Here is a 57,671-nt window from a genome sequence, read left to right on the forward strand (position 1 = left end):
AATTCCACACCAAAATGAATACCATTGGCGGGGATGTGATCTCTGGAATAAACAAAGCGATTGATATGGCCGAGAAAGATTACCGTGGTTTGGTAATCGGCAATGATGGTGCAAATTTCTCTGCCGGTGCAAATGTGGGTATGATTTTTATGATGGCGGTAGAGCAGGAGTGGGATGAATTGAATATGGCGATCAGAATGTTCCAGAATACTTCGATGCGCATCCGTTATTCTTCTATTCCGGTTGTGGTTGCCCCGCATAATTTAACCCTGGGTGGTGGTTGCGAATTCAGTTTACATGCCGATCACGTTCAGCTTTCGGCCGAAACCTATATGGGTTTGGTTGAGTTTGGTGTTGGCGTTATCCCTGGTGGCGGCGGAACAAAAGAATTTGCTTTGCGTGCTTCTGATGAGTATAAAGATGATCAGATTGTGCAAAATGCTTTGAAAGACCGTTTCTTAACCATCGGAATGGCGAAAGTTTCTACTTCTGGTTACGAGGCTTACGAGCTGGGCTATCTGCAAAAGGATAAATTCTCGATTTCAATGAACCGGAACCGCTTATTGGCCGATGCAAAAGCTAAAGCAATAGAATTGGCTGATGCCGGTTATACGAAGCCTGTACAACGCAACGATATCAAAGTATTAGGAAAGCAAGGTTTAGGAATTGTTTATGCTGGTGCAAATAGCATGTATGCGGGACATTTCATTTCTGAACACGATAAAAAAATATCCGAAAAATTAGGTTATGTGATGTGTGGAGGCGACTTATCGGCTCCAACAGAAGTAACGGAGCAATATTTATTGGATCTGGAAAGAGAAGCCTTTTTATCACTTGCAGGTGAGCGGAAATCGTTAGAGCGGATCCAGTCGATAATTACTAAGGGGAAACCGTTGAGGAATTAATGGATACATAGAAATATATGGGGTTTCTGCGACGTCACCCTGAATTTATTTCAGGGTCTTTCCAGGATAGATGCTGAAACAAGTTCAGCATGACGAACGCGAAAAATTAAAAAGATAATATTGGCTATTGCCATAAAAATACTAAAAATAATGGAAGCATATATTATAGCCGGATATCGTACAGCAGTGGGCAAAGCACCCCGTGGCGTATTCCGTTTTACAAGAGCTGATGATTTAGCCGCAGAAGTAATCAGGGCTTTAGTGGCATCGGTTCCGAATTTAGATAACGAACAGATTGATGATGTAATTGTGGGTAACGCTACTCCAGAAGCAGAGCAAGGCTTAAATATTGGCCGTATGATTTCGCTAATGGGTTTGGATACTGATAAAGTTCCTGGTGTTACGGTAAACCGCTATTGTGCATCGGGTTTAGATACCATTGCTACAGCAGTTGCCAAAATTAAGGCTGGCATGGCCGATTGTATTATTGCAGGTGGGGTAGAGGTGATGAGTGGAATGCCTTTTGGAGGTTGGAAGCTTGTACCAAATGCAGAAGTTGCAAAAAACAATCCAGACTGGTATTGGGGCATGGGCTTAACCGCCGAAGCAGTAGCTAAAGAATATAATGTGAGCCGTGAAGATCAAGATGCTTTTTCGTTAAAATCTCATGAAAAAGCTATTCACGCTATAAAAAACGGTCATTTAAAAGACGGTATTCTGCCAATCACAGTAAACGAAAATTACCTCGATGCAAACCTTAAAAAGAAAACACGTTCTTACGTGGTTGATACCGATGAGGGTCCACGTGCAGATACTACTCTAGACAAATTGGCGAAACTGAAGCCCGTATTCGATGCGGTTGGAAGTGTAACTGCTGGTAACTCATCGCAAACATCTGATGGGGCAGCTTTTGTGCTAGTGGTTTCTGAAAAGAAAATGAAAGAATTAAATGCAGAACCGATTGCCAGGTTGGTGAGTTATGGTATTGCGGGTGTTCCGCCACGCATTATGGGGATTGGCCCAATTGAGGCAATTCCAAAAGCGTTGAAACAAGCCGGTTTGAAAAAAGAGGATATCGATTTAATTGAACTGAACGAAGCTTTTGCCTCACAATCGTTAGCCGTAATCAGAACATTAGATTTAAATCCCGACGTAATTAATGTAAATGGTGGTGCAATTGCATTAGGGCATCCGCTGGGTTGTACAGGAGCAAAACTTACCGTACAGATCACGAATGAGCTAAAAAGACAAAATAAAAAGTACGGAATGGTAACCATGTGCGTAGGAACCGGGCAAGGTGCAGCGGGGATATTTGAGTTGTTGTAATTAGTATCAAGATGTGGGTATCAAGTATCGAGATTGAATAATAAGTGTAAACAAGTTTATAAAATCATCCCAGACATATTTGTATTCATAATTTAATACTAAAGCATATGCATAATTTTAAAGAACTAAAAGTTTGGCAAAAATCAATCGACTTAGCTGTTGAAGTTTATAAAGCGACATCACTCTTGCCGAATGAAGAAAGATTTGGATTGATTTCACAAATGAAAAGATGTTGGGTATCAATTTCTTCAAATATAGCTGAGGGTTCTGGTAGAGGAGGTGGTACTCAATTCAAATATTTTTTGAACATAAGCCAAGGTTCAGCTTTTGAGTTAGAGACACAATTGATTATTTCAAACCGACTTGAATTACTAGATGATGAATTATCAGCCGATTTGATTGAGAAAACTACTGAGATTCAAAAAATGGTTTATGCTTTGGATAGAAGTATCAAAGTATAAGCATTAAGGTTTGAGTATAAAGTGTCCAGATTGAATAAAAGAAATAATAGAAAAAATAATAAAGCGATATCAAGTTTTGAACACAGTTTTGATGCCTGATAATAGCTGCATAATATTGAAATTTAGTGATATCTAGTGTTAAGCTTTGTCTTGATACCTAATACTCGCTACTAGATACTAAAACAATGGAAACAACTGAAAAAAAGACAATTAAAGGCGGTGAATTCTTAATTAAGGATACCACTTATCAGGAAGTATTTATCCCTGAAGAATTTGATGAAGAGCAGCAGATGATTGCACAAACCTGTCGCGATTTTCTGGCGGCTGAGGTTTATCCCAATTTAGATAAAATTGACAAACAGGAAGATCCTGAACTAATGCCAACACTCTTAACCAAAGCTGGTGAACTGGGTATTTTAGGCGTTTCGGTACCGGAAGAGTATGGCGGTTTTGGTAAAAACTTCAATACTTCCATGTTGGTTGCAGATGTGGTAGGTGCAGGCCACTCTTTCGCCGTTGCACTTTCTGCTCATACCGGAATTGGTACCTTACCAATTTTATATTATGGTAATGAAGCGCAAAAAGCAAAGTATATTCCTAAACTCGGTTCGGGTGAATGGAAGGCTGCTTATTGCTTAACCGAACCAAACTCGGGTTCGGATGCGAACTCTGGTAAAACCAAAGCCACGCTGAGCGCCGATGGTAAACACTATATCATCACAGGACAGAAAATGTGGATTACCAATGGTGGTTTTGCCGATATTTTTATTGTTTTCGCTAAAATTGACGATGATAAAAACTTAACTGCATTTATTGTAGAGAAAGATTTCGGTGGCATAACCATGAATCCCGAAGAACATAAAATGGGTATTAAAGGTTCATCAACCCGTCAGGTTTTCTTTAATGATTGTCCGGTGCCAGTCGAGAACATGTTGAGCGATAGAGAAAACGGTTTCAAAATAGCGGTTAACATTTTAAATATTGGCCGTATTAAATTATCGGCGGCAGCTATTGGTGCTTCAAAAGCAACTTTAAATACTGCGATTAATTATTCGAATGAGCGGATCCAGTTTGGTCGCCCGATTTCTAAATATGGCGCTATCCGTTTTAAAATTGCAGAAATTGCCGCCAAACTTTACGCTGTTGATGCGGCGAACTACCGTGCAGGTCAGAATATTGATGATACTTACGATCAACTGGTTGCGGGTGGAATGGAATCTGGTAAAGCGAGGTTAAAATCTGTGGAGCAATTTGCGGTAGAGTGTGCCATTTTAAAAGTATGGGGTTCTGAAGCTTTAGATTATACTGTGGATGAAGGTGTGCAGATTTACGGTGGCATGGGCTTTAGTGCCGATGCGCCAATGGATAGGGCGTACCGTGATGCACGTATCAACCGGATTTTTGAAGGTACAAACGAAATTAACCGTTTGCTAACCGTTGATATGATGCTGAAACGCGCCATGAAGGGTGAACTGGATTTAATGACACCAGCTACAGCAGTTGCAGCCGAATTAATGAGCATCCCTGATTTTGGCGAAGAAGATACCACCTTGTTTGCTGCAGAGAAAAAAGTGCTCTCGAATTTGAAAAAAGCAACTTTAATGGTGGCTGGTGCTGCGGTTCAAAAATTAATGATGACCTTAAGCAAAGAGCAGGAAATTTTAATGAACATTGCAGACATGGCCAGTTATGTTTATGTGCTTGAATCTGCACTGTTGAGAACAGAAAAATTAGCAAGCACCCGCGGAGAAGAAGCCATTGCGGGTCAATTAGATCTATTAAGAATTTATTTGGTAGAAGCGGTTGATGGTATAGCCAAAGCGGGTAAAGAAGCGCTTTGGGCATTTGCCGAAGGTGATGAGCAACGTATGATGCTTGTTGGTTTACGCCGTTTTACCAAAGTAGAGCCATTTAATGTTAAAGATGCCCGTCAAAGAGTTGCCCAACAGCTTATTGAAGCAAATAAGTATATTTTTTAAGGTAGGTTTAGGGTAGAGGGTTTAAGGTTTAGGGTTTGGGTGCATTAACTCAGGCGCTAAACCTTTTTTGGTTTTTAATACATAGTGTATTTTTCATATGAGTTGTTTTTTATCTTATTTTGTCATGTTGAGCCTGTCGAAACACCTTAATCTGAATTTTAACAAATGCTTCGTTCCTAACATTGATAGATTCCAAAAGAAAGTTCGTCATTGCGAGGAGGAACGACGAAGCAATCTTACACTATGGAGTATAGCGACCGCATTAAGATTGCTTCATCACATTTGAAAAATTAGCTTAGTTTTTAAGGTTGTGTTATTAAAATCCTATTTTCGCGCATGTTTAAATTTAGATTACTTCCGATACTTCTTTTATGTGTAGCTATGGTTTCGTCTTGTAAAAAAGATGAAGACCCTGAAAAACAAATTACCGATTTCATCAAACAAAATAATATTAATGCAGTTAGAGACGATTCTGGCTTATATTATCAGATCATTAAACCTGGTTCGGGATCGTTCACTTATCCCAACAATACCAAAATAACCATTAAATATGAAGGTAGGTTATTAGACGGAACTGTATTTGATAATGGTGGTGGCAAAGAGCAAACCTTTAATCTGGCAGAATTAATACAGGGCTGGAGAATCGGTATCCCTAAAATACAAAAAGGTGGAGAAATAAGATTAATCGTTCCACCGGGTTTGGGTTATGGAAGCAGTTCGGTAGGCCCGATCCCTGGTAACTCTGTATTAGATTTTACCATACAGCTGTCTAATACACAATAAGCGTAAGACTAGGGATAAAAGACTAAATTCAAATCAAAATGCCTCTTTAGTCTTTTTGCTTTTGCCTTTAAGCTCCTTAAAATTGTTAAAATAGGTTAAAAATTGTAGCATCCGTATTAAAAGCTTATTTTTGCGATTGATGGTTAAGTTTAAATATTTTATACTCATGATCTGCTTTGCAGGGTGCTTAGCAGCCTGTAAAAAAAATGTGCCGATTGATGATTACGACCCTACTCCACAATTTAAGGCCGATACTGCCGCAATAAGTGCTTTTGTTAAGACTAATAATATCTCGGCTACGAAAGATGCCAGTGGTATATTTTATCAGATATTAGAACCAGGAACAGGAAGTGTGGTGTATGCAGCATCTACAAAAATCACTTCTGATTATGAAGGAAGATTATTAAACGGAACTATTTTCGATAGTACCAAAGGAACCCCAACCTCGTTTCTACTTGGTAACGTTATTGTAGGATGGCAAATTGGGATTCAAAAAATACAAAAAGGTGGTAAGATCAGATTGATAATACCTTCATATTACGCTTATGGGACGCAATCACCATCATCTTTGGTTCCGGCAAATTCAATACTTGATTTTACTATAACACTTACAGACGTACAATAATAAATGAACAAATTTACTAAACTTAGCCTATTCACACTTTTACTGGCTACTACAATCTTCAGCTCATGTAAAAAGGAATATGAGTCTATTGAAAGTGTAGATGATGCCGCTATCCAGGCTTATCTTAAAAAGAATAATCTTACTTTCACTAAAGATACAAAAGGCTATTATTATAAACTCACCGACGTAGGTTCTGGTGCAAGTGTTGCAAACCAAGATTCGGTTTATTATTCATATACTTTTAAAACCTTATCCGGGCAGGTGCTAAATCAAACATCTGATTTAATGATTCCAGGTACCTTTTTGGGTTATACAGATCGATTTACCATTAATAGTGTGTCATATGTATTCACACCAATTAGAGAAGTTTTAACCAAATTGAAAAGAGGAGGCAAGGCAACTTTAATTATGCCTTCTAGCATGGCTTTTGGTAGGAACGGCGTAAGTTTTTTAAATATTGGTTCGAATGAAAATATCCTTGTTGACTTAGGCATATATGCTGGGGCGAAAAGACATGAAATAGACGAATTTGAGATCAATAAATTTATTGCCAACAATAATTTAACACTGATTAAAGATCCTTCCAGAGCACGCTATAGCATTACCACTCCTGGAACGGGAACAGACGTAATTAATGTGAACTCTACAATAGTTGCTAACTACACCGTTCGCTATTTAGATGGAACAGTTTTACAAAGTAGTACCGATGGAACTTTTACTGATGTTTTGAGTAATTTATATAAAGGGTGGCAGTTAATATTGCCGGGAAAAGTAACAGCCGGGGGAAAGCTTCGTTTGATTATCCCTGCTGATTTAGCTAACGGGGTATCTCCTTTAGATTTCGATATTGAAATTGTAAAGGTTACGAATTAGATAAAGCCTCTTTAAAAACTTTTAAAACCCTTTCTCTTGCAAATGTATGCTCAACTATTGGTTGGGCATATTTTTTTGTCCCAAATTCTGGTACCCACTTTTTAATATAGTCGAACCTGGGGTCGAATTTTTTGGTTTGGAGTTCAGGGTTAAAAACCCTAAAGTATGGTGCGGCATCGTTCCCTGACCCGGCCGCCCATTGCCAGCCTCCTACATTGCTTGCCATTTCGTAGTCCAATAACTTTTCGGCAAAATAAGCCTCTCCCCAGCGCCAATCGATGAGTAAATGTTTGGTTAAAAAACTGCCCACAATCATGCGTACACGATTGTGCATCCAGCCGGTTTGGTTGAGCTGCCTCATGCCGGCGTCTACAATGGGGTAGCCCGTATTGCCTTCGCACCAAGCCTTAAACTCATCTTCGTTGTTGCGCCATTTAATTTTATCGTATTGTTTTTTAAACGAATCGAAAGCCGAATAGGGGAAATGCCAAAGAATGGTCATGTAAAATTCCCGCCATGCCAATTCTGAGAGCCTGACGTTCGATTTCGCTTCCAATGCATCTTTAACTGCTTTCCGGATGCTTAATGTTCCAAAACGCAAATGCAGTCCGATATGTGTGGTGCCATCAAGCGCAGGGAAATTACGTTCTTTTGCATAATCATCTAGTTTGTTTTTATAGCTGATTTTCGGGAAATCCAGTTTGCTCTTTTCAAAGCCCATCTCTTTTAACGTTACACCAGGCAAATGCTCAGTTTTAAGTAAATTTTCGAAGTATTTTTTAGTAGGATAAGCCTTTACATAAAAATCGTTAAGCTTGGCATGCCATTGTTTGTAAAAAGGTGTAAAAACAGTGTAAGGTGTTTTATCTGCTTTTAGGATTTCGTTTTTTTCAAAAATAACCTGATCCTTGTACGTTTTGAAGGCTATTTTTTCGCTGGTTAAAAATTCGGCCATGTTATCATCACGTTCGCGGGCATAAGGTTCATAGTCATGATTGGTATATACGCCCTTAACATCATATTCCTTTAAAATCTCTGACCATATTTTTTCGGGCTTGCCATATTTTACCAATAAATCTGACCCATGTAGCTGAAGTTCTTTTTTTAAATCCTCAATGGTTTGGTAAATGAAAGTTACGCGGGCATCAGCTATTGGAAGTTTATCCAATATGTTTTGATCAAAAATAAACAATGGTAAGATCGGATAACCACTTTTAAGTGCATGATACAAAGCAGCATTATCTGCTAAACGTAAATCGCGACGAAACCAGTGAATGGATATTGAAGTCATTAAAGGGGATTATAAGCAACTAAATTATTTTGAAGATTTGAACAATTAAGGAAGCGTCTGGAGCTGAGCGTTTGGCGTCGGTTAACCAATTTAAACAGTTAATCGATTAACCCTATTTGTACAGATCTTTTAATGCATGACCCAAATGGGTAAATTTAAATTTGAATCCCGCATCTAGAATTTTTTGTGCCGAGGTATTGTTGCTCATTAAAACAGCTTCTACCCGTTCTCCTAATAACAATTCCAGTGCCTTTTTCGGGACATTGATAGGCCAAACTGGACGATGCAAACGTTTGGCAATGGCTTTGGTTAACGCCTTATTGGTGACTGGGAAAGGAGCGCAGGCATTATAACAATTCTCCATTTTGAGATTTTCGATGGCTTCTATGTACATTTCTATCATATCATCAATATGCAGCCAGGGAGTCCACTGTTTACCAGTGCCTAAAGCTGCTCCGGCAAATAACTTAACTGGTTTATCGAGTTGCGGTAAGGCGCCGCCATGATTGCTTAAAACGATTCCGGTGCGGAGTTTTACAATTCTGAGGCTTAGCTTTTTACCTTGGTCTACAGCATCTTCCCAAAGTTTACAGCATTCGGCTAAAAATCCGTAACCGTTTGGACTTTCTTCGGTTAAAATTTCATCACCACAATCACCATAAAAACCAACTGCCGAAGCAGAAATGAACGATTTTAGTTGATGATCGGGCTTAGATTTAATGGCTTTAAAGAGTAATTCTGTCGATTTTACACGGCTATCGATGATCTGTTTTTTGCGTTCATCGGTCCATTTTTTATCGGCCACAGGTTCTCCCGCTAAATGGATAATGGCATCCACGCCATTCAAACAGTCAGCATCAATAGTTCCTTTGTAAACATCCCACACAAAATTATTCGGATTTTTGTCTTTCTTTCTCGAAAGTGTGTTCACCTCATAACCTTTGCATAGTAAATCTTTTTTCAGCTCAGTACCCACAAGTCCTGTAGCCCCGGTAATCAGAATCTTCTTAGCCATCTTTTTAAAACAGTAAAGATACAAAAGGGTTTTTATGGCTTCATTTAAAACGATATTAATTCAGTTCTAATTCTTTTGTTACCTATTTGTAAAGAATTATTTAGGGGTTTGATGAAGAAGAAAAATAAGATAAATTTGTAAACGCGTTCTTACACCCTTTTCGATAAAAGATGTCCAAAAAAATTTTAGTCTGGTTTAGAAATGATCTTCGCTTGCATGACAATGAAATGCTGGTCGAGGCGATTGCTAAGTCTGATTCGATTTTGCCTGTTTACATTCTCGATCGCCGTTCTTTTGGCGAAACAAAATACGGTACGTTAAAAACAGGTAATATTAGAGCGCAATTTATTTTAGAAAGTGTTTTAGGATTACGCAATTCTTTAAAACAGATTGGCGGTAACTTGCTTGTCGCCGAAGGCAACCCTGAAGATATTATTCCTCAACTCGTTCAGGAATATGAGATTACCGAAGTTTACCATCACCGTGAAGTGGCACGCGAAGAAACGCATGTTTCAACTTTGGTAGAAAATGCACTTTGGAAATTACGCATCAACCTGAAACATTTTATCGGCCATACCTTATATAATAAGGAGGACCTCCCTTTTCCCATTAAGGATATTCCCGACGCCTTTAACCAGTTTAAAAAGAAAATTGAACGCGATTCGATTATCAAGCCCTGTTTTTCGGCACCCGATCGGATTAACGTAGCCGAAGTGATTGACTGGGGGACATTATCTTCGTTAAAAGACTTTAATCTTTTGCCGCAAAAAAAAGATCAGCGTGCTGATTTTGAATTTGTTGGTGGCGAGGCCGAAGGTTTAGCCCATCTTCAAAAAGTGATTGTGGCTATGCAGCAGGCTGCAACAACCAAGAATTTAATTCTGGCTTCAAAACTATCGGCATGGCTGGCCATGGGTAGTTTGTCGCCACGGAAAGTATACTGGGAAATTAAAAAGATGGAAGGTGTGCCCAATACAAAAGCCATGTTCAATCATATTCTATTAGGCCTGCTTTGGAGAGATTATTTCCGTTTCATGTTCAAAAAATATGGCAATACTTTTTTTAGTCCGGATGGATTTGGCAGCCAGGGACTGATTGATGTTGTGAATGAACAGGATAATTTTAGTAAATGGAAGAATGCGCAAACAGGTTTTGCTGTGGTAGATGCGGTGATGACGGAGTTAAATCAGACCGGTTTCATCTCGAATATCGCCAGACAAACCGCTGCCTTATACCTGATCAATAATTTAGAAGTAAGCTGGATTTTTGGCGCAGCATATTTTGAAGAAAAGCTGATTGATTATAACCCCGCAAGTAATTGGGGGAACTGGGCCAATGTAGCAGGTGTAGGTAACGATCAGAAATCAAAAAGTGTTTTCGATCTTGATAAAAATATCAAAAACCTCGACCCAAAAGGCAGTTACTCCTTAACTTGGGCATCATAGTTGTAATGACTGAATGATGGAGTATTGAATGATGGAATTGAAATTTTATCGACTAATACAAGTGGTATTTTTGTTATTCTCTCATTCAATAATTTTCTCATTCAATAATTCTCATTTTAATCGAGATTTTTGCCATTTATATAAGGTAAAATTCTAATTTTGTAATGCTTATAGTAAACAGTTAATAATGGATAAATTATCTTATCTTAATGGCGCAAACGCCGAATATATAGAGTCTTTATATCAATCCTATCAACAAGATCCCGAGTCTGTTGAATTTGGTTGGCAGAAATTTTTTGAAGGTTTCGATTTTGGAAGAGGATCAGAAGCGCCTGCAGTAACAGCAGAAACTCCTGAACAATTTTTAAAAGAGGTTAATGTTTTAAATCTGATTGATGGCTATCGTAGCCGTGGTCATTTATTTACGCACACCAATCCGGTTCGCGAAAGACGTAAACATTTACCAACATTAGATCTTGCAAATTTTGGATTATCGGATGCTGACTTGGAAACCGTTTTCAACTCTGGTGTTGAGATTGGTATCGGTGCGGCAAAATTGAAAGACATTGTAGCCTTTTTAAAACAAACATACGCACACTCAATCGGTGCAGAATATAAGTTTTTACGTACACCTGAAGTGTTGAACTGGATTCAGCAAAAAATGGAAAGTGCACGTAATACCCCTAATTTCTCAATCGATGAGAAAAAACGCATTCTCCGGAAATTAAACGAAGCGGTAAGTTTCGAAAATTTCTTAGGTACCAAATTTTTGGGTCAAAAACGTTTCTCGTTAGAAGGAGCAGAAGCTTTAATCCCAGCTTTAGATTCAGTAATCGAAAAAGGTGCTGAATTAGGTATTGAAGAATTTGTAATTGGTATGGCGCACCGCGGTCGTTTAAACGTGTTAGCCAATATCATGCAAAAAACATATAAAGATATTTTTGCTGAGTTTGAAGGTAAAAGCTACAACCCAGATACGCCATTTGGTGGCGACGTAAAATACCACTTAGGTTATTCTACGGATGTAACTACCGTTTCGGGTAAAAGTGTTCACTTAAGTTTATGTCCTAACCCATCGCATTTAGAAACTGTTGATGGTGTGGTAGAAGGCATGAGCCGCTCAAAAATCGATTTCAAATATGGTGGCGATAACAGTCGTTTAGCACCAATTTTGATTCATGGTGATGCATCAGTTGCCGGACAAGGTATTGTTTACGAAGTAATTCAGATGGCAGGCCTTGAAGGTTATAAAACCGGTGGAACTATTCACCTGGTAATTAATAACCAGATTGGTTTTACCACCAATTATAAAGATGCACGTACCAGTACTTATTGTACCGATATTGCTAAAGTAACTTTATCTCCGGTTTTCCACGTAAATGGTGATGATCCTGAGGCTTTGGTTTATGCAATTAACCTGGCAATGGAGTATCGTCAGAAATATAAAAACGACGTTTTTATCGATATTCTTTGCTACCGTCGTTTCGGTCACAATGAGTCTGATGAGCCTAAATTCACCCAGCCATTATTATACAAAACAATCGAAAAACACCCTAATCCAAGGGAAATCTATATCGATCAGTTAACCAAAGAGGGTAAGTTGGAAGCCGGTTTGGCAAAAGAGATGGAAAAAGATTTCCGTGGTATTTTGCAGGAACGCTTAAACGAAGCTAAAGAATTTGTTGCAGGTAATGCTGAAGTTAAATTTGGTGGTGCATGGGCAGATTTGCGTATGGCTACACCTAAAGATTTCGAATCTTCTCCAGTTACTGCGGTTAAAAAATCTACTTTATTAGAAATTGGTAAGCGTATTACAGCTTTGCCATCTAATAAAAAGTTCTTCAAAAAAATCGAAAAACTATTTGCTGAACGTGGCAAAATGGTTAACGAAACCAATGTTTTCGATTGGGCAATGGGCGAGCAGTTGGCTTATGGTACTTTGTTATCGGAAGGTAAACGTGTTCGTTTAAGCGGTCAGGATGTAGAGAGGGGAACATTCTCTCACCGTCATGCGGTATTAACGCTTGAAGATAGTGAGGAAGAATATGTACCATTGGCAAATATTTCAGATCAACAAGCGGCTTTCGATATTTACAACTCACACTTATCAGAATATGGCGTTTTAGGTTTCGAGTATGGTTATGCCATGGCAAACCCGAATGCTTTAACCATCTGGGAAGCACAATTTGGCGATTTCTTTAACGGAGCGCAAATTGTTGTCGATCAGTATATTGCAAGTGCCGAAACCAAATGGCAACGCGAAAATGGTTTGGTAATGTTATTGCCTCACGGTTACGAAGGTCAGGGACCAGAGCACTCATCAGCACGTATTGAGCGTTTTATGGAGCTTTGTGCCGACTACAACATGCAGGTAACAAACTGTACTACTCCGGCAAACTTCTTCCACGTTTTACGCCGTCAGTTTAAACGCGATTTCCGTAAACCTTTGGTGGTATTTACACCTAAAAGTTTATTGCGCCACCCTGCTTGTGTTTCTAAATTAGAAGAATTTACCGAAGGTGGTTTTAAAGAAGTAATTGATGATGTAAATGTTAAAGTTGCTGATGTAACACGTATAGTTTTCTGTAGCGGTAAAATTTACTATGAGTTATTGGAGAAACAACAGGCTGATAAATTGAAACATGTAGCCCTGGTTCGTGTAGAGCAGCTGTATCCAACTCCGGTTGATCAGATGGAAGCCATCCAGAAGAAATATAAAAATGCTAAAGAAGTTTTCTGGGTACAAGAAGAGCCAGAGAACATGGGCGCATGGCCATATTTGTTCCGCAGGTTGTACAAAACAGCATTAAAAGGCATTGATGTAATTTCGCGAAGAGAAAGCAGCAGTACCGCAACAGGTTTTGCAAAACAACATGCTAATCAACAGGCTTATATTTTAGCAAAAGCTTTAGAGATTTCGGTAACGGATGATGTAAAGGATATCGCCAAAAAAGCAACAAAAAAATTAGTTCAGATCGATTAGGTGCATTGCGCTAAGCGTTGGGAGCGTGGCGTTTGATATTGATTATTAGAAGATAAAAAACATAACATTACAAAAATGAGTTTAGAGATAAAAGTTCCACCTGTTGGTGAGTCGATAACCGAAGTTGTTTTATCACGTTGGATAAAAAACGATGGCGATGTTGTTGAAATGGATGAAGTTATTGCCGAATTAGAATCGGACAAAGCAACATTCGAATTAACTGCAGAACAAGCTGGAACTTTAAAAACCATAGCAGCCGAAGGCGATACATTAGCCATCGGTGCAGTAGTTTGTAAAATTGAAGATGGTGGTGCGGCTCCGGCGAAAGCTGATGCACCAAAAGCTGAAGAAAAGGCTGTTGTTGCTGAAGATAAAACTGCAGCTCCAGTTGCCGAAAAATCAGACGAAAGCTATGCTACAGGAACTCCTTCTCCTGCTGCTGGTAAAATTCTTGCAGAAAAAGGAATTGACGCTGCTGCCGTAAAAGGTACTGGTGTTGATGGTCGTATTACTAAAGACGATGCTGTTAAGGCTGAGTCGGGTAAAAAACCAGAAGCACCAAAAGCTAGTGCTCCTGTTGCAGCTGCTGCTCCTGCAGGTAGCCGTGGCGAACGTCGTGAGAAAATGTCTCCACTACGTAGAACGGTTGCAAAACGTTTAGTTGCTGTTAAAAATGAAACCGCAATGTTGACTACTTTTAACGAAGTTAATATGAAGCCAATTATGGATTTGCGTGGAAAATATAAAGATCAGTTTAAAGAAAAATACGGTGTTGGTTTAGGTTTCATGAGCTTTTTCACTAAAGCAGTAACCGAAGCTTTAAAAGATTTCCCTGCGGTTAATGGCCGTATTGAAGGTGAAGAATTGGTTTACAATGACTTTGCTGATATTTCTATTGCAGTATCTGCACCAAAAGGTTTGGTGGTTCCGGTAATCCGCAATGCGGAAAGCATGAGCTTGGCTCAGATTGAAAAATCGGTTTTAGAATTGGCTTTAAAAGCACGTGATAGCAAATTAACATTAGAAGAAATGACTGGTGGAACATTCACCATCACTAACGGTGGTGTATTTGGTTCAATGATGTCGACTCCGATTATCAATGCGCCACAATCGGCTATTTTAGGTATGCACAACATTGTTGAACGTCCGGTAGCTGAAAAAGGTGAAGTGGTTATCCGTCCGATGATGTACGTTGCTTTATCTTACGATCACAGAATTATTGATGGACGTGAGTCGGTTGGTTTCTTGGTTCGTGTGAAACAATTGTTAGAAGATCCAGCTAGATTATTATTAGGTATCTAGTCTCTTTTAGCTTAAAATATTAAAGCCTCGACCATTGGTTGAGGCTTTTTGGTTTTCTAGTCGTCACTCTGAATTTATTTCAGAGTCCTAATAATCAAGAGATGCTGATCCCGAAGCTTGGGGATCAGCATGACGGACTAAAGAAATTTTCAGTTAATATATTTGGCTATGAAATTAACGTTCAACTCAAAATTTCTCTTTATTTTTCTCGCGATTCTCATCGTGGAAATCTTAATTGGCAAATACCTTCACGATGCTTTTATCAGACCTTTTGGCGGAGACGTATTGGTTGTTATCTTGATTTACGCATTTTTGAGGATTTTCCTTAAAACCAATAATAAGCAGTTAGCATTAGGCATCTTAATTTTTTCTTTCGTAATTGAGTTCCTCCAAAAGGCAAATTATGTTACCTGGTTTGGTTGGGAAGACAACAAATTAATGAGCACTATATTGGGCACTTCTTTTAGTGTTTACGACCTGCTCGCTTATTTTGTAGGTTATCTGATCTGTTTATTATTTAAAGATTGAGTTAATCATTTCATGCGTTGGTCAGGATTTGTAATCCGGCCCTATTATTCTTTTGGTTTGCAATCTACTTTAACAGTTATGTTAATGAATCCAATTTCAAGGATTAAAAATCCTTAGCTCTAAAGACGGGATTGCAAAACCCGACTAACGAGGGTTGGTCGGGATTTGTAATTCGGACCTATTGTTCTTTAGATTTGCAATCTACTTTAACAGTTATGTTAATGAATCAAATTTTCAAGGATTAAAAATCCTTAGCTCTAAAGACGGGATTGTAAATCCCGACTAACGAGGCTAACGAGGGGCGTGTCACCTTCTTTAAAAGTTACGTTAATAAATCACGGCTAAAGATTGAGATTTATATGCAAGTACCGTCATCTCGACTGGAACGTAGTGGAATGGAGAGATCTACCCATCCAGATTTAGTTTCGCTGAACACTTCGTGGTTCTCAACTTCGATCACTCCACTCCCAATGCCGATTACGTTGGCCTAAGTAATAAAATTAATAGAGATAAAGCTATTTAGATAACGCTTTAATTGGTTTTAAATCCAATTGTTTAAATTCTACTTCACTACCTTCTGCTTGTAAAGCAATTTGCCCGCTACTTGCAGTGCAATTTGTACCATAGTTTACCATTGTGCCATTTACCCAAACTTTAACTTCGTTATTCAAACATTGAATAACCATGGTATTCCATTCGCCAAGAGGTTTTTCACTGTCGTCTGTTAAATTTTTAATCCGGCGGAGTTTATTCCCATTTACACCCCAGTTTTCTTGAGGCCCACGTCTGGTAACCATATCTGGTACTGTAATATCTTCTTCGATACACCAGAAATCGCCAGCATCTTTATGTTGCATCTGCACTTCCAGCGATTTTGGAAACATACCATACAGTGCCCTTGGTGTTGATGCATGAACTAAAACGCCACAATTGCCTGGTTTGCCAGCAAAGCGATATTGTACCGTTAACTGGTAATTTTTATAAATTTTATCGGTAATCAAGTGGCCCCCTGGTGTACCCAGACTTACCAAGATACCATTGCGTACAATAAATGGATTAATAGTGTCAGGCTTTTTATCCATTGGAGGTACATCTACATGCCAACCGTTTAGATTTTTTCCGTTAAAAAGGCTTTTTTGAGCAAATGATGAGCTGCTAATAATAACTAGTAGTAAAAAGGCATAGTAAAGTTTCATGATATATTTGGTTTTTGTATTCCAAATATATTTTAAAAAATGATGAAATAATAATAGCCGGAATAAAGTATAGGGAAAATAGTGTAAATGGTTGTCATCCTGAATGAAATGAAGGATCTTTATTGAGTGGTTTGAACTTTTGTATTTCTTTGATTAAGATTCTTCACTGCGTTCAGAATGACAGCGATGCTCCAACTCAAGAACTGGTCTTAGCGCCCCGCTAAGATTCTAATTTCAGTAATTCTTCGTATGGATTTCCCTCAAGCTCCAGTAATTTAGCAAATGCTGGCTCCGTTTTATAACCTTGGTTTTTGAGATCAATGATGTCCTGCCTAAATTTTTTGCCCTCGGCTAAGAGTAATTTGTGTTCAATGAGCATATGCCGATAAGCGTTTTGTTGTGTGGTAGGCGTATTTTGTCCGAATATTTCTATTTCGAAACCATCAATGATAAAATTCGCTTTAATCGCGTCGAATTTAGGGCTTTCATGAATGGTGAAGTCTTTTTCAGATCCAAACAGTTCATTTAATTTGTCGATAAATTCATTTTTATCAGAAACTTCGCAGATAATATCCAAATCGCTGTTTTCGATATCGATATTGATTGGAATGGTACCCACAAGTATTGGATGGTAAGGGATAAGCTTTTCTAGAACCCGATTATCTGTTAAAGCATGATAAGCTTTTACTTGTTTTTCATTGCCAGATTGGAGATAAGATATATCGAGGAAGTTGATCATTTATATTTGCAATGGGTTTTTAACCTTTGTTTCTTGCTGTGCCCAAAGTTACTAAACCCGATAGTATGAATGCCAATGCGTTTTAATTCTGCCCTAATTTTTTCTGAAGAAACTGAAGCAAAGCACAAGCTGCATTGGCAGAAAGGATAGCGGGAAGCAGCTTAAATATTGATGCTGGAATTGCTTTTCAAAAACTATTATTACCGTCATTGCGAGAAGGAACGACGAAGCAATCTTTCGTACTTTCGGATCTTGCAATAAAGATTGCTTCGTCGGCTGAAAAAGCCTACTCGCAATAACGATTCTAAAAAAAAAGCCCATCTCAATTAAGAAATGGGCTTTGTATATTCAAGCGCTTAAGATGCTGAATCAAGTTCAGCAGGACGAAACGCAAAATTAATCCTCTACAATCTCACTGTTGATGCTCACATCGTCTTTTACATCTTCTTTAAAGTAGTTTTTCTGGAAGATGAGGATCAGTATCACACCAACTGAAATGGCTGCGTCAGCAAGGTTAAAAACGGGTCTGAAGAAAACAAACTCTTCGCCTCCCCAAATCGGTACCCAGGTAGGGAAGTGGCCTTCTGCAATCGGGAAGTAGAACATGTCTACTACACGACCGTGAAACCAGCTTTCGTAACCATAAATCTTTCCGTAAAATACAGAATCGATAATATTTCCTAGTGCGCCAGAAAAAATCAGTGCAACATTTAGAATTAAACCGCGGTGATATTTATGCTTAATCAGATAATGTAAGCCATAACCAATTCCTGCAACAGCAGCAATACGGAAAAGTGATAAGGCTAATTTGCCAAATTCACCACCAAACTCCATCCCAAAGGCCATCCCATTATTTTCGGTAAAATGGATAATACACCATTTGCCAATAATATGGAACTCCTGACCGAGGTACATGTGCGTTTTAACCCATGTTTTCACCAGCTGATCGGCCAGTAAAACTAAAAAGATAACAATTAAAGGTTTTGTATAGCCTTTCATTAACTCTGCTTTAATTTAGCTTCCATGCTTAAAGTTGCATGAGGAACAGCGCGTAAACGTTCTTTTTGGATTAATTTTCCGGTTTCGCGGCAAATACCATAAGTTTTGTTCTCGATACGCACCAATGCATTCTCAAGGTTGTCAATAAATTTTTTCTGACGTGCAGCCAATTGATTGATCTGCTCTTTTTCCATTGTTGCAGAACCGTCTTCTAATGTTTTGTACGCACCTGAAGTATCTTCTGTTCCGTTTGCGTTTGGATTACTCAAAGAAGTGGTTAAAGAGTTAAGTTCCTCTTTCGCCATGCGTAATTTATCTTGAATTAATTCTTTAAATTCTTGTAATTCACTGTCTGAGTAGCGTGTTTTGTTGCTGTTTTCCATGTTCTTTTTCTAATTTTCTAATATATGGATTTATATTTTAGTTACTGAAATGCTTAACTCAACATCGTCGATAACGATTTTGTTTGCATTATTTACAGTATCTGTTAATTCAAATTCATCGGCCAATATTTCCGCGCAAATGTAATCCTTGTTTTTGGAAACTGCGCCGGCCACCAAGTTATCATTTTGTAACGAAACTTTAATCCTATCTGTTACTTCAAAGTTTAATTCTTTTCGCAAGTTTTGGATACGGTTAACCAATTCGCGAGAAATACCTTCTTGTTTCAGCTCTTCTGAGATGGTAACATCCAAAGCAACAGTTAAACTGCCCAGGTTGGTTACCTGCCATCCTGGAATATCTTCGGCAAAAACCTCAACGTCATCATTTAAATTGATGGTAAATTCTTCTCCGTTGCTTCCAACTACGATAATGAAACCGTCGTTTTCTAAACGTTGGATATCATCTTGATTGGAATTTTCTAAAGCCTCTTTAACTAAGCTCATATCTTTTCCAACTTTTTTACCCAAAGATTTGAAGTTTGGTTTCAGCTTTTTCTTAACGATACCATGCGTATCGGTAATGAACTCGATATGTTTAACATTCGTTTCAGAAAGGATATAATCTGCAACCTTTGATATTTTTTGTTCGAAATCGCCACTTAAAGATGGGATTAAGATTTTCTCAAGTGGTTGACGCACATTAATGCCAGATTTTTTACGCAGCGATAAAACCATCGATGAAATATCCTGGGCGTAAACCATACGCTCGTTCAAATCGGTATCTATTAAACTTTGATCAGCCTCTTTCCATAAAGTTAAATGTACCGACTGCTCTGCATGTGCATCGGTAACGGTTAAGTTTCTATATAACCAATCGGCAAAGAAAGGCGCAACAGGACTCATCAACTGTGCCAAGGTTTCCAAACAAGTATATAATGTTTCGTAAGCCGCACGTTTATCATCTGTCATTTCGCCTTTCCAGAAACGGCGGCGACTTAACCTGATGTACCAGTTACTCAACTGTTCATCAACAAAAGCCTGAATAGCACGGGTAGCTTTCGTTGGTTCGTAAGTGTTGTAACTTTCATCAACTTCGTTGATTAGGGTTTGCAACAACGATAAAATCCAGCGGTCTAATTCCGTTCTGTCTTCAACTTTGCTTAAATTATTTTTATCGATCTCGAATTTATCGATATTGGCGTACAGGGCAAAGAAAGCATAAGTATTGTAAAGTGTTCCGAAGAATTTACGGCGCACTTCAGCAATTCCATCAATGTCAAATTTTAGGTTATCCCAAGGATTTGCATTAGAAATCATGTACCAACGCGTGGCATCAGCACCATACTCGTTAATGGTTTGGAACGGATCAGCTGCATTGCCCAAACGTTTAGACATTTTTTGTCCGTTTTTGTCTAGTACCAGCCCATTCGAAACCACATTTTTGTACGCTACTTTATCAAAAACCAATGTAGAGATCGCATGTAACGTATAAAACCAGCCACGGGTTTGGTCTACGCCTTCGGCAATAAAATCTGCAGGGAAATCTTCATTTCCATCAATTGTTTCTTTGTTTTCAAAAGGGTAGTGCCACTGCGCATAAGGCATAGCACCAGAGTCGAACCAAACATCAATTAAATCACTTTCGCGGCTCATTGGTTTGCCTGATGGAGATACTAAAATAATTTTGTCGACCACATTTTTATGTAAGTCGATCAAATCATAGTTCTCTTCAGACATGTTTCCGATTTCGAATCCCTTAAAAGGATTTTCTTTTTGGAAACCAGCTGTTATAGATTTTTCAATGGCATTATAAAGTTCCTCAACAGAACCAATTAACACTTCTTCTTTTTTATCTTCAGTTCTCCAGATTGGCAAAGGAATTCCCCAGTATCTCGAACGTGATAAATTCCAATCGTTAGCGTTTTTTAGCCAGTTTCCAAAACGACCCTCGCCAGTTGATTTTGGTTTCCAGTTAATGGTTTCATTAAGGTCGAACATTCTGTCTTTAACATCTGTAACTTTAATAAACCATGAATCTAAAGGGTAATATAAAAGTGGCTCATCAGTTCTCCAGCTGTGTGGATAACTGTGAACATATTTTTCTACTTTAAAAGCTTTATTTTCTTCTTTTAATAAAATAGCAATTTCTACATCAACCGATTTTTCAGGTGCTTCGCCAGCATTGTAATATTCGTTCTTTACATATTTGCCTGCAAAAGGACCAACATGTTTAGTGAATTTACCCTGTAAATCTACTAATGGAACGGGGGTGTCATTCTCATCTAATACCAACATTGGTGGTACTTCCGGAATGGCTTCTTTAGCTACTTTAGCATCATCCGCGCCAAAAGTAGGGGCAGTATGAACAATACCGGTACCATCTTCAGTAGTTACGAAATCTCCGGAAATTACTCTAAACGCATTTTCGGGATTTTGGTATGGCAATGCGTAAGTTAACAGTTGTTCATATCTAATGCCAACCAGCTCACTTCCTTTGCATTCGGCAAGTATTTGATAAGGGATTTTTTTATCGCCAGCTTTAAAATTTGTAAAATCTTCAACTTCATTGCTTTCAAAGAAAATTTTACTAAACTGCTTGCCAACCAGGTTTTTTGCCAAAATCACATTTGTTGGCAAAAAGGTATATTGGTTGAAAGTTTTGACCAGAACATAGTCGATTTTTGGTCCAACTGTTAAAGCCGTGTTTGATGGTAAAGTCCACGGAGTAGTAGTCCAGGCCATCAGGTAAATATCTCCAAATGCTTGTAAAAACGGAGGTAACGTATTTGCTATCGCCTTAAATTGAGCAACAATCGTTGTGTCTGTAACATCTCGGTAAGCGCCAGGCTGATTTACCTCATGCGAACTCAATCCTGTCCCGGCTTTTGGAGAATAAGGTTGGATAGTATAACCTTTATAGATTAATCCTTTATCGTAAATCTGCTTCAAAAGCCACCACACCGATTCCATGTATTTCGACTTATAGGTAATGTATGGATCATCCATATCTACCCAATAGCCCATTTTTTCGGTCAGGTCGTTCCACACATCAGTGTAGCGCATTACTGTTTTTTTACAAGCTTCGTTATAGTCTTCGATGGAAATAGTTTTACCAATATCCTCTTTAGTAATCCCTAATTCCTTTTCAGTTCCAAGCTCAACAGGTAGACCATGTGTATCCCAGCCAGCTTTTCTTTTAACCTGATAACCCTTAATTGTTTTATAACGGCAAAAAATATCCTTAATTGCACGCGCCATTACGTGGTGAATCCCCGGCATGCCATTGGCAGACGGTGGACCTTCGTAAAAAGTAAACGGATTAGATTTCGGGCGGGAAGAAATACTTTTTTCAAAGATATTTTCCTTTTTCCAAAAATCCAGTATTTCTTGCCCTATTTTGGCAAGTTCCAATTGTTTAAATTCGCTATACATCAATCAAGTACCTCAAAAAATTAAAGGTTGCAAAGTTAACAGAATTGACTGAATTTTGGTAGTTTTGATGTAAATACTTTTAATGTGAAATTATTTAATATCGGGCTTACATTGATGATTGTTGCCGTAATTGCCTTGCCAATTGTTGCGGTAATAAACCCTTCAGACCGGGATTTTGTACTTTATGCTTTTTATTTCTGTGGCTTGCTCGAACTAATCGGGCTTATTTTTGTTTTAATCCATATTGTAACACTAAAAAGAAAGAACCCATGATTAAGCTCTTAAAATTGCAAAAAGCCGTTTTCATCCTCATAGCTGGCGTACTTTCTTTTATCGCCTATAAAATTTTAGATGCAAATGAGGTAAAAGGAAGTATCTATTTACAAATGCTGGCTGGCGTACTCATCATCATTGGTGCATTATGGTTGTTATATCCAATTTTATTCGCCAAAAAAGATAATGATGGCAATGCCGAAATCATTACCGATCCAACGGTCGAAGTTTCGGTAGATGAAGAGGATAAAAAGCCTGCAGCTGAATAAACCTTACCCTCATAGCCTTTGGGTTTAAACCCAAGGCTATGAAAAAAATAAAATCCACGTAGGGGTAAATTTCTTGTGAGTTGTATTAGCTCTAAATAACAAATAGAGATAACTATGATTCCTGCATTAATTATTTGGCTCTGCAAGAAATATTTTGCTCCAAAAACCTATAAAACATTTTCTTCCAAAAAACCAATCAATCCAAAAAGCGCTGCTTCGCTGGTCTTTCTTATCTGTTCACTTTCATCGGTTTTTGCTCAGCAAAGTAAATTTAACATCAAGCGTAATGGCGAAGTAATCGGCCAGATGTATTTCCAACAGAAAGACGATGGTGATAATGTTTATCTCAAAATAACTTCGAAGGTACAAACCCGTTTCGTTTTTAAAATTGATGTGGAAACAGAGGATGTAGCACATTTTAAAAATGGCAAACTCCTTAGCTCAAATGTAAATCGGGTAGTAAATGGCAATGCAAAAGAGGCTAAGAAAACAAGTTGGATAAATAATGTTTATCAGCTTAAAACAGGCGACAAAACCAGTACAATAAATCAGCCCATCAGTTATAATATGATGCTACTCTATACCAAAGAGCCTGTTAATATCCCCGAAATTTATTCTGACAACTTTCAGTGTTTTATTCCCATTCAGAAAAACGGGGCACATCAGTACCGGATCAATCTTCCCGATGGGAATTATAACGATTACCATTTCGAAAACGGAATATGTAAACTGGTTGTTGTAAATCACTCCCTGTACACCATTAGAATGGAAAGGGTTTAGTATGGAAACAGTTGCAAATAAGTACCTGAGGGTTTTGGTTACGGGTGCATCAGGCTTTATCGGCCGGAAGTTAAGCTTTACCCTTGCAGAGATGGGCTACGATGTAGTGGCACTTTGCAGAAATGTTAAGCATCCCTTTCTTATTCAGCACCGAAATATCCAGTTTGTAAAAGGAGATGTTTTGGATCCTGAAAGTTTAGAAAATGCCATGAAAGATTGTTATCAGGTTTACCATACTGCAGCCATGGCCAAAATGTGGTGCCGGAATGAGCAGGATTTTTACGATGTGAATGTAATTGGAACAAGAAATGTGCTCAGCTGTGCATTAAAATTGGGTGTAGAAAAAGTTGTGCATACCTCAACTTGCGGGGTATGGGGACCAACACTAAATCTGCCGGTTTCAGAAAACGACCCAAGGGCAGTTGGCTTCCCGATCAGCTATGAACGCACAAAATACCTCGCTGAATTAGAGGTGAAAGAATTTGTAAAAAAGGGATTGGAAGTGGTAATTGTAAACCCATCAAGAGTATATGGCGATGGACCAATAACAGATAGTAATACAGTGACTAAAATGGTTACAGGTTATATAAATGGTACATGGCATTTTATTCCGGGCGATGGAAAAGCAATTGCCAACTATGCTTTTGTAGACGATGTGGTAGATGGGCATATTGCCGCCATGCAGAATGGCAGGAATGGCGAGCGCTATATTTTGGGTGGAGTTGATATTTCTTTTAATAGTTTTTTCGGCACACTAAGGCAGATCACTGGTAAAAAAAGAAGTTTGTATAAAATCCCGGTAGGCATTATTAAAGCTTACAGTTTGCTGGAGTCTTTAAAATCAAAACTTTTTAACCTTACCCCATTTTTTCTGCCAGCGTTTGCCGATAGGTTAAAATGTAATCAACAATATTCGAGCAATAAAGCCATTGCCGAACTAAATTATCGGATAACACCTTTTGCAATAGGTTTAGGAAAAACCATTAATCACTTTCAGTTACAAATGACGAAGACTAAAGCTGGGCTAAAAATATAAAATTGTCATCCTGAGCCTGTCGAAGGACTAGCTTAAATGTTTTGCTAAGCATTTCGACAAGCTCAATGTGACAAAATCGGATGGAATTTAGTGTTATACAGCTTTTATGTGATTCAAAAGTCGATAAAATCGACATTCTCCTGCATCCCCGTTACAAACGGGGACGATATATAAAAAGTATAAAAATGAAACAATTAACAGTATTGATTACAGGCGCAAGTGAGGGTTTGGGGAAATCTTTCGCTATCGAATCGGCCAAACGTGGTTTAGGTTTGGTATTGGTTTCGCTACCCAATAGTGGACTGGAATATTTAGCAAATTACCTGCGTGTAAACTTTAACAGTAGGGTGTTCTGTATCGAAATAGATTTGACCAAAAATACCTCCGCAAGCGAAATTTTTGAAAAATTAAGGGCGAATAAGATCGAGGTAAATGTTTTGATCAATAATGCTGGTTTAGGGAATTGGAGTTGGTTTGAAGATAAAAATGTCGATTTTTATAGAACACAGATCGATCTCAACATTACTAATACGGTGTTGCTTACGCGGTTATTTTTAAACCATATCGATAAAAGTACAGCAAGCTATATTTTAAATGTTGGCAGTTTAGGCGGACATTTTATCGTTCCAAAAAAACAGGTTTATGGGGCAACCAAATCTTTTATCGGTTATTTTACCCGTTGTTTGCAACTCGAATTGAGCGGTACAAATGTGCATATTAGTTTGCTTAGTCCTGGCGGCATTAATACGAAACCCGAGCTGTTGGTAATGAACAATGAATTAAAGGGGTTTGCAAAAGCGACGATTTTAGAGGCCGATTACGTTGCCAAAACAGCAATGGATGGTATGCTGAAAGGCAAGAAAGAAATTATACCAGGTTTTGCAAACCGTTTTTTGGTGGTGCTGGATAAAATTATACCGGGCTTTTTAAAAGAAATTATAATTAGGCGTAAATTGAAATCGATTTTAACAACATAGATTTGACCTGAAATCTGTAAGGTTTTAAAAACCTTGCAGGTTTAGCTTTATGAAAAGTAACGACACCAATCTTATCCGATTAATTAAAAGAGGTAATAAACAGGCTTTCGACGAAGTGTTTTTAAAGCATTTCAAAAGCCTGCATGCCTATGCTTTTACCATAATTAAAGAAAAAGATGATGCAGAAGAAATTGTTCAGAATGTATTTGTACGCATCTGGACGAAAAGAGAACAACTTAAAACAGATGGATTTTTGAAATCATTCCTTTATCGTTCGGTGCACAACGAAAGTTTAAATTATTTGAAACATCAGAAAGTGAGATCGAATTTTAAGGTTAATTATGCCGATGCTGTGAAAAACGATACAGGAAACTTAAATACAGAAATCATGGCAACAGAACTGGAAAAGAATATCCATTCGGCAATAAACGAGCTGCCTGAAAAATGCAGAAATGTATTTCAGTTGAGCAGGTTCGATCAGATGAAATATCAGGAAATTGCCGATGCATTAAATATTTCTATCAAAACGGTAGAAAACCAGATGGGGAAGGCCTTAAAGATTTTGCGCCTTAGGGTAGTAGATTTTTTGATCCTCATTTTTATTTTATTGAAATAAGTTTATGGATAAAAACTATACACCTATTAACGATGATTTGCTTGCAAAATACTTGCTTGGAGAGGCTACTGTGTCCGAAAGCGAGCGGGTTGAAGCGTGGGCAGCATCAAATCCTGACCACTTGAAACAGCTAGAAGATTTCAGGATGATACTAGAGAAAAGCAAACTGCAGATTGATCCCGAAATTGATGAGCATCAGGCTTTAGATCGGTTAAATGCTCGTTTAGAAACTGAAAAAAAAACAATCAGCTATACATTTATTTTACGTTGGGTGGCTGTGGTATTTATATTTTTTAGTGCTGGCTTATTTTTCTACAACAATTTAATCGGCAATAAAATAAACGTAAATAGTGGCGGAAATACTTTAACGCAAATGTTGCCTGATGGTTCTACTGCAATTTTGAATAAACAATCTGAACTTTCTTTCGTGGGAGGTTTTTTTAATAAAACCCGCGATGTTAAACTAAAGGGCGAAGCTTTTTTTAAAGTAAGCGCCGATAAGTCGAAACCATTTATCATTAGTGTTAATGATGTTCAGGTAACTGTTGTGGGCACCGCGTTTAATGTGAAAAGCGATGGGGCAGCTGTTGTTGTAATTGTAGAAAGCGGGATCGTTAAGGTGAACAACCGTAATGATAGTGTGCGTTTAACTGCTGGAGAGAAAGTAGAGCTAAGTCAAAATCAGCGGCATTTATCTAAAGGAGAAAATCAGGGTAAGTTGTATAATTACTATTATTCGAATGAATTGGTTTGTGATGGCACAGCACTTATCGACCTCGTTGCCGTGCTTAATGAAAAATTTAAAGCCAACATTGTTATTGAAAATCCTGAATTAAAAGTGCTTTCAATTAGCACAACTTTTAAAAACGAATCGCTTAAGGAAATCCTGACTGTAATTGCTGAAACTTTTAAAATCAAAGTTGAGTATAGGCAGGATATGATCAAACTTAAATAATAATCAATGCGTACGCTCAAAATTACTGTTCTTTTTCTCTTTATTTTCTGTTCCTTGGCGCGGGCTCAATCGAATTTGTCAAGGAATATTTCACTCAATATCGAGCGACAAAAATTAAGTGTTGTATTGGCGATGATAGAAGAGAAAGGTGGCTTCAGGTTTTCTTATAACAGCAATATATTGCCGGTTGATAGTTTGATCAGTATCCACGAAAATAACCTCAATATTGCGGAAACGCTTGATAAAATATTAAATCATAGGTTCGAATACCGCCAATCGGGGAATTTTGTGATTATCAGGTATGCACCGCTCGAACTGGTTTTATTGGTTAATGAATCGGTTGGTAACCCCGAACTTTATACCATTACGGGCCAGGTGGTAGATAAACAGACCAATAAACCAATCCAGGATGCCAGTATTTACGAACGAAACCTGTTGGTTTCAGAAATATCGGATGGGAACGGTTATTTTTCGATGCGGTTAAAAAACATTACACAGCCTATATCGCTAACGGTAAGTAAAGAAAATTATAAGTCTACCGTTACCCATTTTTTGGCAGAGGTGAACATTACCAATAGAAAAGAAAATCCAAGCGAAAGGTTTATCAGCGGAAATTTGGGCGATGTAGAAAATACCTGGCTGGGCAATACTTTGGTTACCGCACAACAAAAAATCCAGTCGATCAATATCGGTGGTTTTATCTCAAAAGCCCCGTTTCAGTTTTCGCTTATTCCTAGTTTAAATTCCCATGGCTCATTGAGCGGTCAGGTGGTTAACAAATTTTCGCTTAATGTTATTGGTGCTTATAGCGCAGGAGTAGATGGAGGAGAAATTGGTTTTATTTTTAATATTAACAAGAGTAATGTGCAGTATTTTCAATTTGCTGGGGCCTTTAATCTGGTTGGGGGGGATGTTCGTGGAGTGCAGATTGCCGGCCTGTTTAATTATGTGATAGGCGATGTTCGGGCGGCTCAGATTGCCTTGGCTTATAACCGCGTAGGCAAGAGTTTCGAGGGTTTCCAAGTAGGTGGAATTTATAATCATGTTAATCAAGATGTGAAAGGTATTCAACTTTCATTAGGACTTAATACAATAGGCGGAACCTTAAAGGGCTTTCAAACTGGGGCTTTAAACTTGGTCAGCAAAGATACCAAGGGTTTTCAGATTGGAGTCGGAGGTAATGTTGTAAGCGGTAGAACAAGTGGAATACAGATTGGTGGCATTGCCAATATCAACAAAGAAAGCAGTGGCGTAAATCTTGCGGTGCTCACCAATTTTACCGGACAAACTGCTAGTGGATTGCAAATTGGCGCAATTAATTATGCCAAAAACCTAAAAGGCGCCCAAGTTGGGATATTAAATGTTTCAAACGAAAATGATGGCTATTCAATCGGGCTGATCAATATTGCATTAAAAGGTTATCATAAATTTAGTTTCAGCACCAATGAAAGCACTAATTTTAATGTAGCTTATAAAGGTGGCAGCAAACGTTTATACAATATGTTAATGTTTGGCACGAACAAAAAATCAGCTGAAAAAATATATACCGGAGGCTTAGGTTTTGGCAAGGAAATGAAATTGTTTAAAAGCGTTTCAGTAAACCCCGAAATAAGTAGCCAATATGTTTACCAAGGGAGCTGGGATTACCTCAATCTACTGAATAAATTTGAGCTGCCAATAAATATCAGGATAAATAAATGGCTGGCCATACAGGGCGGTCCATCGGTTAATGTGTATTATACCAGGCAAAACACCAAAATTGGTGAGTTTGGATTGTTGCAGGAAAAACATAAAGATTTCTCTTTTAATAATTCGAGATATACAGGTTGGTTAGGTTGGAATGTGGGCTTGGTGATTTTATAAAAATAGCCTTGGGTTTAAACCCAAGGCTATGAATGATATCTATTCTGTAACCGCTAACTGAAAACTCCAAACTCAATTAATGGTCAAACTCACCGGCATTTTTAGCCGATTCTTCATCAGATACCAGCTTTCTTACTTTCTTTTTATCTAGCCATAATACCAGCGCGGGTAATAAAGTTAAATTGAAAATTAAAGCCACCAATAAGGTTATGGATAGGAGCAAGCCAAGTACTACCGTTCCTCCGAAAGTAGATGCCGTAAAAATTCCGAAGCCAAAGAATAAAATTAAAGCGATGTGCGTCATGCTCACGCCTGTTTCGGTAATGGTATCAGTAATTACTTTTGGTACGCTGAAATTGGTCAGATTTAATTCCTGTTGGTAACGGGTTAAGAAATAAATGGTCTGATCGGATGCTAAACCAAAGGCGATGGTAAAAATTAATATGGTAGAAGGTTTTAAGGAAATTCCAAAATAACCCATAATCCCTGCGGTAATAATTAGTGGAACAATGTTGGGCAACAGCGAAATAAACATGATGCCTAAACTCTTAAACTGCATCAGCCTTAAAAGAGAGATCAATACGATGGCGAGAGCTATACTTTCAACCAAATGTTTTAACATATAATCCGTCCCTTTAGAAAAGATAATGCTCGATCCCGTAAGTTCTACATCAAATTTAGATGGAGGCAAAATACTGTCGATCCGCGGTTTTAATTTGGCCATAATGGCGTCTAAACGTTTTGAGCCAACATCAGCCATTTGAAAACTGATCCTTGTACTTTGATTACCCTTGCTGATAAAGTTGGTTAACAAACTTGCATTTCCTTTGCCACCATTGGCGATGTAGGCCAGGATAAAGTTCTTTTCTAAATTATCTGGCAAGCGGAAAAAGGTAGAATCGTTATTGTAAAATGCTTGGGTGGCATACTTTAAACCCATATTTACTGAAATGGAACGCGAAAACTCCGGATAGGAAGAAATCATTTTTTCCAGTTTTTCCATTCTTTTCAGATTGGTTAAATTGAAAACGCCGTTCTTTTTCTTCGTATCTACGCTTACTTCTAAGGGTAAAATACCTTCAAAATTTTTCTCAAAGAACTTTAAATCCGTTAAAATCTCCGAGTTTTTAGGCAGGTCATCAACTACATAACCATTAACATTGATTTTCATCACACCGATAAAGGCAATGATGGATATGATAATCGTTCCGATATAGATCAATCCACTTTTGTGCTGCACCAGTGTATCGGTTTTGACTAATAATTTATGCAAAAAACCTTCTTCAACATGGTTTTGTGCCTTAAGTTTAGGCGCTGGCAAATAACTGAAGATAATTGGGATTAGACATAAACACATTAACCAGGTAATCATTACGTTTATAGAGGCTACACTGCCAAATTGCATCAATAGCTCACTTCCTGTAAAATACAATACGCCAAATCCAATGGCTGCGGTAATGTTCGCAATTAGGGTGGTAATGGCAATTCTTTCTATGGTTACGCTTAAGGCACGCTGTTTATCGCCGTCTTTTCTAAGTTCATTCTGGTATTTGTTTAACAATAAAATACTGTTTGGAATACCAATAATTACAATAAGCGGCGGAATCAGCCCTGTTAAAATAGTAAGTTCGAAACCAAATAGTACCAATGTGCCTATACTCCAGATAACACCCATCACAACCACTAAAATAGGGAAGAATACGGCATAAAATTTCTTGAAGAAAAACAATAAGATTAGCGCAGAAACCAAGATAGATAAGCCCAAAAACAATACGAATTCGTTACTTACCAATTTACTTACCGCGGTACGGATATAAGGCAAGCCAGAAATATGCACCTGTATCTTTGTTGTGGCCTGGAAAGCTTTGGCTTTTGCTTCAATTTCTTTTAAAATAGGGTTACGCTCAGCAGTATTTAAGATTTTGGTATCAAAAGTAATGGCCATTAAGGTAGCATTCTGACGGTTGTAAACCAGTCCTTCGAAAAAAGGATTGCTATAAATGGTATTCTTGATCGAATCCATCTCAGCATCAGTTTTAACCAAACCGCCAGGAAGCGGCTTTAAAACAAATTTTTGGTTTACAGTATCTTTTTCCAGTTGAAAAATCCTTCCTGATGATAAAACCTGCTTAATGCCTTTTAATTTCTGAATATCGTTAGAAAGCTGGACCCATTGGTTGTAAACTTCTTTTTTAAAAATATCAGGCGATTGTATTCCCACCACCATTACACTTCCATCTTCGCCAAAGGTCTTTTTAAAGGCATTATATTTTACAAAAGCACTATCGGTAACGGGCAGGATTTTGCTCCCTGTATAAGAGAGTTTTACATTTTTGGCCTGATAAGCCATGAAAATTGTGCCTAATAAAAAAAATACGATGATTGCGATACGGTTCTGAAGAATAAATCTCGATAGCTTAACCCACATGTGCAGCTTAGTTTAATAATAATATTAACGGCAAAACTAATCTTATTTGTAAAACGTGATTACTTTTTGCACAATTAAATTTGCACAAATAACATACTTTTGAAAAAATTGTTTTAATCGGATGTTGCACAAAGTTAGGGGCATTGTTTTAAAGACCACCAATTACAGTGAAAGCAGTGTAGTAGTGCAGGTGCTTACTGATAAATTCGGCATGCAGTCTTATCTAATTAATGGTGTTAAAAAGCCAAAAGCGAAGATTAAGATGAACATGCTGCAATCGCTCCATTTGTTGGATATGGTGGTTTATCATAAATCAAATACCAATATTCAAAGGGTATCTGAAGTTCGGCAAACACCTGTTTTTAAAAGCATTCCTTACGATATGATTAAAACCAGTATCGTTATTTTTTTAAATGAGGTGCTATATAAAAGCATCAGGCAACAATCAGCTGATGAGAGTTTATTCGATTATATTTTTAATTCGATTGCCTGGTTTGATGAAATTGAAGAGATCAATCCCAATTTTCATTTGTCATTTTTATTAAAACTTACCCGTTTTCTGGGTTTCTCGCCTAATGAGAAAAGGCGAAACGACCAGGTTTATTTCGATCTGCAAGAGGGCGAGTTTACTTCCAGACTGCCAATCCATTCTAATTACCTGCAATTGGAAGATGCCATCGGGTTTATTTCGCTTTTTCATACGCCACTTGAAAAAATTTCTGAAATAAAAATGAGCAATACACAGCGACGATTTCTGTTAGATAAGATATTGGTTTTCTATACCTTACATACGGCGTCGTTCGGAGTGGTACAATCGCATAAAATCCTGGAAACTTTGTTAAGTTGAAAAAAAAGAAAAAAAGATTTGCAGAACAGTTTTATAGCACTATATTTGCATTCCCAAACGGAGGATGGGACATTAAGTTTGACAAAATTATAAAAGGGAAATTAGCTCAGCTGGTTCAGAGCACCTCGTTTACACCGAGGGGGTCGGGGGTTCGAACCCCTCATTTCCCACCAAGCCTTTCAGTACAACTGGAAGGCTTTTTTATAAAACTTTGAGTACACCCAAAAAGGGAAATTAGCTCAGCTGGTTCAGAGCACCTCGTTTACACCGAGGGGGTCGGGGGTTCGAACCCCTCATTTCCCACTCAAGTCCTTCAGTTTTACTGAAGGACTTTTTTGTTTGATATTTATTGAAGCTGGCTCAGAGCACCTCGTTTACACCGAAGGGGCGTCCCGATTGGGATCGGGATCATTTCCCGCTAAGCCTTTAGTAAAATTAGACGGCTTTTAATTCATATAGAAATCACTTTCCTATTAAGATTTCTAAAAGCAATAGACATCCCAAAATAATTAAACAGTTGTTAAAGATGTTTTACACCTATATTCTATATTCCAAAACGCGCGATAAACATTATATCGGTTCTACTGTTAACCTAACAGTTAAAGAAGCACAATACAAATCATTCAGGTTTTACCGGGCATACTGGTGATTGGTTTATTGTCTGGTTCGGGATTTTTGATAATTTAAGAGATGCAAGAATTAAGGAAAACCAGATTAAAAAATGGAAAAGCAGGGTTATGATAGAAAAATTGATTGCATCAACTGGTTTATGTCACCTCCTTTATACCGTGAGGATCGTCCCAATTTCAATCGGGATCATTTCCCACTTAATTCCTAAGAGGCTGTATCATAAGTGTAACATTGTCATCCTGAGCTTGTCGAAGGACCTCTTTTAAATATCTTAAAGGCGTTTCGACAAAGCTCAACATGACAAATCTATCGGAAATACAACTTATAATACAACCTTTTTTGTTTGCGAAAATTATATTCGTCATTTCGAGCGGAGTGCAACGCAGTCGAGAACCCGAAGGCTCGGCGAAGCTAAATCTTTCTAGATAGATCTCTCTCCCGAAAGTTCGGGACTGCGCTTCAGTCGAGATGACGATTTTTCTATTAAATCCTGTCATTCTGATCAGATAGCTATCCAATCAGAAGACAAAATGGATTAAATACATTATTTAGGCTCCCACAACTCAATCTTATTGCCCTCTCCATCCATAATATGGATAAATTTACCATAATCGTAAGTTGCAATCTCATCGAGTATGGTTACACCGTTTTCTTTGAGTTTGTTTACGAGCCCTTCAATATTCTGTACACGGTAGTTAATCATGAAATCTTTTTTGGACGGCGAAAAATATTCATCCCCTTTTTTGAACGGACTCCATTGAAGTGATTCGACCTCATCAGGATTATTGAGGTTTCTGGATTCAAAACTCGAGGTGCCCCAGGCACTCATTTCAAATCCTAAATTTTTAGCATACCAATCTTTCGTTTCCTGCGGATTATCTGAAAAAAAGAAAATGCCACCAATTCCTGTCACTTTTGGAGTGGTATCTGCAGTCGAATTTAAGTCGTCTTTTTGTTCTTCCATGTTATTTTTCTATTTGGCTGAGTGTAAGTGTTGTTACAATCAATGTCGTTTTTGTTAATTTTTCTCAATGGCCCAATATAGCAGAAAATCACTTCTTCTAAAATATGTTTTTTCTTCACAGAAATGAGTTTAGATAGATTGTAATTTATGTTTTATTTATTTACCTTATTCAATTATATATCCGAAATTGCCAGCTGAAAATTGCGGCAAATGTTCGGTAAAATTATCAGGTTCATTTTCTTTGGAAACTACTTCGTGGGTATTTTAGCTGTTGCCCTAACGCTCGAAGCAACCTTCCAATTAAGGTTGCCACTTAATTCATTAAATTACTACCTGTTGTTGTTTCTGGCGCCAACCATCTATTATACCTACGCTTACAATAAGGTTTCTACCAAACCATCAACAACTAATCCACGCAATCAGTGGTATTTCAAACATAAAATGTTTATCAACTGGAGCCAGGCTGTGCTTTTTATTATTTGTATGCTGTTGGCCGTAAATCTGCTCTATCAAAACTTTCAGCATATTACGGGCCTGCCCATCAGTTATTGGATAGCTATATTGATCATCATCATTGCAGGCGGCTTATATTATGGTTTACTGCCCAGATCTTTCCTCAAATTTAATCTGCGCAATACAGGCTGGTTAAAAGCTTTTGTAATTGGTTTTGTATGGGCCTGCTGTGCCAATGTGCTGCCGCTGATTATGCTTAAAATTGAAACTGGGGTTGGCTACCACGATTCTGTATTGTGGACCTGGCTATTTATTAAAAACTGGATGTTCTGCACGGTAAATGCAATCATTTTTGATATTAAAGATTATCCAACCGATGCTAATAGACATTTAAGGACATTCGTAGTACGTTATGGCCTGCGCAGAACAATTTTCAGTATCCTGATCCCATTGCTGATTATAGGTTTAGTTTCTTTAGGCATATTTGCCAGTTACAAAGGTTTTGGATTGCCACAGGTTTTATTTAATGTGTTGCCTTTTATCCTGACCATTTATGTGGCCTATTCTATGCACCGCAGAAAAAATATCCTTTATTATCTGATGGTAATTGATGGACTTATTTTGTTTAAGGCGATATGTGGAATGATTGGGATGCAGTTTGTTCATTAAGTATAAAGACTAAAGCCGATATTATTTGAAAAGTTCAATCTTGATACCTAATTCTCATTACCTGATACTATGCTTAACAACTATGATAAAATAGCAGGTCATTACGATGCTTTAAGCCGTTTGGTGTTTTTTAAATCGCAGGTTAATGCGCAGGTCAATCAACTTCCATATATTCAGGAGAATAGCCATATATTAATTGTTGGCGGAGGAACCGGGTGGATCCTGGAAGAACTCTCGAAGACTTATACCGGATTAAAGATCGTTTATGTTGAAATATCCGCTAAAATGATTGCGCTTTCTCAAAAACGAAGCTATGAAAATAATCACGTTGAATTTGTAAACATCGGTATCGAGGATTTTAAAACTGATGTATTATTTGATGTAATTTTAACACCTTTTCTGTTTGATAACTTTGCCGAACAACGCGCTGCAAAGGTGTTTGTACAGTTAAATGGGTATTTAAAGAAAGATGGATTGTGGTTTCTGGTTGACTTTTCGTTAAATAAAACCAACGGAAACTGGTGGAAATGGTTGTTAATCAGATCGATGTATGGCTTTTTTAAATTGTTGGGCATAGTAGAAGCGTATCAGCTTATTGATATGAATTCTTACTTTTTCAAAGCCGATTATCTGATTGTTGAGGAACGGCTATATTATGGAAGCTTTATTAAGGCAACAATCTTCAGAAAATAAAAATGACATTCATTTAATGCAATTATGTTGCGTTTGATAATTCGTTTTGGATCTTTGTATTAAAAGATATAGATATGGATTTTGATGTAATCATAATTGGTGGAAGCTACGCTGGTTTATCTGCCGCATTAACTTTGGGTAGGGCGACCAGAAATGTTTTGGTAATTGATGCCGGTAAACCGTGCAACAGGCAAACGCCACACTCGCATAATTTTTTAACGCATGATGGTCATGAGCCTGCAGCTATTTCTAAAGCTGCTAAAGCAGAAGTACTGGAATATCCAACAGTTAGATTTTTAGAAGGGAAAGCCATTTCGGCCATACAAATAGATGGAGGTTTTAATGTTGGCATAGAAAACGGCGAAAATTTTACTGCACGAAAAATATTGTTGGCCACAGGTTTAAAAGATGTGCTGCCTGATATTAAAGGTTTGGCTGAATGCTGGGCAATTTCTGCTATACATTGCCCTTATTGCCATGGTTACGAGGTGAAGAATGAAAAAATAGGCCTGTTAATGAATGGCGAGCATGCATTTGAGATGGCCAAAACCCTGAACCATTGGAATAAAGATTTAACGGTTTTAACCAATGGTAAATCGCAGCTAAGCGCCGAGCAGACTGAAAAACTGAAATCCAAATCAATTAGTATTATAGAAGATGAAGTTGTTGAACTACTGCACAATAATGGTTATCTCGAAGATGTTGTTTTTAAGAATGGTGAAAAAATAGCCTTAAAGGCGATTTACCTCAAATCGGATGTTGAACAACATTGTAATTTCAACGAACAGCTCGGTTTTGAATTAACAGATTTAAAAATGATAAAAGTAGATGAGCAGCAGCAAAGCACTGCCAAAGGCGTTTATGCCGCAGGAGATTGTGCAACCTTGTTCAGGTCGCTATCTATTATTACAGCTGCAGGAACAATGGCCGCAGTGGTAATGAATAAGGAAATGATTTCTGAAGATTTTTGATCAACCATCGGAAATTTAAAATAAGATTGCGCCAACAATTGTTGCAATAAACATCGCTGCTATTACGATTCTATCAGCAGTAATCCATTGCGCTCTTGTAAGTGGTGTAATACTTTTTTTTTCGCTTTCTGCTTTGTGCCTGGAAAGCCTGAAAACTGATGTGTCTAATTTAATAAGCATAGGAATGAGTTTAATAGGGTTAATTTTCTTAAGACAAATCCCAAGCCAAAAACTAAGAAAAATGTTGAATTGTTAATAACTTATACTTTTTTGTTATTCCGCTGATATTTATACGTTTATCAGTGCAATTAGTTGGGTAACCGCTGATTAAGCTGTCTAGAAAATGAAACAGCTTAATCATGCTATCTGTATAGTAATGAGTTTATTACCTATCGTTCTGTTTTATCTTTCTGTGCTTTTAATTTGCTATTCTTTTTACCGTACCAGAAGTAAATGGCTAAACCAATAATTAACCAGACCGCTAACCTAACCCAGGTTTCCCAAGGTAAAAATACCATCATGGCAATACAGGTTAAAATGCCCAAAATAGGGATTAAGGGCACAAAAGGAACTTTAAATGGACGTTTAGCTTCAGGATTTGTTTTTCTTAAGATCAAGATGCCAACGCAAACCATTAAAAAGGCCAACAAGGTACCAATGCTTGTCATTTCGCCTACCACATTCATGGGGACAAATGCAGCAAAAAGTCCAATAAATACACAAAGTATAACGTTCGATTTATATGGTGTTTTAAATTTAGTATGTACGTCAGAAAACATCTTTGGCAATAAGCCATCCTTACTAATGGAGTAGAACATTCGCGACTGTGCCATTAAATCGATTAAAATTACAGAAGTATAACCGATCAAAATCGCCAAAATAATAGCCTGACTTAACCAGGCGTAAGGTGTTTTTTCGATGGCAATGGCTACTGGAGCACCACTGTTGGCAAATTCTTTATAATTGGCCAGACCAGTCATCACATGCCCGAACAAACCAAATAAAACCGTACAAACCACTAATGATCCAATGATGCCGATTGGTAAATCTCTCGCTGGATTCTTTGTTTCCTGTGCCGAAGCTGCCACGGCATCGAAGCCGATAAATACAAAAAACACTAAACCAGCACCACGTAAAACGCCACTCCAGCCAAACTGACCAAAAGTTCCGGTATTTTCGGGGATGTATGGATGGTAGTTTGCAGGATCGATATATTGCCAGCCCAGCGCAATAAAAACCAATACCACACCAACTTTAAGAAACACAATAATTCCATTTACAATGGCAGAGCCTTTGGTGCCACGGATTAATATGGCTGTCATTAATACCACCACCAATGCTGCAGGGATGTTTACAATGCCATTAACGGTAGAGCCATCGGCAAGTTTAGCGGTTTCGAAAGGGGATAAGGTTAATTGCGGAGGAAGATAAATATGCAAGCTGGCTAAAAGCCTGGTTAAATACTGCGACCAGCTGATGGCTACTGTAGCACAGCCCACAGAATATTCCAATACCAGATCCCAGCCTATAATCCAGGCGAAAAGTTCGCCCATGGTAGCGTAAGAATAAGTATAGGCACTGCCTGCAACTGGAATCATGGATGCAAACTCAGCATAACACAAAGCTGCAAAACCACAGCCCAATGCCGCGATAATGAAAGATAGGGTAACTGCCGGACCAGCGTGATTGGCTGCGGCCAAACCTGTAATGGAGAATAAACCTGCACCAAGCGTTAAGCCTACGCCAATTAAAATAAGGTTTATCGGCCCTAAGGTTCTTTTGAGCGTTCCTTCGCCGCTTTCGTTTGCCTCAGCAACAATGCTGGCAATAGATTTTTTCATGAAAATAAGTTAAGACGCTGCAAAATTATTAAAATATATTAAATCTATAGTATTTATATATTTAATTCCTCGAAGCCTGGACGGGCGTGTGCGCAAGCGGATCTTGGAAATCTAAAACGGTCGCTACAAATTTCTTCTTTTAGAAAATCTGCGTCCTGTTTTTCATGGGAGCTGCAGTCCCGCCATCGCTTGTAGTCCTCTCCCGATGAAAAATCGGGATGCGGGCTACCTACTCTGTCGGGTTTATTTACAAGGGGCTGTTCTGGCATTATCCCAAGATCATTACTAGTAATACCAGCCCTCTCCACCTTAAACCTGATAGAACCGAATAGCTCCCGATTTTATCGAATATTTTATATTTAAAGGGTATCTAAATCGGGACTATAGGTGATAGCAGGACTGTCGAAACCTAAGGAATACAGGCCCCTGCTTTACTAAAAAAAGCTATAAATACTTAGTTTTTATCTACCTAAACCTTAAACATGAAATTTTTATTAAAAATTAATTAATTAATAATCAGGTATTTATGAAATTACTTTAATTTATTTTAGTACTATGTATTGCATGGTAGTATATAAAACATATATCTTTGTATTATGATAGCAGAAAATACGCAAACACAAATGCGGAAGGGAATTCTGGAGTACTGTGTTTTATCAATCATCTCCCGGGGCGAAATATATGCTTCGGATATTATTGCCGAATTAAGGACGGCAAAGCTATTGGTGGTTGAGGGTACATTATATCCATTATTAACAAGGCTTAAAAACAATGGTTTATTAAGCTACAACTGGGTAGAGTCTACCTCAGGTCCACCGCGTAAATATTATACCTTAACCGAAGACGGTCGGGGTATTTTATCACAACTAGATCAAACCTGGCAGGAGCTGGCTTATGCTGTAGGTATTTCACAAAAAGGAGCCAATTCATAAATATTAAAAAGGAAATGGAAAAGACCATCATCATAAACATAGGGAACACGATTATTCATATTGAAGAAAGTGCTTACGAACTCTTAAAGGCCTACCTGAACGAAGTAAAACAATATTTTGCCAACCATGCAGATGACCTTGAAATTGTAACGGATATCGAAAACCGGATTGCCGAACTGTTAACCGAGCAATTGGAAGAGCAGAAAAAACAAGTGGTAGATTCGGCCAACGTAAATTCGGTGATTGCGCAAATGGGCAAGGTGCAGGATTTTGACACGGTAGAGGAAGGTGAAGAAGAGCCAGTGATCAATAACAGCTATCAATACCAATACACGGAGAAAAAACTGTACCGCGATATGGACGACCGCGTGGTAGCGGGTGTTTGTGCGGGTATTGCACATTATGTAAACGCAGATCCTAAATGGATTAGGTTGGCTACATTACTGATCAGCTTTGCTGGTGGATTTGGATTGCTGGTGTATGCCATACTCTGGATCATCATGCCAAAAGCCAAATCGCGTATCGAAAGAATGGAAATGAAAGGCGAACCTGCAAATCTTCAGGGTTTCCAAAAGAACTTAGATGAAGAGCTACAGGCCGTTAAGGAACGTTTGAGCGAAGTAAATAAACATGCTCAGCCGATATTTGCCCGTTTAGGGAATTTTATAGGAGAATTTTTCGAATGGCTTGGCCGCTTTATTTCGGGCACCGGAAAGGTTATTTTTAAAGTAATTGCGGGTTTTATCGTTGTATTTGGCGTACTCTTTTTAATTGCTTTAATTATTGGTACGGCCGCTTTTCAGGGGTTTTGGGATGCGAGTATTTACGAATATTTTCCCTTCTCTATTATTAATGAAGGAAATAGGGGGGCAATTTTATTTGGTGCATTTATTGTTTGCTTTGTACCGATTTTAGCCCTGGTATTATTCTCGATCAGGGTAGCTTTTAACAAACAGGCCATTAACAAAACACTTTCTTTTGCCCTGTTAATTATCTGGTTGGCCGGTGTAGCTATAACAGGTTATCAAGCAGCTAAAATATCATCAGAATTTAAGCAACATGCGGAGTTAACACAAACAACCGACCTGAAAGCTTATCCGGTGTATACCATCAATATTGATAAAAGTAAATATTTCAGTAAAGAAGATAGCGCGGCTTACCACATTGATGCGAACAATCGCCACCAGATTGTAGTTGACGATTTTGAAGACGGACCTTTTGTTTCGCCGAACCGTATCCGCATTGATATTAACAAAAGTGAAACCGGTGTTACCCGTTTAACACAGAAATACGAATCGCAGGGTAAAACTTTTCAAAGTGCCTTACAAAATGCACAGAACATTAGCTACAATTATGTAGTGAAAGATGCTGAACTGATTTTTAGTCCGCGGTTTCAATTGAGAAAAGGAACCATTTGGAGAAACCAGGAAGTAAGGTTAAATCTTGAAATTCCAGTGGGTACAAAATTAATTTTAAAGCAGGATGCTTACCGCTATGTTAATAATTACTGGACCTGGGAATGTAACGACAGCGAAAACGACCACAACGATTCTAGTGTATGGATTATGACGGATGATGGTTTGAAATGCGTTGCAAAATTAAAAGAAGAGGCGTTAAAAAAGGAAAAGTTAGAGCAAGAGCTACGTGATTTAGACCATTTGCACCAAGATAGGCCTAATGATACCCTTTATCAGGACTCTGTATCAAACCGGATTAAGGAAGTTAAGGAAGAATTGGGTATAGCGCCTGAATAATACGATCCGATAAACATCATAAAAGTACCTATAAGAAAAAACCATGAAAACATTATTTACGCTAGTTGCATGCTTTATGGCATATGGGGCTTCTTTTGCCCAAAAATTAAATAAACTTACAGGGAAAATTGTTGATGAAAAGACTGTTCCGGTATCGTTTGCGATTGTTAGGGTGCTGAATTATCCTGATACCACTGTGGTTAAAAGCGTATCGACCAATATCGAAGGAGCGTTTGCAATTGATCAGTTGAAAAGCGGCGAGTATGTATTGTCGATTTCTATAGTGGGTTTTAAAAGTAAAAAAACTAACCGTTTTTCGCTTAACGAAGACATGAAATTACCTGCTATCACGATCGAAAGTTTAAGCAAACAATTAAAAGACGTGAGCGTTCAGGGCAAAAAACCTTTTATTGAACATCAGATCGATAAAATGGTGCTGAATGTAGAGAACAGCATTATTGCAACAGGTGGTACGGCGCTCGAAATTTTAGAGAAAGCGCCGGGCGTACAGTTAGACAGGCAAAATGACCAAATTTTATTAAACAATAAATCAGGTGTAATGGTGATGATTGATGGGAAGAACAACTTTTTATCGAGTGCCGATTTAACGGTTTATCTAAATGGCTTAAGCAGCAGCCAGATTGCTACCATCGAAATTATTACTAACCCATCGGCTAAATATGATGCTGCCGGCAACGCGGGTATCATCAACATTAAACTTAAAAAGAACAAAGCATTTGGCACCAACGGAAGTGTCTCTTCAACCTATCGCAATGCAATAAGGGCTAACTTACCCACCAACATTTACGGATCGGAGCTTAACTTCAATTTAAATCACCGTGTAGAAAAGTGGAATTTTTTCACCAATGCAAATGCTTCAAAAAATAATAATTTTTCGAATTTATTTTTAGAGCGGAGCACCAATGCCAATGGTTTACAGAGTATGTTTAACCAGAATTTTCAAAAAATATATACAGGATCGCGGTTGGCCGCAAAACTAGGTGCAGATTATTACGCAGGTGAAAAAACAACCATTGGTATTATGCTTGATGGCAGTACGAATACACGTAAATTGGATAATTTCTCTCAAACCTTTATAAACGAGATTAAGGATGGAGTTGCCAGCAATAATTCGTTAATCCAATATTCTGATGCGAATACCCCAAACAAAAATTATAGCGCAAATTTTAATATCAGGCATGATTTTAAAAAAGAGGGCGCAAGTTTAAACTTTGATGCCGATTACTCAGGCTTTGATTACTCGGGTCTGGAAAATTTTAACACTAACTTTTACGATGAAAAAGGGACTGTTTACAACAATACGATCATTAAAAACGATAGTAAAACAGCCATTGATATTTATGCTGCAAAAACAGATTTTACCTGGCCGCTATCAAAAACTACAAAATTGGAAACCGGTTTAAAAAGCGCTTATGTAAAAACCAATAATGATTTTTTATCGTTGGCATTGGTAAATAATGAATGGCAAAATGTTGTAGGGCAAAGCAATAATTTTATTTACAAAGAAAACGTAAATGCAGCTTATGCAAACTTATCAAAAGATCTGGGTAAGTGGCAATTTCAGGCTGGTTTACGGGCAGAGTTTACCCAATCTACCGGAACATCTGTAACCAATAATACATCGGTAAAACAACATTATTTATCATTATTTCCAACGGTTTTTGTTAATCAGAAAATTTCTGAAAGTAGTAATCTACGTTACACCTATGGCCGACGGATAGATCGACCAAATTACCAGCAGTTAAATCCATTTAATTTTTACATGGATCCTTATACCATAGCACAGGGAAACCCATACTTAAAACCCCAGTTTACCAATAATTTTGAGGTGAGTTACAATTATAAAAGCGGATTATTTTTTTCATTGAGTTATGCTAAAACAAAAGATTTAATTTTAGATAGTAAAACCGCACAAAACGATAGCACCAGAATAGTTACTGTAGGCCAAGGGAATATTGGCAGCGGGGAATACTACTCGGCCGGGTTATCTGTTCCGGTAACCATTGCCAAATGGTGGAATTTGCAAAACAATTTTAGGGTTTCTTATAATAAATTTAATGACGATAATTTAGAGGGCGCCCCCTTTGTTTTAAGTAAAGTCTTCTACAATTTTAATACTGTAAATTCAATTATTTTGGGCGATAACTGGGCATTTGAAACCAATTTCTGGTTAAACTCACCAAAAGTTAGGGGTTTAGAACGGACCACTATTTATCAGTATGCTTTAAATATAGGTGTGCAGAAAAGTTTCCTGAACAAAGCTTTAAAACTTAAGTTAAATGTTGATGATATTTTTCAAACCAACTACTGGAAAGGAACGCTTGATTATCAAAATGTAAATTTAAGGGTGCAGAATAATTACATCAGTAGAAGAGTATCTTTCAATATCAGTTATAGTTTTGGCAACCAAAACCTAAAATCAAACCAGGACCGGAAAACGGCGGCAGATGATATTAAGGGAAGAGCTGGGGGTTAGTCTGGACTCTAAGTTTGGAGTTTGGAGTTGAGAGTCTGGGGGCGAAAGCTTGGAGGCAGAAGTTCCAGACCGACTGTGTTTCGCAATAACAGATTTGTCTCGGCATAAAAATAGAACGCCTAAAAAAGAAGAAATCATGAAAATATTACTTACGCTAGTTGCATGCTTAATAGCGTGTAGGGCTTCTTTTGCCCAGAAATTAAATACTTTGACGGGAAAAATCGTCGATGAAAAGACTGTTCCGGTGTCGTTTGCCATTGTTCGGATTTTAAATTATCCTGATACCACGGTGGTTAAAAGTGTATCGACCAATATAGAGGGCGCTTTTACAATCGACCAGTTAAAAAACGGTGAGTATCTGCTGTCGATCTCGATCGTTGGTTTTAAGCGTAAAAATACGGATCACTTTTCAGTCAATGGTGATTTAAAGTTGCCAGCCATCGGTATCGAAAGTTTAAGCAAACAATTAAAAGAAGTAAGCGTTCAGGGCAAAAAACCTTTTATTGAACATCAGATCGATAAAACGGTGCTGAATGTAGAAAATAGCATTATTGCAACTGGAGGCACGGCTTTAGAAGTGTTAGAGAAAGCCCCAGGCGTGCAGATCGACCGCCAAAACGACCAGATTAAACTGAATAATAAAAGTGGTGTGATGGTGATGATCGATGGGAAATCGAATTTCCTATCTGGTGCTGATGTTACCACATTGTTGAGCAATATGAGCAGCGATCAGATTTCTACCATCGAACTCATTACCAATCCATCTGCCAGGTACGACGCTGCCGGAAATGCAGGGATCATCAACATCAGACTAAAACGCAACAAAGCTTATGGTACCAATGGTACGGTTTCTGTTAATACTGGGCAGGGCATTATGCCCGATTCGCCCAGCGATTTGTTCCGTGCCGGGGTAAACCTGAACTTAAATCACAGGCAGGGGAAATGGAACATTTTTGGAAATGGTGCCGTGGCACGCAAAGCCCAATTTAACAATACGTTTTTAACCCGTACCACTTTATCTGAAGGTTTGGCCAGTTCACTTACGCAAAATTTCGACCGTAAAAATAAAGGTGTTGGTTTTCAGGGGAAACTAGGCGCAGATTATTATGCTTCTGAGAAAACCATTTTTGGGGTAATGTTGGATGCCAATACGGTAAACACCAAACTGACCAATTTTAGCAATACCAATATTAATGCAGTGCAGAATGGAACTTCGAACCTCAGCTATATTTTGCAGGATGCCAATTCGAGCTCTCCGGCGGCTAATTTAACGGCCAACTTTAACATTAAACACGATTTCGATAAAAAAGGCAAGAGCCTTACTTTCGATGTAGATTATTCGGGTTTCAGCAATAAAAAAGATGAAAATTTTTTGGCCAATTATTTAAATGCAAACGGCAACCCAACCAACCAAACCAGTTTAAGAAATAATACGGATGCCGAGATCAATGTGTATGCCGCCAGAACGGATTTCACTTTGCCGCTTTCTAAAACAATGAAAATTGAAACGGGCTTAAAAAGCAGCTATGTAGTTACGAATAACGATTTTATTTCTGAGCAGTTGGTATCTGGTGTATGGCAAAATGATCTGGGTAAATCGAACAACTTTGTATATAAAGAAAATATTAATGCCATTTATGGGAGTTTATCTAAAGAATGGAAGGTGTGGCAGATTCAGCTGGGTTTAAGGGCGGAGCACACACATTCTAATGGCACTTCTGTAACCGACCAGAAAGAAGTAGACCGGAACTATCTATCTGTTTTTCCAACGGTTTTTGTTAATCAGAAGATCAGTGAAAACCATAACATCCGTTACGCTTATGGCAGAAGGGTAGACCGTCCGAATTACCAACAGCTTAATCCATTTGTGTTTTACATGGACCCTTTGGCGGTTGATCAGGGAAATCCTTATCTGAAACCTCAGTTTACTGATAATTACCAGATCAGTTACAGTTATAAACAAGCTTCTTTTTCGCTGAGCTATTCGAATACCCGTGATATGATTACACAAATTAGTAAACAGGATGATGCCACCCGGGTGATCAGTGTAATCCGCCAGAATTTAGGCCGCTTCCAGAATTATTCTGCAGATTTATATGTTCCCATCAAGGTTACGAAATGGTGGAATATTCAAAATAATGTAAGTGTTTATTACAGCAAATTTAATGACGGAAATATTGAAGGTGCTGCATACAGTGCGGGTAAGGCTGCGGTAAATGTTTTTACCTCCAATTCCTTTACCTTACCTCAAAATTTTAGTATCGAAATTAGTGCATGGCTAAACTCCCCACGGGTTTCGGGTGTAGAGCAAACCACCATTTACCAGGGAGCTTTAAATGCCGGAATCCAGAAAACTTTAATGAATAAAAAGCTTAAACTCCGTTTAAATATGGATGATATTTTACTTACCAACCATTGGGAAGGGAAACTGGTTTATCAGAACATCAATATGAACGTAGTGAACCGTTACACCAGCCGAAGGGCAAATTTCAGCATCAGCTATAATTTCGGGAACCAGAATGTAAAATCAGCCCGGTCCAGGAATACGGCTACCGATGATATTAAGGGAAGAGCAGGCGGTTAGTTTTTTAGTCCTTAGTCTAAAGTCTGGGTAGTAAATCTCCCATTAACCAATTTATACAGTTAATCAGTTTAAACAATTAACCAAAAAACAATGAAAAATATAATATACAGTATCGCAATTTTATTTACCGCTTTAGGTTACGGATGCCATAATAGTGGCGGTTATTTATCTATAAATGCTACCGATAATGATACTAGTTTCAAATTTGAAGCAAAGTATGCCGAAGATAAAACGGATAAACTGGAAAAATTCCTGGATAGTGCCTTGAATAATGAACTTCCGTTAGATCAGAATATCGATCTGTTCGTAAACTTAAACGGCAGTGATAAGTTTAACCTTAAAGCCAAAAAAGGCTGGTTAGTGATCGACTTCGATAAGCGGAACAGCACTTTGGCAGGCTATATGAAAGTGAAAAAACTTACTGAAGGGATTAGACAGAAATTAACGGAATAATCGTGTTTTAACCGAAGATTGCAGAGAGAAAGCGCAGAGGACACTAAGTTGGGTGGTCTTCGACTATGTTTAAACTAACAATTTAATGCGATCGTCATTCCCGCGCAGGCGGGAATCTTAATTGTTTCAATGTATTTCCGCAGCTTTTTTAACCGCAAAGTACACGAAGAAAGGATCACTTAACTGTTTTTATACAATTCAATTTTCCGTCCATCGGGATCAATAATTATTGACATAAAACCAAATTCTGTTTGGGTTGGCTCTTGAACAAAATCAGCTTGTAATATATTTAATTCATACATCACTAGATCAAAATTTTCTATACCAAAACCTAACCTTAAGTTCCTGTCTGCTTCAGTTTGGTTTTTCGCCAAGGGATAAATTTCAAGAATAGTTCCCTTAATTGTAGCTGAATAATGATAAGGTGAACTATCGTGTTTATGATATTCAAATTTAAGCCCAAGTAAACTGTAAAAATCAGCTAGAAGTTTTGTATCTCTAGTTCGTAGTACCAGTAATCGAATGTCCATATTTACTTTTTTTTGAAACTATAAACTAAAAATGCTTTATACATAATCTATTCAAAGTGTTGTGTTTTCCTTAATGAATTTAATATCTGGACTTTCTGAAATTATCCAAATTTCAAATTCATAAGGTTTATGGTCTATCTCAAGGATTAATTTTCTTTGATTGGAGTTTAATTTTACGTTGTTCCCAATTTCTTTAATTGTTCCTTCACATAGTGAAGTATAAATTTCTGCCTGGGCATTCTTTATCGAATAGGGGAAGTATCGATCTTTCAAATCAGGATTAAAAGATGCAGCATTACTTTTTACATTGTCAATTGAGATTATTGCAAAACAATGATTTCGGGAGACCTTTACAGATTTTAGAGTGCCTGTAAATTCAATGTTGTTCTTTAGTAGCTTATCATTTTCAGTTTTTCGGCTTCTGCCCGTTTTATACCAGATAAAAACAAGTAATAACCAAAGGATAAAAAAGGCAAAAACAATTTTTGGGTGTTTCATCGTGTGAGAAGCTTGTATATTAATTTAATCCGCATAAATCCGTACAATCTGCATGTTTAATACATCAGTAAATCACAAAAAATTCATCTATTAATGCCCCATTCAAGGCGAAAACCAATCTATAATAACCTATTTTATTTCCATCTTGATCAATTTGGCTTTTGAAAGCAATCGCATCTCCATCAAGCAGTTCAAAATCAAGGTTTTCGGTTTCTATTGAAATATTCTTGTTGCTAATGTCTAAATCTGCACAGGTATTTTGATCCAATAATGAGTTGAAAGATTTGATATAGGTCTCAGATACATTGTAGTTTTCTATGAAATTTTTTATTTGCGGGTCGTTCATGATATTATTTCTATTCGTTATAAGTCAAAAGTTTTATTGCTAACCCACTAAATTTTATGTGTATATCTACTGATGCATTAATTGCCTATCTGTATTTTTTAAAACGTGCTGCAAATAACTTTGGAAATTGCTGTACCCATTTTTTTCAGGATGTTCAAGGTCTAGCATCTCTCCATTTCCCATATTGAATATTTGCCAGTCGTAAATTTTAGCAACTCTTACTAACTCAAAAAGTGCGGCCCCTCCATAAAGATTAAATACTTTATTGCTTACAGGCTCGGTATCAACAATATAATCTACAACGTATCCTTCGCCTTTTATTTCTCTCCAATTTTCGCTAGTAGTAATGTTGGTAAAGTGCTTTTCTAAAATAATGTTGAAATCTATTGCTACAAGTAATTCTTCGTCTACTTCTTCAATAGCACTTATTTTTTGCCTGGAGCTAAATATTACAATGTCCCAACTCATAGTGTTAGTTTAGGTTTGGTTTCTATCATCGCGCTTATTTTTCCTTGCAGATTTTTAAGTATTTGGTGTACTCATTCATAAACCGGTCGCGTTGTTTTTTATAGTCGCCAACACTCTCAAAATTTCTGTATTCCGGTTTCATATTGTTAAAGTAGAAGTAAACCGTTACACCGTTTCCTGGAAACATAATAAATGTTCCTAAGGTGCTGCCTGTTTCTATTGTTGCTCTGCTGAGTCCGTAAACTTTAAAGCCATTAAACTCAAGTTCGATCAAATCTTTAGTTTCCATACCCGTTGTATGTGAGTTTAAAAATTTCAGATTATCAATAAGGTTCTTTTTGTCCTGGTTATATGCTTTTTGTTCGGAAAGTTCAACTTTCAAGTTTACGAATGGAGCTTTCTTGTTGTTATTGTACAATATTCTATAACCATCTGTTCTGGTTACTTGAACTTGTCCAGCAGCCGTTGGTAGAATCCTTACCTTTTCTGAACTTTCTGGCAATCTGTCTGCACTGGCAGCAGTAAGGTTCGTTGCCGTTTTAAATGAAATATAACATGGTGTAATTTCATTTGTACTTGTAAAGCTTATTAAAAATGTTGCCAACAGAATGGCAGGAAACAAAGGCAATTTTGATTTCATGTTTTTAAGATCTCGTATAATTTAGTGGCAACAAGATAAAGAATTTTTAAACTTTGGTGCAACTAAATCAAGAAGTGCTAGCGCTACTGGCTTCGGTCTTGTATAAAGGACATTGTGAACTTATGCTTTCCGAAATTTAGATAGATTCATTTGAGACTTTTAAAGCACAAGTCTGGCCTTTACTTGGGTCGGAGCGCTAAGACTTGAGCTAGAATGGGGATATCTCTGTGATTTGTGGGGCACTTATCTATTAATATCTTATTCAGTAGTTTTAATCGTTCCAAATTAAAAGTCCGCCAATGTTTTCAATGTTTAGTTTTTCGATATCATTTATTTTATCAAGACGTTTTTCAAAATATTGAAGTGCTGTTTTAGCTTTTTCAACTGCTTTTTTGAGTTCATGTCGATCAATTGACAGCGTAATTTCTTGTGGTGTAGGTTGGAAGGGTTCATCAAATTCGTCAACCGAAAAATCAAATACGATATTGTCGCCATCAAATTTGATCTGTGGGGCAGGGTGTCCTTCGTAATAAGTATTTTGTAGCATTGAAAGTCTGTCCCAATACATGATATCACTCAGGCCTCCGCAACATTGAGGAAAATATTTGTCTTGCCCATCAATATTCAAAACATAACCGCCAAAAAATGTTGCAGCCTGTTGTCGTTCATATTTTCCATCTCTCATTTCTTGCGTATGGTCAATGACGAGTTTGGTTAAGTTGTTATCAGTAATTTCTGAGAGTTTATAGAATGGAAAACCTTTTAAATAAGGCGTCAGTTTATCATTAAAACCCGCTTTTCGAAAGCATTCTTGATGATAAGCGTTCCAAATTTCAGGATGCTCCCAATAAGGAAATTTGTCTGGTGCAGCTAGCCCCTGATTGTTATATCCGATTTCAATTACTGGTATCAAATCTATGAGCATGCTTGTTAATTTAGTTGCCACAAGTTAGGGGTTTAAGTTTACAGTTTTAAATTGACAGTTTACTGTTAACTTATCACCAGCTAGTGTTCATCAATCGGAACGGTAAAGGCATATGAATATAACAATCGCTATTCAACCTTGCCAAAAGCTACAAGCCCTCCTCAATAAACCTGACAGTAGCAGAAATCCTTTTTGTTGCTTCTTCGACAAGCTCAGGATAACAGCAACAAAAAGATTGTAGCGAATGGCGGGGCTGCGTTGCCCGAAAAGTACAGGACCACTCGTTTCCAAATCCTTTACCACTTCCAATTGGCTTTCTGTTAAACAACTAAGCACTTAACCATATAAGAAATATAAGGCCGTATAAGTTATAACACCCTAATAACGATCTTGTAAGCGGTAAAAATGGAAGATACTCCGGTAACCATCTTATATCAAATGCAAAAGGTCATAAAAACGCCTCGTTATTGTCACGATTGCCCCTCATGCGCGTTGCTCTTCTGTTGTAACTTTATCATCATCAAATCAATAGAAAATTAGATGAGAAAGATCAAAATAATGGAACATATCTCGCTTGATGGCGTGATGCAGCACGAAAACAGCGAGGATTTCGCACATGGCGGATGGACAACACCTTACCGGAGCCTGGAAGGTTTAGCAGCAGTATTGGAGGCGCAGGGTACTCACATCGATCTGTTGTTAGGCCGCAAAACCTACGATAGCTGGACCCAGTACTGGCCAAAGGCTGGAGATAATCCGATGGCGAACAGTTTAAATAACGGCAAAAAATACGTGGCCACTCATAGGCCCGACAGCCTCGAATGGGGACCTGTTGAAGATTTAGGCACTGACATCGTAAAGCGTATTCGCGACCTCAAATCAGCAGAAGGCCCTGACCTGATCGTGTATGGAAGTTCGACTGTGGTTGCTGTGTTATTGGAACATGGACTGGTTGACGAGGTTGTGCTGATGGTATACCCGGTATTGCTGGGCACGGGCAAACGTTTCTTTTCTGAAACCGCCAATGCGCGGGAACTGGCTTTTGTGAGCACGAAAACTACGCCTACAGGAGTGCAACTGAATACTTATCAATATGTTGGAGAACTGGGAAGTTAATTAGTTTGGAGTTGAGCGTTTGGAGTTTGGAGGCCGGAACGTCATTGCGAACCGAAGGCTAGGGGTTGTGAGGTGGCGTGAAGCAATCTATTTTATGGATTAGTCCGAAGTTTGGATTTCTAAAAGAGAACGAGAAGGGGATTAGTTTGGAGTTGAAAGGTTTTTTGGAGCGCATGGGCTGTAATCCTTGGGCTGGCTTCGGTCCTGCTGTCCGTTTCCCCCGATGAAACCTGTGAAACAAGCAATCACACAATAAAAAAAGTAAAAACTAGTGCTTAAATCGGGATCCACTTCCATCAGGGCTATTTAACATTGGGCTGTACCCCGAAACGAAGAAAACATATGAAGCAATCTGTTAGCGTATTAATCCGGGTTCAGGAGGGTGGGGGCGAAACCTAACATTGGAAGATTGGTTTTGGTACATCATTAAAAACGCCCATATTTTTGGGCATGAGCGCTTTTGTTTGTCATTATTCCTTAACGTTTAACGTCGGCTGGAGCATTGGTGGTCGAATCTGCTATTGAATCGGTGCTTGTACTATCGATCAATTTGTTCGTATCGGTGTATTTGTACATACTGTCGGCATTTTCCTGATCGGCTTTTTTACCACTACACGCTGACAACGCTAAACCAAAGGCAGCTACCAAGATTATTATTTTCGTTTTCATATCAAATGTTATTGGTGTACTTATATAATCCCTTTTAAAAGGCAATTGTTAAAAGAGGGTTTTGGTACGTCATTGCGATTAGTCGGAGTCAGGGGTCGGAGGTCAGAAGCCTGGACTTGTAAGCCAAACGATACGTCATTGCGAACCAAAGGAGAGGAATTGTGAGGTGAAGCAATCCAATCATTAAAAATAAACGATTTAAGCCCTATAATTAGATATCAGCTTATATCCCCTTCAATTCCTTATATGGTCAAATACCAATGTAAGTGGTGTTTGGTTTATCATTCCTTTAAACAAAATCAACCGGAAATCTTGATTATTCCCGGTTGAGTAAGCGATTTCTAACCTTTAGGTTCCGAAATATGAGCATTATTTGATATGGGCAAATTAATCTTTCACTAACCTTACCGCGGCACCTGTGGTTTTACTATAGTCGGTTACTCGCGGTTCGCTGTATTTGTTAAAGTCAAGATAGTAGGCAAAGCTGTCGCCGCTTGATTTGGTAGTACTCGACCACCAATAGCTTAACCATACCCCATACTTGAAAGATTGGCCGCCACCATATTCATCGCCACCTGCACTGCCATTGGTAAGTAAATTGAGACCTGAGGAGTTATCGCCATTGCCATGCGCAAATTTATACGAATCTTTTACGTCCCAGCCAGTAGTGCCACGCATTTTTTTACCGGCTACTTTTTCACCACCTAAAGCCGCAATAAGGGTTAAAAATTCACTGCTGCTAGGTACGTGCCAACCAGCAGGTGCTAAGCCACGGCGATCGGTAACCGCATAAAAGTTGTACAGCTTTCCGTATTTCTTTTCATTGCTGCTGTCGAAATTAAGGTAACAATAAGCGGGAATTTTTTCTCTGCTTACTTTTTCCCATTCTTTTTGGTTGGCTGCGTAATAAATCTGCTCGCCGTTTCTATAGGTGCTCACGTTTAAATTGGTACTTGTCCATACCTGGTTGCCAATTTTTACCTGCCCGGTAATTTCAGGCGAGGCATTGTATATTTCTTTTAACTGCGCCGCTTGTGCTGCATTACAGCTCCAAACAAAGTTGGTAGGTTGTATGCCGCCGCTTCTTTTTAAACATTCTTTAGTTGCTATTGCATCAGCTTCCTCTTTGGTTTTTGCTATACCCCAGCCAAATGCAGTACCCACATTACCGTTTATGGTGCGGTATGCCGCACAACCTGTGCCCGAATAGGTGAGCACAATGCTGCAAGATCCGCCACGTTTGTTGCATTCGTCAACCGCTTTCTTCTCGGCTTCTGCCCGGTTTGACTGATCGAATGAAAAACCATAATAAAACCCATTAGATCGGTCTATAGCCAACGCGCCATATTTGGTTTTAACCGGAACAGCCGTTTTGGTTGCCGATTTTTTTACCTGTGCAATTACAGCAGATGCCGTTGCCAATAGCACAAGCATTGGTGCCATTAGCAGGAGTTTGTTTATTTTCATGCCCTAATTTGTTTGTTTGTTGCAAGCAAATTTCCCCATCACACCAGTTAGCGTCAATACCTGTTATTGGGTATATTTTAATGAGGGTAGTGTGGAGTTGGAGGTTCGAAGTCTGGATTTCTTAAAAGGGAATTAGACGAGGATCAGTCTGGGTTGATAGGTTTTTTGGAGCGCAGAGGCTGTGATCCTTGGGCTGGCTTCGATCCTGCTGTCCGTTTCTCCCGAAGAAACCTGTGAAACAAGCAAGCACACAATAAAAAAGTAAAAACTAGTGCTTAAATCGGGATCCACTTCCATCAGGGCTATTTAACAATGGGCTGTACCTCGAAAAGACCCCCACTGGTACAGTTCTTAGTGGTTAGGAAGTGGATTGGATGATTTGTGCATTCACAGTATTTAGCTCATCAAGTTTTTTAATAAAGAAATTGATTTATAATTTAACGGAAGAACAAGTCATGCCGTTGCTAAGGTTGGGCGCTAAGACTTGCGCTAGAAAGGAGGAGTCGCTAATGGTTGTATTGTTTTAAGTCAATTTTGATCGTTTTATACTTTAGGTTCACCCCCTTAATATACTTTTCTGTAAAATATTTAATAGTAAGGATTTGCCCGTCAATAGTAGGATTGTCAAAAATGTATTCTGGGAACATGTAATTGTTATTTTTCATTCCCTTTTCGATTTCTCCTTTTTTGATTTTAATCCTGAACGATTTTTGAGTGTCGACATTATAGAGTGTTAGAGAATTAAAATCGAATTTTGGAATATGACTTCTGTTGGTAACAGAAACCACAAAAGGCATTTGACTATTGTCTGAAACGTAGATAGCTGTTCCAATTTTTTTTATTAGTTTACCAGAAGCTTTGCTGTATAAATAGTAATCGTCTGGATCGCAGCAACCAGAAATGACCCTGTTTGTATATAGGAATGTAGTTCTAAATTCTTGAAAACTTGTATGTCCAAGCCGATTAGTCAATTGTACTAATCCATCACCTAATGTAAAGATTGTTTTTTTCTCTCGATTTCTATTTTCAAAAGTTATCCATGAAGAGTCGCAGTTATAATTCCAGTATAGTTTTGCCCCATTATCTAAAGAAATTGGTTCACAAGAAATAATTTGGGCTAACAATGTATCCTTTGTGCAATCACAGTTTTTACTTGGATTTTTTTGAGTTATACTCAATTTAGTAGGGTGTTTATTAGTACAGGCAGCTACAATTAAAAGTAAAGCTAGAATATTTAGATAACGTTTCATAATATTGGAGTTAACATCGAAACATTTGGGTAGAATAGCTGGAGTTGTTCTAAAGATAGGGTTTTGGGATCCGATATACTAAAGTAAACCGAATAAAATTCATTTTATTTAGTCAATCGTTTTATATTTTCTCTCCAGATGTAAAGCCCGTCAAAAACACCGCCGGTTAAAAATGCCTCTAAAAATTCAGGGAATGAATTTGTTAAGGTGATTACATTTTCCACCTTGTTATAAATGTGGTAATCATTTCTGTCGACAGGATTTATATTGATTGTCCACATATCAGAATAGATTAAATATTCCGCAAAATGGAAATCATTTAGTTCCACTGCATAAGTATCTGGTTGGTCTATATTGTCAATAATTTCGTCTAATGGAATGATCCTAAACATATCTTCCTCTGATTCGAAACCATTTGAAAAGCTATAGAATTTAACTAAATCATCGGGTAATTTAACTCTCATGATGTTCTCAAAATCCAATATTTCCGTTGGGGAAGCTGGCGCATAAAGCATAATCCCAAGTTCTTCCTTATCAGCCATAATTCTGGCTATAATGTCTGTTATTGTTGGATGCATGAGTATTTGATTAGGATAATCGTCCTTATGAAATTTTGTAAATAACTATATAATTTAAATTCTATAGCCTATTTTCTTTTGTTCTTCACACGTGGCAGGCATGCGCCAGCGGAGGTATTATTCATCTATGTCTTCGAACGTTAATTTGTTGTTTTTCTTTTCAATTTCTATTTTCCTCCAGGTTGGTGCATATCCACTTCCATGTGGCTCAAAAAGTTCCCTAACATACTGTTCTTCTGTTTCGTAATTTGTAAATCTTTTAGGCCCATTGTAGTCGCGTTCCTGGTTATCAAAACGGGTTGTAACTTCTTCCTCTTTAGAGAAATTAGAAGCATTTTTTATCTGATTTATGATTCTTTGTTTATCATTAGGTGTAATAATCAAAGTAAAGGTGTGGTAATAGTCACCCACTCCCCAATCAGATTTATTCTCCTCAATTTTATAATTATCTTTTAGCTGAATACCCTGCTCCATTAGTAATTTTTCTGCATCTGTTTTCGAAAACAGCTCGTCTTCGAATACATATAAAACAGTTTTTATCAAGATCAAAAGTGTCAAAATTATGGAGATATATTTTCCAACCTTTGGGTAGCCCAATTTCTTTGGTAACCAATATGTAAGGTAAATAAGGGCTGTTATTAAGAAAAAAAATATAAATCCAATTATTATTATGATCATTTGTTGGCTTTAATATATCTGCATAAATGTTTAATTGAAGAGCGGACTTTTTTCATAAATGCTTCAGGTCAATAGTGTAAAACACAAGCGTTTTTAAGTTGATCGGTCATTTATAATGTCGAGTGGTGTAGCAAATGAACCCTTATTTGTAATATAATCTTTATCATCTTCGGTTAGTTCGTTTGTACCGAGTGCAATGTCTTCCCATACTTTTCCGTCTTTTCGTTTAAGTGCAAATTCAATTGTCTCAATTTTTGGTTTTTTGTTCAGTCCTAACATTGTCAGATCTATAAATTGGCCTTTTTTGATGTCTCCTTTCACGACTGTTCCAAGTAAGAAAAATTGTTTTCCTTTCAATTGATAAGCATTGTTAAGCTTAAACAGAGCAATGGTTATTGCATGCCAATTATCACCACAATGTCGGCATTGCCTTGCGTATGGAGTCCTTGCAAGTTTATTACACTTTGGGCAATTGTTAAGAAATACCTTTTCAGGATTTTCCGTCGTTATTCGTCTTGCTACATTCAACTCAAATTCATCATAGCCATGTTTTAGAAAATTAAGTATTTCGGATTCCGTTCTAATCCAACCTCTATTAGTCAAAATTCTTCTCATCTTAGGATCATCAGAAGTCTTATAGGTATGCATATGGTGTTTCAGTGCTAACTTTTCATTGTCAGTCATTAAGTTACTGAAGTAGTTTATAATATAACTTGCTGTCTCTTGGTCCATGTTAGGTTTTGTCGTAGTTGCTACCAATGCTTAAATATAGCAACTGTTATTTTATCAATTTCGTGATTGAGTAAATGAAGAGAATTTTATTTAAGTTAAGGGCAATGGCGTATACTAATGTGCATTTAACGAACCCAACTCCTTAAGCTATTTAGCGAGATTAATATATTTCCCCTTTTTATCCTATATTTATTTTACCAGACTTCTTAGCTCAGTTGGTAGAGCAACAGACTCTTAATCTGTGGGTCCAGGGTTCGAACCCCTGAGGGGTCACAATATCACTTATTGTATTTGAACGAAATATAAAATTAATCGTTTATGAACGATACTTTGCCAAAAGACCCTTCGGCTGATTTGCCGGGAGATACTGCTACTCGTTACGAGCAGTTTTTCGGCCCATTATTCTTTGAGCCCTATGCTATAGAAGTTGCAAAACGAATTCAATCCATTCCGGTTTCTGTAGTGCTCGAAATTGCGGCTGGGACAGGGCGTGTTACCCGTCATATTAGGGAGCATATTCCATACGCAGCAAAGCTGATCGCTTCAGATATTAGCGAGGAGATGTTGGCCGTAGCCAAAAAGACGTTGAGCCACCTTGATATTGACTGGCGAAATATTGATGCCCAGCAACTTCCTTTTAATGATAATAGTATAGATTTGGTGGTTTGCTGCTTCGGGTATATGTTTGTTCCTGATAAACCGAAAGCATTTGCAGAGGCCTATCGGGTTTTGAAACCAGGTGGCCTGTTTTTATTTACCACCTGGGATAAGCTGGAAAATAATGCGGCATCTTATTCTGCCAGATCTATTGCAATGAAATATTTAGAACACCCCTTGCCCGAATCGCATAATCTTGCAACCTCGATGAATAATGAAGCGCATATAACACTATTATTAAAGGATGCCGGCTTTGCAAAAATATCAATTGAAAAAGTAAAACTTTTTTCCGTAAGTCCAACCGCAAAAGAAGCTGCATGCGGTTTGGTAGAGTGGGGACCTGTTTATGAGGAGATCAAAAAACAGA

Annotated in this window: 53 protein-coding genes and 3 tRNA genes (2 of these 56 only partly in view); 33 read left to right on the forward strand and 23 right to left on the reverse strand. The window is 37.9% G+C overall.

Annotated features, from left to right (window positions below):
* The 7 genes from AC1DNH_RS06970 to AC1DNH_RS07000 all read left to right on the forward strand — a co-directional run.
* On the forward strand, positions 1-905 hold the end of the coding sequence (locus AC1DNH_RS06970) for a 3-hydroxyacyl-CoA dehydrogenase NAD-binding domain-containing protein (RefSeq protein WP_477625279.1). 1,501 nt of this gene lie to the left of the window's left edge; the window shows 905 of its 2,406 coding nt (coding positions 1,502-2,406); its start codon lies beyond the left edge, outside the window; it ends in the stop codon at positions 903-905.
* 150 nt (positions 906-1,055) lie between these two features.
* Positions 1,056-2,231 (forward strand): acetyl-CoA C-acyltransferase, encoded by a 1,176-nt coding sequence (locus AC1DNH_RS06975; RefSeq protein ID WP_477580150.1) that lies wholly within the window; start codon positions 1,056-1,058, stop codon positions 2,229-2,231.
* A gap of 107 nt (positions 2,232-2,338) precedes the next feature.
* Positions 2,339-2,692 carry a four helix bundle protein gene (locus AC1DNH_RS06980; RefSeq protein ID WP_477580148.1) on the forward strand — a complete coding sequence of 118 codons (354 nt, stop codon included), beginning with the start codon at positions 2,339-2,341 and terminating at the stop codon, positions 2,690-2,692.
* Positions 2,693-2,877: 185 nt separating this feature from the next.
* Positions 2,878-4,671: an acyl-CoA dehydrogenase family protein gene (locus AC1DNH_RS06985; RefSeq protein WP_477609792.1), complete on the forward strand. Its 1,794-nt coding sequence runs from the start codon at positions 2,878-2,880 to the stop codon at positions 4,669-4,671.
* 336 nt (positions 4,672-5,007) lie between these two features.
* Positions 5,008-5,454 carry an FKBP-type peptidyl-prolyl cis-trans isomerase gene (locus AC1DNH_RS06990; protein WP_477580111.1) on the forward strand — a complete coding sequence of 149 codons (447 nt, stop codon included), beginning with the start codon at positions 5,008-5,010 and terminating at the stop codon, positions 5,452-5,454.
* A 166-nt stretch (positions 5,455-5,620) separates the two neighbouring features.
* Positions 5,621-6,079, forward strand: coding sequence for an FKBP-type peptidyl-prolyl cis-trans isomerase (locus AC1DNH_RS06995; RefSeq protein ID WP_477625280.1), 459 nt, complete (start codon positions 5,621-5,623; stop codon positions 6,077-6,079).
* A gap of 3 nt (positions 6,080-6,082) precedes the next feature.
* Entirely contained in the window at positions 6,083-6,952 is an 870-nt protein-coding gene (locus tag AC1DNH_RS07000; protein ID WP_477580107.1) for an FKBP-type peptidyl-prolyl cis-trans isomerase, read from the forward strand.
* Here the strand turns inward: AC1DNH_RS07000 and AC1DNH_RS07005 are convergent.
* Complete coding sequence (locus tag AC1DNH_RS07005) at positions 6,942-8,243, reverse strand: cryptochrome/photolyase family protein (RefSeq protein WP_477580105.1); 1,302 nt, start codon at positions 8,241-8,243, stop codon at positions 6,942-6,944. The two genes, AC1DNH_RS07000 and AC1DNH_RS07005, sit on opposite strands and share 11 nt — an antisense overlap.
* Before the next feature lie 112 nt (positions 8,244-8,355).
* On the reverse strand, positions 8,356-9,258 hold the full coding sequence (locus tag AC1DNH_RS07010; protein ID WP_477580103.1) for a TIGR01777 family oxidoreductase: 903 nt from the start codon (positions 9,256-9,258) through the stop codon (positions 8,356-8,358).
* 170 nt (positions 9,259-9,428) lie between these two features.
* Here AC1DNH_RS07010 and AC1DNH_RS07015 point away from each other — a divergent pair, with 170 nt between their 5' ends.
* From AC1DNH_RS07015 to AC1DNH_RS07030, 4 genes are all read left to right on the forward strand, one after another.
* On the forward strand, positions 9,429-10,703 hold the full coding sequence (locus tag AC1DNH_RS07015) for a DASH family cryptochrome (RefSeq protein WP_477580101.1): 1,275 nt from the start codon (positions 9,429-9,431) through the stop codon (positions 10,701-10,703).
* Between the two features lie 187 nt (positions 10,704-10,890).
* A complete protein-coding gene (locus AC1DNH_RS07020; protein ID WP_230144520.1) occupies positions 10,891-13,686 on the forward strand; it encodes a 2-oxoglutarate dehydrogenase E1 component in 2,796 nt (931 codons plus the stop codon).
* 75 nt (positions 13,687-13,761) lie between these two features.
* Complete coding sequence (gene odhB, locus AC1DNH_RS07025; protein WP_477580099.1) at positions 13,762-14,988, forward strand: 2-oxoglutarate dehydrogenase complex dihydrolipoyllysine-residue succinyltransferase; 1,227 nt, start codon at positions 13,762-13,764, stop codon at positions 14,986-14,988.
* A gap of 168 nt (positions 14,989-15,156) precedes the next feature.
* Positions 15,157-15,516, forward strand: a complete 360-nt coding sequence (locus AC1DNH_RS07030; protein ID WP_477586372.1) for a ribosomal maturation YjgA family protein — start codon at positions 15,157-15,159, stop codon at positions 15,514-15,516.
* A gap of 515 nt (positions 15,517-16,031) precedes the next feature.
* Here the strand turns inward: AC1DNH_RS07030 and AC1DNH_RS07035 are convergent.
* The 5 genes from AC1DNH_RS07035 to ileS all read right to left on the reverse strand — a co-directional run bounded on the left by AC1DNH_RS07035 (position 16,032) and on the right by ileS (position 22,265).
* The gene (locus AC1DNH_RS07035; protein WP_477584582.1) at positions 16,032-16,712 is read right to left on the reverse strand and encodes a 3-keto-disaccharide hydrolase; all 681 of its coding nucleotides are present in this window, start codon (positions 16,710-16,712) and stop codon (positions 16,032-16,034) included.
* Between the two features lie 220 nt (positions 16,713-16,932).
* Positions 16,933-17,451 carry a DUF4269 domain-containing protein gene (locus AC1DNH_RS07040; protein WP_477584583.1) on the reverse strand — a complete coding sequence of 173 codons (519 nt, stop codon included), beginning with the start codon at positions 17,449-17,451 and terminating at the stop codon, positions 16,933-16,935.
* A gap of 396 nt (positions 17,452-17,847) precedes the next feature.
* Positions 17,848-18,450: a lipoprotein signal peptidase gene (locus AC1DNH_RS07045; protein WP_477584584.1), complete on the reverse strand. Its 603-nt coding sequence runs from the start codon at positions 18,448-18,450 to the stop codon at positions 17,848-17,850.
* Complete coding sequence (locus AC1DNH_RS07050) at positions 18,450-18,833, reverse strand: TraR/DksA family transcriptional regulator (RefSeq protein WP_025144123.1); 384 nt, start codon at positions 18,831-18,833, stop codon at positions 18,450-18,452. The genes AC1DNH_RS07045 and AC1DNH_RS07050 overlap by 1 nt, the downstream gene beginning before the upstream one ends.
* Positions 18,834-18,863: 30 nt before the next feature.
* On the reverse strand, positions 18,864-22,265 hold the full coding sequence (ileS, locus tag AC1DNH_RS07055; RefSeq protein WP_477625281.1) for an isoleucine--tRNA ligase: 3,402 nt from the start codon (positions 22,263-22,265) through the stop codon (positions 18,864-18,866).
* Positions 22,266-22,349: 84 nt separating this feature from the next.
* On the opposite strand from ileS, the gene AC1DNH_RS07060 reads away from it, so the two are divergent.
* The 8 genes from AC1DNH_RS07060 (at position 22,350) to AC1DNH_RS07095 (ending at position 29,034) form a co-directional block, all read left to right on the forward strand.
* Positions 22,350-22,538: a hypothetical protein gene (locus tag AC1DNH_RS07060; RefSeq protein ID WP_131031924.1), complete on the forward strand. Its 189-nt coding sequence runs from the start codon at positions 22,350-22,352 to the stop codon at positions 22,536-22,538.
* Complete coding sequence (locus AC1DNH_RS07065) at positions 22,535-22,807, forward strand: isoleucyl-tRNA synthetase (RefSeq protein WP_477584801.1); 273 nt, start codon at positions 22,535-22,537, stop codon at positions 22,805-22,807. Before AC1DNH_RS07060 ends, AC1DNH_RS07065 begins: the two co-directional genes overlap by 4 nt.
* Positions 22,808-22,921: 114 nt before the next feature.
* A complete protein-coding gene (locus AC1DNH_RS07070; RefSeq protein ID WP_477584800.1) occupies positions 22,922-23,587 on the forward strand; it encodes a DUF6134 family protein in 666 nt (221 codons plus the stop codon).
* Between the two features lies 1 nt (position 23,588).
* Positions 23,589-24,623, forward strand: a complete 1,035-nt coding sequence (locus tag AC1DNH_RS07075) for an SDR family NAD(P)-dependent oxidoreductase (protein WP_477584799.1) — start codon at positions 23,589-23,591, stop codon at positions 24,621-24,623.
* Between the two features lie 185 nt (positions 24,624-24,808).
* Positions 24,809-25,600 carry an SDR family NAD(P)-dependent oxidoreductase gene (locus AC1DNH_RS07080; protein WP_477610357.1) on the forward strand — a complete coding sequence of 264 codons (792 nt, stop codon included), beginning with the start codon at positions 24,809-24,811 and terminating at the stop codon, positions 25,598-25,600.
* Positions 25,601-25,649: 49 nt separating this feature from the next.
* Positions 25,650-26,216 carry an RNA polymerase sigma-70 factor gene (locus AC1DNH_RS07085; RefSeq protein ID WP_477582431.1) on the forward strand — a complete coding sequence of 189 codons (567 nt, stop codon included), beginning with the start codon at positions 25,650-25,652 and terminating at the stop codon, positions 26,214-26,216.
* Between the two features lie 4 nt (positions 26,217-26,220).
* Entirely contained in the window at positions 26,221-27,171 is a 951-nt protein-coding gene (locus AC1DNH_RS07090; protein WP_477582432.1) for a FecR domain-containing protein, read from the forward strand.
* Positions 27,172-27,177: 6 nt separating this feature from the next.
* Positions 27,178-29,034 carry an STN and carboxypeptidase regulatory-like domain-containing protein gene (locus AC1DNH_RS07095; RefSeq protein WP_477582434.1) on the forward strand — a complete coding sequence of 619 codons (1,857 nt, stop codon included), beginning with the start codon at positions 27,178-27,180 and terminating at the stop codon, positions 29,032-29,034.
* A gap of 76 nt (positions 29,035-29,110) precedes the next feature.
* Here AC1DNH_RS07095 and AC1DNH_RS07100 read toward each other — a convergent pair whose 3' ends face one another.
* A complete protein-coding gene (locus AC1DNH_RS07100; protein WP_477610710.1) occupies positions 29,111-31,462 on the reverse strand; it encodes an efflux RND transporter permease subunit in 2,352 nt (783 codons plus the stop codon).
* 121 nt (positions 31,463-31,583) lie between these two features.
* Between AC1DNH_RS07100 and recO the strand changes: the two genes are divergently transcribed.
* The 3 genes from recO to AC1DNH_RS07115 all read left to right on the forward strand — a co-directional run bounded on the left by recO (position 31,584) and on the right by AC1DNH_RS07115 (position 32,612).
* Positions 31,584-32,309: a DNA repair protein RecO gene (recO, locus tag AC1DNH_RS07105; RefSeq protein ID WP_477610711.1), complete on the forward strand. Its 726-nt coding sequence runs from the start codon at positions 31,584-31,586 to the stop codon at positions 32,307-32,309.
* Between the two features lie 95 nt (positions 32,310-32,404).
* Positions 32,405-32,482 (forward strand) — tRNA-Val (locus tag AC1DNH_RS07110).
* Between the two features lie 55 nt (positions 32,483-32,537).
* Positions 32,538-32,612, forward strand: a tRNA-Val gene (locus AC1DNH_RS07115).
* A gap of 871 nt (positions 32,613-33,483) precedes the next feature.
* On the opposite strand, the gene AC1DNH_RS07120 is transcribed toward AC1DNH_RS07115, so the two are convergent.
* Complete coding sequence (locus AC1DNH_RS07120) at positions 33,484-33,903, reverse strand: VOC family protein (protein WP_477580751.1); 420 nt, start codon at positions 33,901-33,903, stop codon at positions 33,484-33,486.
* A 210-nt stretch (positions 33,904-34,113) separates the two neighbouring features.
* Between AC1DNH_RS07120 and AC1DNH_RS07125 the strand changes: the two genes are divergently transcribed.
* The 3 genes from AC1DNH_RS07125 (at position 34,114) to AC1DNH_RS07135 (ending at position 36,689) form a co-directional block, all read left to right on the forward strand.
* Positions 34,114-35,025, forward strand: coding sequence for a UbiA prenyltransferase family protein (locus AC1DNH_RS07125; RefSeq protein ID WP_477580749.1), 912 nt, complete (start codon positions 34,114-34,116; stop codon positions 35,023-35,025).
* Between the two features lie 69 nt (positions 35,026-35,094).
* Positions 35,095-35,718, forward strand: coding sequence for a class I SAM-dependent methyltransferase (locus tag AC1DNH_RS07130; RefSeq protein ID WP_477580747.1), 624 nt, complete (start codon positions 35,095-35,097; stop codon positions 35,716-35,718).
* Positions 35,719-35,792: 74 nt separating this feature from the next.
* A complete protein-coding gene (locus AC1DNH_RS07135) occupies positions 35,793-36,689 on the forward strand; it encodes an NAD(P)/FAD-dependent oxidoreductase (protein ID WP_477580746.1) in 897 nt (298 codons plus the stop codon).
* 15 nt (positions 36,690-36,704) lie between these two features.
* Here AC1DNH_RS07135 and AC1DNH_RS07140 read toward each other — a convergent pair whose 3' ends face one another.
* Together AC1DNH_RS07140 and AC1DNH_RS07145 are read right to left on the reverse strand one after the other, a co-directional pair.
* Entirely contained in the window at positions 36,705-36,869 is a 165-nt protein-coding gene (locus AC1DNH_RS07140) for a hypothetical protein (protein ID WP_215130492.1), read from the reverse strand.
* 209 nt (positions 36,870-37,078) lie between these two features.
* Complete coding sequence (locus AC1DNH_RS07145) at positions 37,079-38,530, reverse strand: amino acid permease (protein WP_477580744.1); 1,452 nt, start codon at positions 38,528-38,530, stop codon at positions 37,079-37,081.
* Positions 38,531-39,126: 596 nt separating this feature from the next.
* Here AC1DNH_RS07145 and AC1DNH_RS07150 point away from each other — a divergent pair.
* The 5 genes from AC1DNH_RS07150 (at position 39,127) to AC1DNH_RS07170 (ending at position 46,750) form a co-directional block, all read left to right on the forward strand.
* Complete coding sequence (locus AC1DNH_RS07150; RefSeq protein ID WP_029275299.1) at positions 39,127-39,462, forward strand: PadR family transcriptional regulator; 336 nt, start codon at positions 39,127-39,129, stop codon at positions 39,460-39,462.
* A 14-nt stretch (positions 39,463-39,476) separates the two neighbouring features.
* Positions 39,477-41,216, forward strand: a complete 1,740-nt coding sequence (locus AC1DNH_RS07155) for a PspC domain-containing protein (protein ID WP_477580741.1) — start codon at positions 39,477-39,479, stop codon at positions 41,214-41,216.
* Between the two features lie 43 nt (positions 41,217-41,259).
* Positions 41,260-43,713, forward strand: coding sequence for a TonB-dependent receptor domain-containing protein (locus AC1DNH_RS07160; RefSeq protein ID WP_477609352.1), 2,454 nt, complete (start codon positions 41,260-41,262; stop codon positions 43,711-43,713).
* 136 nt (positions 43,714-43,849) lie between these two features.
* Positions 43,850-46,297, forward strand: coding sequence for a TonB-dependent receptor domain-containing protein (locus tag AC1DNH_RS07165; RefSeq protein ID WP_477625282.1), 2,448 nt, complete (start codon positions 43,850-43,852; stop codon positions 46,295-46,297).
* A gap of 90 nt (positions 46,298-46,387) precedes the next feature.
* A complete protein-coding gene (locus AC1DNH_RS07170) occupies positions 46,388-46,750 on the forward strand; it encodes a hypothetical protein (protein ID WP_477584629.1) in 363 nt (120 codons plus the stop codon).
* Positions 46,751-46,929: 179 nt separating this feature from the next.
* On the opposite strand, the gene AC1DNH_RS07175 is transcribed toward AC1DNH_RS07170, so the two are convergent.
* From AC1DNH_RS07175 to AC1DNH_RS07200, 6 genes are all read right to left on the reverse strand, one after another.
* Positions 46,930-47,280 carry a VOC family protein gene (locus AC1DNH_RS07175; RefSeq protein ID WP_477609348.1) on the reverse strand — a complete coding sequence of 117 codons (351 nt, stop codon included), beginning with the start codon at positions 47,278-47,280 and terminating at the stop codon, positions 46,930-46,932.
* Between the two features lie 51 nt (positions 47,281-47,331).
* Positions 47,332-47,778, reverse strand: coding sequence for a hypothetical protein (locus tag AC1DNH_RS07180; RefSeq protein WP_477609346.1), 447 nt, complete (start codon positions 47,776-47,778; stop codon positions 47,332-47,334).
* 64 nt (positions 47,779-47,842) lie between these two features.
* A complete protein-coding gene (locus tag AC1DNH_RS07185) occupies positions 47,843-48,124 on the reverse strand; it encodes a hypothetical protein (RefSeq protein ID WP_477584627.1) in 282 nt (93 codons plus the stop codon).
* A 66-nt stretch (positions 48,125-48,190) separates the two neighbouring features.
* On the reverse strand, positions 48,191-48,592 hold the full coding sequence (locus AC1DNH_RS07190) for a hypothetical protein (protein WP_477584626.1): 402 nt from the start codon (positions 48,590-48,592) through the stop codon (positions 48,191-48,193).
* Positions 48,593-48,626: 34 nt separating this feature from the next.
* Positions 48,627-49,232, reverse strand: coding sequence for a hypothetical protein (locus AC1DNH_RS07195; protein ID WP_477584625.1), 606 nt, complete (start codon positions 49,230-49,232; stop codon positions 48,627-48,629).
* Positions 49,233-49,503: 271 nt separating this feature from the next.
* Positions 49,504-50,178, reverse strand: a complete 675-nt coding sequence (locus tag AC1DNH_RS07200; protein WP_477610877.1) for a hypothetical protein — start codon at positions 50,176-50,178, stop codon at positions 49,504-49,506.
* A 519-nt stretch (positions 50,179-50,697) separates the two neighbouring features.
* Here AC1DNH_RS07200 and AC1DNH_RS07205 point away from each other — a divergent pair.
* Positions 50,698-51,273 carry a dihydrofolate reductase family protein gene (locus tag AC1DNH_RS07205; RefSeq protein ID WP_477584623.1) on the forward strand — a complete coding sequence of 192 codons (576 nt, stop codon included), beginning with the start codon at positions 50,698-50,700 and terminating at the stop codon, positions 51,271-51,273.
* Positions 51,274-51,750: 477 nt separating this feature from the next.
* Here AC1DNH_RS07205 and AC1DNH_RS07210 read toward each other — a convergent pair whose 3' ends face one another.
* From AC1DNH_RS07210 to AC1DNH_RS07235, 6 genes are all read right to left on the reverse strand, one after another.
* The gene (locus AC1DNH_RS07210) at positions 51,751-51,942 is read right to left on the reverse strand and encodes a hypothetical protein (RefSeq protein ID WP_215130468.1); all 192 of its coding nucleotides are present in this window, start codon (positions 51,940-51,942) and stop codon (positions 51,751-51,753) included.
* Between the two features lie 387 nt (positions 51,943-52,329).
* On the reverse strand, positions 52,330-53,409 hold the full coding sequence (locus tag AC1DNH_RS07215) for an FISUMP domain-containing protein (RefSeq protein WP_477611027.1): 1,080 nt from the start codon (positions 53,407-53,409) through the stop codon (positions 52,330-52,332).
* A 506-nt stretch (positions 53,410-53,915) separates the two neighbouring features.
* Positions 53,916-54,659 carry a hypothetical protein gene (locus AC1DNH_RS07220; protein ID WP_477583196.1) on the reverse strand — a complete coding sequence of 248 codons (744 nt, stop codon included), beginning with the start codon at positions 54,657-54,659 and terminating at the stop codon, positions 53,916-53,918.
* A gap of 104 nt (positions 54,660-54,763) precedes the next feature.
* Positions 54,764-55,237, reverse strand: a complete 474-nt coding sequence (locus AC1DNH_RS07225; protein WP_477583194.1) for an SMI1/KNR4 family protein — start codon at positions 55,235-55,237, stop codon at positions 54,764-54,766.
* A gap of 117 nt (positions 55,238-55,354) precedes the next feature.
* Positions 55,355-55,780: a hypothetical protein gene (locus AC1DNH_RS07230; RefSeq protein WP_477583192.1), complete on the reverse strand. Its 426-nt coding sequence runs from the start codon at positions 55,778-55,780 to the stop codon at positions 55,355-55,357.
* Positions 55,781-56,008: 228 nt separating this feature from the next.
* Complete coding sequence (locus tag AC1DNH_RS07235) at positions 56,009-56,647, reverse strand: hypothetical protein (RefSeq protein WP_477583190.1); 639 nt, start codon at positions 56,645-56,647, stop codon at positions 56,009-56,011.
* Between the two features lie 200 nt (positions 56,648-56,847).
* Between AC1DNH_RS07235 and AC1DNH_RS07240 the strand changes: the two genes are divergently transcribed.
* Positions 56,848-56,920, forward strand: a tRNA-Lys gene (locus AC1DNH_RS07240).
* Between the two features lie 45 nt (positions 56,921-56,965).
* Positions 56,966-57,671, forward strand: the 5' portion of a protein-coding gene (locus AC1DNH_RS07245; protein ID WP_477611227.1) for a class I SAM-dependent methyltransferase. Its footprint extends 116 nt past the window's final position; 706 of the gene's 822 nt are visible here — the first part of the coding sequence; its start codon is at positions 56,966-56,968; its stop codon lies beyond the right edge, outside the window.

The sequence above is a fragment of the Pedobacter sp. 01N310 genome (assembly GCF_056399805.1).

Bases quoted from the DNA above. Each gene is read 5' to 3' on its own strand.
- AC1DNH_RS06975 (WP_477580150.1), top strand. From the start codon at position 1,056: ATGGAAGCATATATTATAGCCGGATATCGTACAGCAGTGGGCAAAGCA.
- AC1DNH_RS06980 (WP_477580148.1), top strand. From the start codon at position 2,339: ATGCATAATTTTAAAGAACTAAAAGTTTGGCAAAAATCAATCGACTTA.
- AC1DNH_RS06985 (WP_477609792.1), top strand. From the start codon at position 2,878: ATGGAAACAACTGAAAAAAAGACAATTAAAGGCGGTGAATTCTTAATT.
- AC1DNH_RS06990 (WP_477580111.1), top strand. From the start codon at position 5,008: ATGTTTAAATTTAGATTACTTCCGATACTTCTTTTATGTGTAGCTATG.
- AC1DNH_RS06995 (WP_477625280.1), top strand. From the start codon at position 5,621: ATGATCTGCTTTGCAGGGTGCTTAGCAGCCTGTAAAAAAAATGTGCCG.
- AC1DNH_RS07000 (WP_477580107.1), top strand. From the start codon at position 6,083: ATGAACAAATTTACTAAACTTAGCCTATTCACACTTTTACTGGCTACT.
- AC1DNH_RS07005 (WP_477580105.1), bottom strand. From the start codon at position 8,243: ATGACTTCAATATCCATTCACTGGTTTCGTCGCGATTTACGTTTAGCA.
- AC1DNH_RS07010 (WP_477580103.1), bottom strand. From the start codon at position 9,258: ATGGCTAAGAAGATTCTGATTACCGGGGCTACAGGACTTGTGGGTACT.
- AC1DNH_RS07015 (WP_477580101.1), top strand. From the start codon at position 9,429: ATGTCCAAAAAAATTTTAGTCTGGTTTAGAAATGATCTTCGCTTGCAT.
- AC1DNH_RS07020 (WP_230144520.1), top strand. From the start codon at position 10,891: ATGGATAAATTATCTTATCTTAATGGCGCAAACGCCGAATATATAGAG.
- odhB (WP_477580099.1), top strand. From the start codon at position 13,762: ATGAGTTTAGAGATAAAAGTTCCACCTGTTGGTGAGTCGATAACCGAA.
- AC1DNH_RS07030 (WP_477586372.1), top strand. From the start codon at position 15,157: ATGAAATTAACGTTCAACTCAAAATTTCTCTTTATTTTTCTCGCGATT.
- AC1DNH_RS07035 (WP_477584582.1), bottom strand. From the start codon at position 16,712: ATGAAACTTTACTATGCCTTTTTACTACTAGTTATTATTAGCAGCTCA.
- AC1DNH_RS07040 (WP_477584583.1), bottom strand. From the start codon at position 17,451: ATGATCAACTTCCTCGATATATCTTATCTCCAATCTGGCAATGAAAAA.
- AC1DNH_RS07045 (WP_477584584.1), bottom strand. From the start codon at position 18,450: ATGAAAGGCTATACAAAACCTTTAATTGTTATCTTTTTAGTTTTACTG.
- AC1DNH_RS07050 (WP_025144123.1), bottom strand. From the start codon at position 18,833: ATGGAAAACAGCAACAAAACACGCTACTCAGACAGTGAATTACAAGAA.
- ileS (WP_477625281.1), bottom strand. From the start codon at position 22,265: ATGTATAGCGAATTTAAACAATTGGAACTTGCCAAAATAGGGCAAGAA.
- AC1DNH_RS07065 (WP_477584801.1), top strand. From the start codon at position 22,535: ATGATTAAGCTCTTAAAATTGCAAAAAGCCGTTTTCATCCTCATAGCT.
- AC1DNH_RS07070 (WP_477584800.1), top strand. From the start codon at position 22,922: ATGATTCCTGCATTAATTATTTGGCTCTGCAAGAAATATTTTGCTCCA.
- AC1DNH_RS07075 (WP_477584799.1), top strand. From the start codon at position 23,589: ATGGAAACAGTTGCAAATAAGTACCTGAGGGTTTTGGTTACGGGTGCA.
- AC1DNH_RS07080 (WP_477610357.1), top strand. From the start codon at position 24,809: ATGAAACAATTAACAGTATTGATTACAGGCGCAAGTGAGGGTTTGGGG.
- AC1DNH_RS07085 (WP_477582431.1), top strand. From the start codon at position 25,650: ATGAAAAGTAACGACACCAATCTTATCCGATTAATTAAAAGAGGTAAT.
- AC1DNH_RS07090 (WP_477582432.1), top strand. From the start codon at position 26,221: ATGGATAAAAACTATACACCTATTAACGATGATTTGCTTGCAAAATAC.
- AC1DNH_RS07095 (WP_477582434.1), top strand. From the start codon at position 27,178: ATGCGTACGCTCAAAATTACTGTTCTTTTTCTCTTTATTTTCTGTTCC.
- AC1DNH_RS07100 (WP_477610710.1), bottom strand. From the start codon at position 31,462: ATGTGGGTTAAGCTATCGAGATTTATTCTTCAGAACCGTATCGCAATC.
- recO (WP_477610711.1), top strand. From the start codon at position 31,584: ATGTTGCACAAAGTTAGGGGCATTGTTTTAAAGACCACCAATTACAGT.
- AC1DNH_RS07120 (WP_477580751.1), bottom strand. From the start codon at position 33,903: ATGGAAGAACAAAAAGACGACTTAAATTCGACTGCAGATACCACTCCA.
- AC1DNH_RS07125 (WP_477580749.1), top strand. From the start codon at position 34,114: ATGTTCGGTAAAATTATCAGGTTCATTTTCTTTGGAAACTACTTCGTG.
- AC1DNH_RS07130 (WP_477580747.1), top strand. From the start codon at position 35,095: ATGCTTAACAACTATGATAAAATAGCAGGTCATTACGATGCTTTAAGC.
- AC1DNH_RS07135 (WP_477580746.1), top strand. From the start codon at position 35,793: ATGGATTTTGATGTAATCATAATTGGTGGAAGCTACGCTGGTTTATCT.
- AC1DNH_RS07140 (WP_215130492.1), bottom strand. From the start codon at position 36,869: ATGCTTATTAAATTAGACACATCAGTTTTCAGGCTTTCCAGGCACAAA.
- AC1DNH_RS07145 (WP_477580744.1), bottom strand. From the start codon at position 38,530: ATGAAAAAATCTATTGCCAGCATTGTTGCTGAGGCAAACGAAAGCGGC.
- AC1DNH_RS07150 (WP_029275299.1), top strand. From the start codon at position 39,127: ATGATAGCAGAAAATACGCAAACACAAATGCGGAAGGGAATTCTGGAG.
- AC1DNH_RS07155 (WP_477580741.1), top strand. From the start codon at position 39,477: ATGGAAAAGACCATCATCATAAACATAGGGAACACGATTATTCATATT.
- AC1DNH_RS07160 (WP_477609352.1), top strand. From the start codon at position 41,260: ATGAAAACATTATTTACGCTAGTTGCATGCTTTATGGCATATGGGGCT.
- AC1DNH_RS07165 (WP_477625282.1), top strand. From the start codon at position 43,850: ATGAAAATATTACTTACGCTAGTTGCATGCTTAATAGCGTGTAGGGCT.
- AC1DNH_RS07170 (WP_477584629.1), top strand. From the start codon at position 46,388: ATGAAAAATATAATATACAGTATCGCAATTTTATTTACCGCTTTAGGT.
- AC1DNH_RS07175 (WP_477609348.1), bottom strand. From the start codon at position 47,280: ATGGACATTCGATTACTGGTACTACGAACTAGAGATACAAAACTTCTA.
- AC1DNH_RS07180 (WP_477609346.1), bottom strand. From the start codon at position 47,778: ATGAAACACCCAAAAATTGTTTTTGCCTTTTTTATCCTTTGGTTATTA.
- AC1DNH_RS07185 (WP_477584627.1), bottom strand. From the start codon at position 48,124: ATGAACGACCCGCAAATAAAAAATTTCATAGAAAACTACAATGTATCT.
- AC1DNH_RS07190 (WP_477584626.1), bottom strand. From the start codon at position 48,592: ATGAGTTGGGACATTGTAATATTTAGCTCCAGGCAAAAAATAAGTGCT.
- AC1DNH_RS07195 (WP_477584625.1), bottom strand. From the start codon at position 49,232: ATGAAATCAAAATTGCCTTTGTTTCCTGCCATTCTGTTGGCAACATTT.
- AC1DNH_RS07205 (WP_477584623.1), top strand. From the start codon at position 50,698: ATGAGAAAGATCAAAATAATGGAACATATCTCGCTTGATGGCGTGATG.
- AC1DNH_RS07210 (WP_215130468.1), bottom strand. From the start codon at position 51,942: ATGAAAACGAAAATAATAATCTTGGTAGCTGCCTTTGGTTTAGCGTTG.
- AC1DNH_RS07215 (WP_477611027.1), bottom strand. From the start codon at position 53,409: ATGAAAATAAACAAACTCCTGCTAATGGCACCAATGCTTGTGCTATTG.
- AC1DNH_RS07220 (WP_477583196.1), bottom strand. From the start codon at position 54,659: ATGAAACGTTATCTAAATATTCTAGCTTTACTTTTAATTGTAGCTGCC.
- AC1DNH_RS07225 (WP_477583194.1), bottom strand. From the start codon at position 55,237: ATGCATCCAACAATAACAGACATTATAGCCAGAATTATGGCTGATAAG.
- AC1DNH_RS07235 (WP_477583190.1), bottom strand. From the start codon at position 56,647: ATGGACCAAGAGACAGCAAGTTATATTATAAACTACTTCAGTAACTTA.